At 67.2% G+C, this 57,671-nt stretch carries 47 protein-coding genes and 1 pseudogene (2 of these 48 cut by a window edge); 28 read left to right on the plus strand and 20 right to left on the minus strand.

Going from position 1 to position 57,671, the window contains the following annotated elements; translation table 11 throughout:
• Both OVA13_RS16925 and OVA13_RS16930 read right to left on the minus strand, forming a co-directional pair.
• Window positions 1-712 carry the 5' portion of an electron transfer flavoprotein subunit beta/FixA family protein gene (locus OVA13_RS16925; RefSeq protein ID WP_267791619.1) on the minus strand. 35 nt of this gene lie to the left of the window's left edge, so 712 of the gene's 747 nt are visible here — the first part of the coding sequence; the start codon lies at window positions 710-712; its stop codon lies off the left edge, out of view.
• Window positions 713-788: 76 nt separating this feature from the next.
• Window positions 789-1,721 (minus strand): D-cycloserine synthetase, encoded by a 933-nt coding sequence (locus OVA13_RS16930; RefSeq protein ID WP_267791620.1) that lies wholly within the window; start codon window positions 1,719-1,721, stop codon window positions 789-791.
• Window positions 1,722-1,837: 116 nt separating this feature from the next.
• Between OVA13_RS16930 and OVA13_RS16935 the strand changes: the two genes are divergently transcribed.
• The 3 genes from OVA13_RS16935 to OVA13_RS16945 all read left to right on the plus strand — a co-directional run bounded on the left by OVA13_RS16935 (window position 1,838) and on the right by OVA13_RS16945 (window position 5,780).
• Entirely contained in the window at window positions 1,838-2,587 is a 750-nt protein-coding gene (locus tag OVA13_RS16935; protein ID WP_267791621.1) for a CoA transferase subunit A, read from the plus strand.
• The gene (locus tag OVA13_RS16940; protein WP_267791622.1) at window positions 2,587-3,222 is read left to right on the plus strand and encodes a CoA transferase subunit B; all 636 of its coding nucleotides are present in this window, start codon (window positions 2,587-2,589) and stop codon (window positions 3,220-3,222) included. The genes OVA13_RS16935 and OVA13_RS16940 overlap by 1 nt, the downstream gene beginning before the upstream one ends.
• A 164-nt stretch (window positions 3,223-3,386) precedes the next feature.
• Window positions 3,387-5,780 (plus strand): reprolysin-like metallopeptidase, encoded by a 2,394-nt coding sequence (locus OVA13_RS16945; protein ID WP_267791623.1) that lies wholly within the window; start codon window positions 3,387-3,389, stop codon window positions 5,778-5,780.
• Window positions 5,781-5,866: 86 nt separating this feature from the next.
• On the opposite strand, the gene OVA13_RS16950 is transcribed toward OVA13_RS16945, so the two are convergent.
• Window positions 5,867-8,668, minus strand: a complete 2,802-nt coding sequence (locus tag OVA13_RS16950; RefSeq protein ID WP_267791624.1) for a rhamnan synthesis F family protein — start codon at window positions 8,666-8,668, stop codon at window positions 5,867-5,869.
• 49 nt (window positions 8,669-8,717) lie between these two features.
• Entirely contained in the window at window positions 8,718-10,331 is a 1,614-nt protein-coding gene (locus tag OVA13_RS16955) for an electron transfer flavoprotein-ubiquinone oxidoreductase (protein WP_267791625.1), read from the minus strand.
• 83 nt (window positions 10,332-10,414) lie between these two features.
• Here OVA13_RS16955 and OVA13_RS16960 point away from each other — a divergent pair, with 83 nt between their 5' ends.
• Window positions 10,415-11,035: an alpha-ketoglutarate-dependent dioxygenase AlkB family protein gene (locus OVA13_RS16960; protein WP_267791626.1), complete on the plus strand. Its 621-nt coding sequence runs from the start codon at window positions 10,415-10,417 to the stop codon at window positions 11,033-11,035.
• 13 nt (window positions 11,036-11,048) lie between these two features.
• Here OVA13_RS16960 and OVA13_RS16965 read toward each other — a convergent pair whose 3' ends face one another.
• From OVA13_RS16965 to OVA13_RS16985, 5 genes are read right to left on the minus strand one after another with little or no spacing between them, the layout of a single operon-like run.
• Window positions 11,049-11,681, minus strand: a complete 633-nt coding sequence (locus OVA13_RS16965) for an ABC-type transport auxiliary lipoprotein family protein (protein WP_267791627.1) — start codon at window positions 11,679-11,681, stop codon at window positions 11,049-11,051.
• Entirely contained in the window at window positions 11,678-12,604 is a 927-nt protein-coding gene (locus OVA13_RS16970; protein ID WP_267791628.1) for an MlaD family protein, read from the minus strand. Before OVA13_RS16970 ends, OVA13_RS16965 begins: the two co-directional genes overlap by 4 nt.
• 3 nt (window positions 12,605-12,607) lie before the next feature.
• Window positions 12,608-13,417, minus strand: coding sequence for an ABC transporter ATP-binding protein (locus tag OVA13_RS16975; RefSeq protein WP_267791629.1), 810 nt, complete (start codon window positions 13,415-13,417; stop codon window positions 12,608-12,610).
• A complete protein-coding gene (locus OVA13_RS16980; RefSeq protein ID WP_267791630.1) occupies window positions 13,417-14,532 on the minus strand; it encodes an ABC transporter permease in 1,116 nt (371 codons plus the stop codon). The genes OVA13_RS16975 and OVA13_RS16980 overlap by 1 nt, the downstream gene beginning before the upstream one ends.
• A complete protein-coding gene (locus OVA13_RS16985; protein ID WP_267791631.1) occupies window positions 14,529-15,419 on the minus strand; it encodes a DMT family transporter in 891 nt (296 codons plus the stop codon). Before OVA13_RS16985 ends, OVA13_RS16980 begins: the two co-directional genes overlap by 4 nt.
• Before the next feature lie 91 nt (window positions 15,420-15,510).
• Here OVA13_RS16985 and OVA13_RS16990 point away from each other — a divergent pair, with 91 nt between their 5' ends.
• Complete coding sequence (locus tag OVA13_RS16990) at window positions 15,511-16,758, plus strand: threonine/serine exporter family protein (protein WP_267791632.1); 1,248 nt, start codon at window positions 15,511-15,513, stop codon at window positions 16,756-16,758.
• 87 nt (window positions 16,759-16,845) lie between these two features.
• Here OVA13_RS16990 and OVA13_RS16995 read toward each other — a convergent pair.
• From OVA13_RS16995 to OVA13_RS17010, 4 genes and pseudogenes are all read right to left on the minus strand, one after another.
• A pseudogene (locus OVA13_RS16995) lies at window positions 16,846-17,211 on the minus strand (H-NS histone family protein); the annotation flags it as partial.
• 142 nt (window positions 17,212-17,353) lie between these two features.
• Entirely contained in the window at window positions 17,354-19,048 is a 1,695-nt protein-coding gene (locus tag OVA13_RS17000) for a proline--tRNA ligase (RefSeq protein ID WP_267791633.1), read from the minus strand.
• An 88-nt stretch (window positions 19,049-19,136) separates the two neighbouring features.
• Window positions 19,137-19,415 carry a DUF4124 domain-containing protein gene (locus OVA13_RS17005; protein WP_267791634.1) on the minus strand — a complete coding sequence of 93 codons (279 nt, stop codon included), beginning with the start codon at window positions 19,413-19,415 and terminating at the stop codon, window positions 19,137-19,139.
• Between the two features lie 9 nt (window positions 19,416-19,424).
• Window positions 19,425-19,814 carry a DUF4124 domain-containing protein gene (locus tag OVA13_RS17010; RefSeq protein ID WP_267791635.1) on the minus strand — a complete coding sequence of 130 codons (390 nt, stop codon included), beginning with the start codon at window positions 19,812-19,814 and terminating at the stop codon, window positions 19,425-19,427.
• A 94-nt stretch (window positions 19,815-19,908) separates the two neighbouring features.
• On the opposite strand from OVA13_RS17010, the gene pssA reads away from it, so the two are divergent.
• From pssA to rimI, 3 genes are read left to right on the plus strand one after another with little or no spacing between them, the layout of a single operon-like run.
• Window positions 19,909-20,688: a CDP-diacylglycerol--serine O-phosphatidyltransferase gene (gene pssA / locus OVA13_RS17015; RefSeq protein WP_267791636.1), complete on the plus strand. Its 780-nt coding sequence runs from the start codon at window positions 19,909-19,911 to the stop codon at window positions 20,686-20,688.
• A complete protein-coding gene (locus OVA13_RS17020; RefSeq protein ID WP_267791637.1) occupies window positions 20,685-21,128 on the plus strand; it encodes an alanine acetyltransferase in 444 nt (147 codons plus the stop codon). Before pssA ends, OVA13_RS17020 begins: the two co-directional genes overlap by 4 nt.
• Window positions 21,125-21,634: a ribosomal protein S18-alanine N-acetyltransferase gene (rimI, locus tag OVA13_RS17025; protein WP_267791638.1), complete on the plus strand. Its 510-nt coding sequence runs from the start codon at window positions 21,125-21,127 to the stop codon at window positions 21,632-21,634. Before OVA13_RS17020 ends, rimI begins: the two co-directional genes overlap by 4 nt.
• Window positions 21,635-21,658: 24 nt before the next feature.
• Here rimI and OVA13_RS17030 read toward each other — a convergent pair whose 3' ends face one another.
• From OVA13_RS17030 to OVA13_RS17040, 3 genes are all read right to left on the minus strand, one after another.
• Window positions 21,659-24,430: a valine--tRNA ligase gene (locus tag OVA13_RS17030; protein WP_267791639.1), complete on the minus strand. Its 2,772-nt coding sequence runs from the start codon at window positions 24,428-24,430 to the stop codon at window positions 21,659-21,661.
• 76 nt (window positions 24,431-24,506) lie between these two features.
• Window positions 24,507-24,932, minus strand: a complete 426-nt coding sequence (locus OVA13_RS17035; RefSeq protein WP_267791640.1) for a DNA polymerase III subunit chi — start codon at window positions 24,930-24,932, stop codon at window positions 24,507-24,509.
• A 21-nt stretch (window positions 24,933-24,953) separates the two neighbouring features.
• Entirely contained in the window at window positions 24,954-26,426 is a 1,473-nt protein-coding gene (locus OVA13_RS17040; RefSeq protein WP_267791641.1) for a leucyl aminopeptidase, read from the minus strand.
• A 129-nt stretch (window positions 26,427-26,555) separates the two neighbouring features.
• Here OVA13_RS17040 and lptF point away from each other — a divergent pair, with 129 nt between their 5' ends.
• Both lptF and lptG read left to right on the plus strand, forming a co-directional pair.
• A complete protein-coding gene (gene lptF / locus OVA13_RS17045) occupies window positions 26,556-27,635 on the plus strand; it encodes an LPS export ABC transporter permease LptF (protein WP_267791642.1) in 1,080 nt (359 codons plus the stop codon).
• Entirely contained in the window at window positions 27,584-28,732 is a 1,149-nt protein-coding gene (gene lptG / locus OVA13_RS17050; protein ID WP_267793563.1) for an LPS export ABC transporter permease LptG, read from the plus strand. Before lptF ends, lptG begins: the two co-directional genes overlap by 52 nt.
• A 33-nt stretch (window positions 28,733-28,765) precedes the next feature.
• Here lptG and OVA13_RS17055 read toward each other — a convergent pair whose 3' ends face one another.
• Window positions 28,766-29,266: an RDD family protein gene (locus OVA13_RS17055; protein WP_267791643.1), complete on the minus strand. Its 501-nt coding sequence runs from the start codon at window positions 29,264-29,266 to the stop codon at window positions 28,766-28,768.
• A gap of 35 nt (window positions 29,267-29,301) precedes the next feature.
• Here OVA13_RS17055 and xerD point away from each other — a divergent pair, with 35 nt between their 5' ends.
• The 5 genes from xerD to OVA13_RS17080 all read left to right on the plus strand — a co-directional run bounded on the left by xerD (window position 29,302) and on the right by OVA13_RS17080 (window position 37,461).
• Window positions 29,302-30,255 carry a site-specific tyrosine recombinase XerD gene (gene xerD, locus OVA13_RS17060; protein WP_267791644.1) on the plus strand — a complete coding sequence of 318 codons (954 nt, stop codon included), beginning with the start codon at window positions 29,302-29,304 and terminating at the stop codon, window positions 30,253-30,255.
• A 110-nt stretch (window positions 30,256-30,365) separates the two neighbouring features.
• Complete coding sequence (locus tag OVA13_RS17065; protein WP_267791645.1) at window positions 30,366-31,187, plus strand: DsbC family protein; 822 nt, start codon at window positions 30,366-30,368, stop codon at window positions 31,185-31,187.
• Between the two features lie 78 nt (window positions 31,188-31,265).
• The gene (gene purL, locus OVA13_RS17070) at window positions 31,266-35,186 is read left to right on the plus strand and encodes a phosphoribosylformylglycinamidine synthase (RefSeq protein WP_267791646.1); all 3,921 of its coding nucleotides are present in this window, start codon (window positions 31,266-31,268) and stop codon (window positions 35,184-35,186) included.
• Between the two features lie 81 nt (window positions 35,187-35,267).
• Window positions 35,268-36,986 (plus strand): type II secretion system ATPase GspE, encoded by a 1,719-nt coding sequence (gspE, locus tag OVA13_RS17075; RefSeq protein WP_267791647.1) that lies wholly within the window; start codon window positions 35,268-35,270, stop codon window positions 36,984-36,986.
• A 4-nt stretch (window positions 36,987-36,990) separates the two neighbouring features.
• Window positions 36,991-37,461, plus strand: coding sequence for a hypothetical protein (locus tag OVA13_RS17080; RefSeq protein WP_267791648.1), 471 nt, complete (start codon window positions 36,991-36,993; stop codon window positions 37,459-37,461).
• 77 nt (window positions 37,462-37,538) lie between these two features.
• Here OVA13_RS17080 and OVA13_RS17085 read toward each other — a convergent pair whose 3' ends face one another.
• Window positions 37,539-43,328 (minus strand): ESPR-type extended signal peptide-containing protein, encoded by a 5,790-nt coding sequence (locus OVA13_RS17085; protein WP_267791649.1) that lies wholly within the window; start codon window positions 43,326-43,328, stop codon window positions 37,539-37,541.
• Between the two features lie 667 nt (window positions 43,329-43,995).
• On the opposite strand from OVA13_RS17085, the gene OVA13_RS17090 reads away from it, so the two are divergent.
• The 13 genes from OVA13_RS17090 (at window position 43,996) to OVA13_RS17150 (ending at window position 56,578) form a co-directional block, all read left to right on the plus strand.
• Window positions 43,996-45,717: a S8 family peptidase gene (locus tag OVA13_RS17090; protein ID WP_267791650.1), complete on the plus strand. Its 1,722-nt coding sequence runs from the start codon at window positions 43,996-43,998 to the stop codon at window positions 45,715-45,717.
• A gap of 141 nt (window positions 45,718-45,858) precedes the next feature.
• The gene (locus OVA13_RS17095; RefSeq protein ID WP_267791651.1) at window positions 45,859-47,073 is read left to right on the plus strand and encodes a type II secretion system protein XpsF; all 1,215 of its coding nucleotides are present in this window, start codon (window positions 45,859-45,861) and stop codon (window positions 47,071-47,073) included.
• Between the two features lie 67 nt (window positions 47,074-47,140).
• Window positions 47,141-47,575: a type II secretion system major pseudopilin GspG gene (gene gspG, locus OVA13_RS17100; RefSeq protein ID WP_267791652.1), complete on the plus strand. Its 435-nt coding sequence runs from the start codon at window positions 47,141-47,143 to the stop codon at window positions 47,573-47,575.
• A gap of 98 nt (window positions 47,576-47,673) precedes the next feature.
• Window positions 47,674-48,135, plus strand: coding sequence for a type II secretion system protein XpsH (locus OVA13_RS17105; RefSeq protein ID WP_267793564.1), 462 nt, complete (start codon window positions 47,674-47,676; stop codon window positions 48,133-48,135).
• Window positions 48,132-48,560: a type II secretion system protein XpsI gene (locus OVA13_RS17110; protein WP_267791653.1), complete on the plus strand. Its 429-nt coding sequence runs from the start codon at window positions 48,132-48,134 to the stop codon at window positions 48,558-48,560. The genes OVA13_RS17105 and OVA13_RS17110 overlap by 4 nt, the downstream gene beginning before the upstream one ends.
• Entirely contained in the window at window positions 48,557-49,216 is a 660-nt protein-coding gene (locus OVA13_RS17115; protein WP_267791654.1) for a prepilin-type N-terminal cleavage/methylation domain-containing protein, read from the plus strand. Before OVA13_RS17110 ends, OVA13_RS17115 begins: the two co-directional genes overlap by 4 nt.
• Entirely contained in the window at window positions 49,213-50,064 is an 852-nt protein-coding gene (locus tag OVA13_RS17120; protein WP_267791655.1) for a type II secretion system minor pseudopilin, read from the plus strand. The genes OVA13_RS17115 and OVA13_RS17120 overlap by 4 nt, the downstream gene beginning before the upstream one ends.
• Window positions 50,061-51,212 carry a PilN domain-containing protein gene (locus tag OVA13_RS17125; protein WP_267791656.1) on the plus strand — a complete coding sequence of 384 codons (1,152 nt, stop codon included), beginning with the start codon at window positions 50,061-50,063 and terminating at the stop codon, window positions 51,210-51,212. Before OVA13_RS17120 ends, OVA13_RS17125 begins: the two co-directional genes overlap by 4 nt.
• Entirely contained in the window at window positions 51,205-51,825 is a 621-nt protein-coding gene (gspM, locus tag OVA13_RS17130; protein ID WP_267791657.1) for a type II secretion system protein GspM, read from the plus strand. Before OVA13_RS17125 ends, gspM begins: the two co-directional genes overlap by 8 nt.
• Window positions 51,815-52,669, plus strand: a complete 855-nt coding sequence (locus tag OVA13_RS17135) for a type II secretion system protein, XpsN-like (RefSeq protein WP_267791658.1) — start codon at window positions 51,815-51,817, stop codon at window positions 52,667-52,669. The genes gspM and OVA13_RS17135 overlap by 11 nt, the downstream gene beginning before the upstream one ends.
• A gap of 9 nt (window positions 52,670-52,678) precedes the next feature.
• On the plus strand, window positions 52,679-54,892 hold the full coding sequence (gspD, locus tag OVA13_RS17140; RefSeq protein WP_267791659.1) for a type II secretion system secretin GspD: 2,214 nt from the start codon (window positions 52,679-52,681) through the stop codon (window positions 54,890-54,892).
• Window positions 54,889-55,737, plus strand: a complete 849-nt coding sequence (locus OVA13_RS17145; RefSeq protein ID WP_267791660.1) for a glycosyltransferase family 2 protein — start codon at window positions 54,889-54,891, stop codon at window positions 55,735-55,737. Before gspD ends, OVA13_RS17145 begins: the two co-directional genes overlap by 4 nt.
• On the plus strand, window positions 55,721-56,578 hold the full coding sequence (locus OVA13_RS17150; protein WP_267791661.1) for a glycosyltransferase family 2 protein: 858 nt from the start codon (window positions 55,721-55,723) through the stop codon (window positions 56,576-56,578). Before OVA13_RS17145 ends, OVA13_RS17150 begins: the two co-directional genes overlap by 17 nt.
• Window positions 56,579-56,585: 7 nt before the next feature.
• On the opposite strand, the gene OVA13_RS17155 is transcribed toward OVA13_RS17150, so the two are convergent.
• Window positions 56,586-56,990 carry an ACT domain-containing protein gene (locus OVA13_RS17155; RefSeq protein ID WP_267791662.1) on the minus strand — a complete coding sequence of 135 codons (405 nt, stop codon included), beginning with the start codon at window positions 56,988-56,990 and terminating at the stop codon, window positions 56,586-56,588.
• Window positions 56,987-57,671, minus strand: the final stretch of a protein-coding gene (locus OVA13_RS17160) for an SLC13 family permease (protein WP_267791663.1). The gene runs 1,184 nt beyond the window's last position; 685 of the gene's 1,869 nt are visible here — the last part of the coding sequence; the start codon falls outside the window, past its right edge; its stop codon occupies window positions 56,987-56,989. Before OVA13_RS17160 ends, OVA13_RS17155 begins: the two co-directional genes overlap by 4 nt.

Raw genomic sequence — 57,671 nt, forward strand, 5'->3', positions numbered from 1 at the left:
GTTCGGCCGCGTCCTTCACCATGACGCCCTTGCTGCGCTTGGCGGGCGGGGCATAGTGGGTGGTCTTGTGCGTATCGGCGGCATCGACGCCCAGGTCGGCCAGCTGCAGTGTTTCCAGCGGCTTGCTCTTGGCCTTCATGATGTCGGGCAGCTTGATGAAGCGCGGCTCATTGAGGCGCAGGTCGGTGGTGACGACGGCGGGCAGGTCGACCTCCAGCGTTTGCAGGCCGGCGTCGACCTCGCGCACCACCGTGGCCTTGCCGTCGGCGATGTCGAGCTTGCCGGCGAAGGTCGCCTGCGGACGGCCCCACAGCGTGGCCAGCATCTGGCCGGTCTGGTTGGCGTCGTCATCGATGGCCTGCTTGCCGAGGATCACCAGGTCCGGCGATTCTTTCTCGACCAGCTTGAGCAGGGTGCGGGCGGCGGTCAGCGGCTGGATGGCCTGGTCGGTGACCACATGGATGGCGCGGTTGGCGCCCATGGCCAAGCCGTTGCGCAGGTGGGCCTGGGCATCGGCGGGGGCGATGGTGGCGACCACGACTTCGGTGGCGATGCCCTTGTCGCGCAGGCGCAGGGCCTCTTCCAGCGCGATCTCGTCGAAGGGGTTGGGGGACAGCTTGACGCCGTCAGTGACCACGCCGGAGCCGTCCGGCTTGACCTGGATGCGGACGTTGTAGTCCACCACGCGCTTGTAGGCGACGAGAATCTTCATCCTGCGGGAATTCCTGTGTGCGACGTTGAGGCCCGGTCGCGGCGGCAGACCGAGGGCAGAAGCCGGATTTTAGCTGTCAGACGGTGCCCGTGCGAGCCCGTACGGTGTCGCGCGTCAGCAGTTCAGCCAGAATATGCGCGAAATGTGCCGCGCTGCCGGGCGCCTGGTCGAAGAACAGGGAGGGCTCGGTCAATTCCAGTTCCAGCAGGCAGGGCTGGCCGTCGGGCCCCGCCAGCAGGTCGATGCGCGCATACGGGAGTGGCGCTTCCAACTGCCGCAGGCGCGTCGTAGCGAGCAGGATCTTCTCCGCCAGGGCCTGCTGCGCGGCGCTGGCCCGGCGGGCCGTGATGTCGTCGGCGGCAGCGGGTGTCTGGCGGGTGCCCTCCGGCGTGATCAGTTGGGCGCCTTTCCGTATCGCGTGGCTGAACTGGCCATCGAAATAGAGCAGGGCGGTTTCGCCCTCGCCATCCACCGAGGGCAGATAGGGCTGCAGCATCACGCTGCGCTCCTGGTCCAGCAGGCGGGCGATGTGGTTGCCCGCGGCGAAGTCCTGATCGCGGGAATACCGCTGCGTATCACGCGCGCCCGCACTGACGACGGGTTTGACCACGAATTCGGTCGCGTCCCAGGCGCGCAGGAAACCGGCCAGCGCATCCATGGGCTCGGCATCAGGTTCGACGAAGACCGTCGGCACAGTGGGAATGCCCACGGCTGCCAGGTCGGCGAGATAGTGCTTGTCGGTATTCCAGCGCACCACATTCAGCGGGTTGAGCAGCCGCGTGGTCTGATCCACGTGCTCGCACCAGGCCAGGAAGGCCGGCAGTCGCTCGGTGTAGTCCCATGGCGAGCGCAGGAGGACTGCGTCGAACCGGTTCCAGCTGACGGTGGGATCGTCCCAGGCCACGGCGCGGGCGTGCAGGCCGGCGTCCGCGCAGGCATCGAGCAAGGGGGGCAGGTCGTCGTCGTGACCGGCCGCGGCAATGGCGGTGACTAGGGCCAGGGATTTCATCCGCACAGTGTAAGCGCACGCTGCCTGCACGAATCCTATTGCCCGAAAGTACCTGTGTGCGTCACGGAGCGGTGGGTAGAATGGCCGCCTTCCCAATGCATGAAACGGAACCCGTCATGGCCGAACCCGTCGCTTCCGCTCCGCCTTCCTCTGCCGGGGGCAGGAACAAGCTCTATGCCAGCGCCGCTGCCGCATTGGAGGGCTTGGTCGCCGACGGTCAGACGCTTGCCGTGGGGGGCTTCGGCCTGTGCGGGATTCCGGAAGCGCTGATTACCGCCCTGCGCGACAGCGGCGTGAAGGGGCTGACAGCCATTTCCAACAATGCCGGCGTCGACGGCTTCGGCCTGGGGCTCCTGCTGGAGACCCGGCAGATCAGCAAGATGATCTCGTCCTACGTGGGCGAGAACAAGGAATTCGAGCGCCAGTTCCTGTCCGGTGAGCTGCAGCTGGAGTTCAACCCACAGGGCACCCTGGCCGAGCGCCTGCGTGCCGGCGGCGCGGGCATTCCTGCGTTCTTCACCCGGACCGGCTACGGCACGGTCGTTGCGGAGGGCAAGGAAACGCGCCAGTTCGGCGAGCACTGGTATGTCATGGAAACCGCGCTGAAGGCCGACGTGTCGCTGGTCAAGGCCTGGAAGGCCGACAAGGCGGGCAATCTGGTTTTCCGCAAGACCGCACGCAATTTCAACCCGGCGTGCGCGGTGGCCGGCAAGGTTTGTGTGGCCGAAGTAGAGCAGGTGGTGGAGGTGGGCGACATCGACCCGGACCACGTGCACCTGCCCGGCATCTACGTGGACCGCATCGTCCACAACCCCCATCCCGAAAAGCGCATCGAGCAGCGCACCGTTCGCCAAGGAGACAAGTGATGGCCTGGACCCGCGACGAAATGGCGCAGCGCGCCGCCCGTGAGCTGACCGATGGCGCCTACGTGAACCTGGGGATCGGCCTGCCGACCCTGGTCGCCAACCACATCCCCGCGGGCATGGATGTATGGCTGCAATCGGAGAATGGCCTGCTGGGCATTGGCCCGTTCCCCGGCGAAGACGAGGTGGACGCCGACCTCATCAACGCCGGCAAGCAGACCGTCACCGCACGCCCGGGTGCCAGCTACTTCGGCAGCCATGATTCCTTCGGCATGATCCGCGGAGGCCATATCGACCTCGCCGTGCTGGGTGCGATGCAGGTCACCGACAAGGGCGACCTGGCCAACTGGATGGTCCCCGGCAAGATGGTCAAGGGCATGGGCGGTGCGATGGACCTGGTGGCCGGGGTCAAGCGCATCGTGGTGCTGATGGAGCACGTGGCGAAGGACGGCAGCCACAAGATCCTGCCCCAGTGCGACCTGCCCCTCACCGGCGTGGGAGTGGTGAACAGGATCATCAGCGACCTGGCTGTCTTCGACGTGACCGCGAACGGCTTGGTGCTGGTGGAAATGGCGGACGGCGTCACCGAGGATGAGCTGCAAAACAAGACGGGCGTCCCGTTTCATCGCGTCAGTTAAAGAGATGCGTCCGGAAAGCCGATAGAAAGTTCGAAACCCCTATTAACTGCCAGCTGTCTGGCGCCGCCGGGTCCTCCGATACGGGAGCGGCCTCACTATTATGGGTTGGCGGGCTGGGCTATATTGTCCAATCAGGGGTTCCATCCGTTACACAGAGGCTTCCAATGAAATACCGGGTCGGCGCGTGCGCCTTGATGTTTGTTCTGGCTGGGTGTTCTGGAGAAGGCCCCGATTCCAGCCTTGCCTCGATGCGTGGATCCGCGGCAACTGGTACCGATGCCAAGCTGGCTGTGTCTCTGCCGGCCTCGCGGGCGTCGGGCAAATCGATTGCCAGTGCCCCGGATCGTGGCGCCTTGGTGAGCTACGCCAATAAAGGCGCGGCCGCCAAGCGCGAAGGCGCTTATACTTATTTCCCCGTCGCGATCAGTGAAGAACACGCGATCAAGGCGATCCTCACCGGCGAGATGACCGTGCCGTCCCCCGATGGCAGCCAGGTCAAGCTGCGCTATGAGCGCCACAAGGAAGAAGTCGACGGCAACTGGACCTGGGTTGGCCGTGTCATCAACGGCGACAAGATGCAGGAAGCCATCATCACGTTCGGCGAGAAGGCCGTTTATGGCTCCATTCCGCAAGCAAACGGCAAGCCGCCGCTGAGCCTTCAGACCCGCCAAGGCGCGCTCTGGGCAGTCGAGGTGGATCCCTCCAAGGCCGCCTCCGGCAACACCGGCCATACCGACATGATGGTGCGCCCGGCTGCTGCGTTGCGTACCTCGCTGGGTGCAGCAACGATGCAGTCGGCTACCCCGAAGCAGGCGGCGACTGCTGTAACTCAGGCGGCTCCGCCTACCGCATCAAATACGGTGGATGTCGCGATCGGTTATACCCCCGAGTTCGCTACGGCCAATGGCGGCACTTCCGCCGCAACGACGCGCCTCGTTTACCTAATCCAGATCGGCAACCAGGCGTTCACCAATAGTCAGATCAATGGCTATCTGCGCCTCGTGCAAGTCGTGCAGGTGAGCTATACGAACACCAATACCAATCAGACCGCCTTGACCGAGCTGACTGGCAGCAATGGTTCTTCGCCAGTGACGATTCCTGCCAGCTTGGTTCCACTGCGTACCGCGCGCGACCAATATGGCGCCGATATTGCGGTCCTGGTGCGCAAATTCAACACGCCCGAGAATGAAGGCTGCGGTATCGCATGGCTCAATGGTGCAGGCCAGACAGCGATCACCAGTGCAGATGCGGCGTTCGGTTATGCGGTCGTCAGTGATGGCACCGATCAGGGCACGGACGGTAAAACCTACTACTGTGCCGAAGAAACCCTGGTACATGAAGCCGCGCACATCATGGGGTCGGCCCACGACCGTGACAATTCGAAGACGTCGACGGGTGCCTTGCAATACGGTCGCTTTGCCTACTCATTCGGGATGAAGACGAGTTCCGCCAACGGTAACTTTTACACTGTGATGGCGTATGGCGATACCGGGCAGACCCCCTATCGCGTGTTCTCCAACCCGAACATCACCACTTGTGGTGGTCGTGCTTGCGGTCTGGCGGATCAGACCGACAACGCGCGTAGTTTGAGTCAGACTATTCCGGTGGTTACAACATTCCGTGCGACGGTTGTGCCGGTGGGGTCTATTCCCAATGACTATGATGGTGATGGACGCTCAGACCTTTATTGGCGCAACTCGTCAACGGGTAACAATGATGTCTGGTTCCTGAATGGAGCGGCGTTGGTGTCATCGGCTACTGTTTTCAGGGATGCCGACCAGAATTGGGTTGTTGCTGGCTCGGGTGACTTCAATGCCGATGGGAGGGCTGATGTGCTGTGGCGCAACAGTTCGACGGGGCAGACCCGCATACAGCACATGAATGGTCCTAATGTTCTGGCGACGTCAGGGAATTCACTCACCGTGAGCGACCAGAACTGGAAGATCGTTGCTATTGCTGATTTTGATGGTGACGGGGCCTCAGACATCTACTGGCGCAATGCCGTTTCCGGCTATAACGACTTGTGGTTGATGGGCGCCTTGGTGCCTCGCGCATCCGCGAGCGTATATCGCGAAACCAGCCAGGCTTGGCAGGTGGTCGGAAGTGGCGATTTCAACGGAGACGGATTCGCGGACATTTTCTGGCGGAATGCCACGACGGGCCAGAACTGCATTCATTTGATGAACGGAACTTCCATCATCGGGGCCGCATTCACGGACACGGTGAACGACACGAATTGGAAAGTGGCGGCGATCCGTGACTTCAATCGTGATGGTCGCGCAGATATCTATTGGCACAACGATGCTTCAGGGATGAACTACCTGTGGACCATGAACGGCACCCAGGTTGCGACGGTGTCATTCGTGCACTACGAAGCGGATCAGAACTGGAAGATCTTGAACAGCGGTGACTACAACGGGGACGGCTACTACGACATCCTGTGGCGCAACGTCGTTACTGGCCAGAATCTGGTTCACATGATGAACGGTCCCAGCGTCATTGCGGCGGGACAGTTGAACCGGGTTTCGGATCTGAACTGGAAAATCACCGGGCGCTAATCCGGGGCCGAGGAAGAAAACCCGCCGTATATGGCGGGTTTTCTTTTTCTGCCGCTTCTGACGGTCGTGCCCGAACGAAAGTGCGATTACGCCGTCGGGTAAATCACCCCACGTCCTGTGTGGTGGTCGTCAACCGAAAGCTGCTTCCCCCAGCCCGCCGCCTTCCACTTGCCGGAGCCAAGGCAGTCCAGTGGTTGCTGTACAAGCATGCGATCGGCATCCATCTGAAGAATGTCGCCGCCCACGATGTGCCCAACATCTTTGATGAACGCGCACGCTCCCGTGTGAAGTTGCTCAATCGCAGCAAGTTGTGCCCGGGTGCGAGATTCTTCGGCATGCACAGGATCGATGTCGCCAGTTGTCGTGTTGCGCTCCAAGCTCAATAACTGCCCCTGAGGCGCGGTAAGCATGGACTCAAGCAAGATGTCATGCCGGAAGAGGGGGCTGAGTGCCTTGGGTCCATGCAGGCGCTCGTCGTGATACCGCGCCGCCAAATTACCGGGTACGGAGCGGGCCCGTTCGGTCAGGCCGAAGTAGGCGCCGTTCATCGTCGTACCGGTCAAGCGAGATAAACATGACTGAATCGTGCCCGAATATCCCACATCCGAGATTAGCGGGCGTGACGTGCCGATGTGCGTATTCCAGTAGTGGAGGTATGTTTCGCGTTCCATCGCGGCGACTTCGAGAACTCTCTTCATGCTTGGGATCAGCGCATTTACGACATGGTCTCTTTGCTCGGGGAGGGTGACATATGACCTGGTGAGATCAATCGGTACTTGCTCAGCGACGCGCCGGCCCATCCGGGCCACCAGCAGATCGTGCAGTGAGCCCTCATATGATCCTTGCAAAAGGGTGGTTACATCGTCCGCAGACTGGAGACTGGCCATGCCGGTGCTGCGTCGTGAGGCCAGAAGATAGATTCCTTCGGCGCGATCAAGGCTGGGCACGAACAGCCTCATTTGCTCGTAGCCGCGCTTGAGCAAATATCCTTCACGGCTGAGGAATACTATTTTTTCAGCTTCTGTAGACAAGGCGTGGCGCGCCAGCCATGCGAGGTAGTCTACAAGAAGGGGTCCCAGCACCAGGTAGCCGGCAAGTTCCGGATCCTGTATTTCCAGCGAGATTCCAAAGCATCGGGGATTCTCGTCAGCCAGGCGCGTGAGGCGTCTGGCGACGAGGCCCACCCATAACTGATCCTGCCAGGATGCGGACGTTGTAAGTTGGAGTGAGCGAAGTGCAGGCACTGCCTGCACCAATGCATTCGGGCGCAGAACATGGATCGGCTGCATCAGCCCGTGAGCGAGCGGCTTGTGCACGTCCGCAAGTTCGTTGTCGCCCACATGAAGCCACTTCGCCCCCGTAACGCCCATTTTCTTGCCAATCAGGTCCCAGGTGGTCCCGTCGTCCTTGCGGGTAGCTGTCTCGCAGGAAGAAAAAACTTCCGTCGTGACCGAGCCTGCCTCGCCGGGCAGCACCGACTTCAACTCGTTCGCACCGAGATACATGTCAGATATTGCAATGACCCGCACGCCCTTGGCGCCGAGTTCTGCAGCAGCAGCGATAACCGCTGGCCTTGGCGCCAGAATTCTTCGCTCGAATTGAAGCTCCAGCTCCCTGACGCTGGAGAGTAATGTTTCATCGATGCCAGAAAGCTTTTCGAGCTCGGCGTATATGACATGGATGGAAACATCACTTCCCTGCTTCGCGCGCGCCACCGACTCGGCGCGTGAGCGCAATTCGGTGAAGCCATCGATGGAAAAAAGCTCGTGGATAAGATGGCCAAAGTACGCCCGTGCACCAGAGGGTGTAAGAAAGGCGCGAGTCACCAGAGTGTCGTAGATATCGAACGAGGCCAGACGAAGGTTCTGGGATCTTCCCTGTATCTTGTCGCGTACCGATGAGGAAAAGTACGCAGCCCAGTTCTTGCTTCCATTGGCGTGGATAATCTGTTTTCCATCTTGAGGCATGACGCCGATGCGCTGGCCGCCATGCTTTATCAGTTCCGCAAAGAGACGCTCGATCGCATGGTGGAGCGTGCCGTCGGTCTGCCCGGACTCGATTGGAAAATCTGACGTGCGAAGATCGAGATCAAACAGCGGCCTCAGTCCTGAGACGCGCGACCAGAACATGGATCCGGCAGGGAAATCAATGTAATCTTCTGGATTGATTTCGATTCTGAGCATCCTCCCCAGGAGGCGTGCATGCGCGGCATTGGATAGCCACGTGTGAGCAGACAGGGGGATCGATGTGAAGGTTTCTGGGTAAACCATGCCCAGATCAGCGTTGGAGTCGAACAGTCCGGTGATCCAGGAGATCCTTTCGGGGCTCCCCAGAAGTGAATCGAGCAAATAGCGACGCCAGTCATGTTGTTCCATGCCGGTGTAGAGCGATTTCTTCGTGTGGATATGACAAATCAGATCAAGCTTCGATACTTCGCTATGGAACTCGACAAGCAGTGGGGCAATGTCCCTCCCTCTGTTCTCGACGACACGAATCGTGACGCGAGATACATTTGGCAAGCCACCGAAAACTTCATGCAGTCGACCGGTGATGCTCTCATCGGTGGTTGATATCAATAACTCGAAAGGAAGCGGAATTCTGGATAGATAATCCACGAACTCGTCAGCCAAATCCTCGTAGAAGATGTGTGCTACGACACCGACTTTCAGCGATATATCAGCAAGCGGCGTTGGAGGAGCCAGCAATGAATTCTGGCAGTGCGCGGTGCTGTCGGATGATCGATGCGTCGCGCCGCGAACCCAGCGCACGAATCCGTTGAAGCCGAGCGCATGCGTAACTTCATAGGCACGAAGGAGCAGAGAAATCAGCCCTCTTGCACCGCCACCTCTCAATTTGTACGAGCGCAGCAGAGCCTCAAGAGTTTTCATGAGTTAGCGGAAGCGAAGGGGGCGATCGTCTGTTGATGATGCACTGTGGTCACAGGTTCTGGTAATTCGGCCCCGAGCCACCTTCCGGGGTGACCCAGGTGATGATCTCGTAGGGGTCCTTGATGTCGCAGGTCTTGCAGTGCACGCAGTTGGCGGCGTTGATCTGCAGGCGCCGGCCTTCGGTGGCGTCCTCGACGATCTCGTAGACGCCGGCGGGGCAGAAGCGGGTGCAGGGGTTGTCGTATTCGGTGGTGCAGCGAGTGATGCAGATGGACGTATCGGCCACCTTCAGGTGCACGGGCTGGTCTTCGTCGTGCTCGGTGGCGGCGAAGTAGACGCCCTGCAGGCGATCGCGCGGCGCGAGGCTGCGATCGACGTAGTCGCGCTTGGGCTGTTCGTGTTCGCCCACCTTGTCGAGTGATGACCAGTCGGGCGTGATCTTCAGGGTCCACGGCGAGCGGCCACCCACCGCCGTTTCCCAGGCGGCATTCAACAGCCCGAACCACAGGCCCTTTTTGAAACCGGGCTTGATGTTGCGGACCTGCTTCAGCTCCGCCATGGCGTCCGAGCCGCGGAGTTTCGCGTCGAAACCGGCGGGCCTGAGGTCATTCGCCATCAGGTGCTCGGCGGCAAGCATGCCGCTGCGGATCGCCTGGTGGGTGCCCTTGATCTTGGGGACATTGAGCAGGCCGGCAGTGTCGCCGATCAGCAGCGCACCCGGCATTTCCACTTTCGGCAGCGACTGCCAGCCGCCGGTGACGATGGCGCGCGCACCGGCCGACAATATCGTTCCGCCATCCAACAGGGACTTGATCAGGGGATGGTTCTTCCACTGCTGGAAGGCTTCCCACGGTTTGTATTCGGGATCCTTGTAGTCGAGTCCGCTGACGTAACCCAGCGCGACCCGGTCGCCATCCAGGTGGTACAGGAAGCTGCCGCCATAGGTGTCGTTGTCGGCCGGCCAGCCGATGGTGTGCACGATCTTGCCGGGCGTGACGCGGCCGGCCGGCACCTGCCAGAGTTCCTTGATGCCGATGGAATAGGCCTGCGGGTCGCTGTCCTTGTCCAGCTGGAACTGCTTGACGAGGCGCTTCGTCAGGTGCCCGCGGGCACCTTCGGCCAACACCGTGACCTTGGCGCGGATGTCGATGCCCTGCGTGAATCCCGGCTTGTGCGAACCGTCCTTCGCCACACCCATGTCGCCGATGCGCACGCCGGTCACCGCGCCGCTCTCATCGTGCAGCGTCTCCGAGGCCGCGAAGCCCGGGTAGATCTCGACCCCCAGCGCTTCGGCCTGCGGCGCCAGCCATGCGCACATCGCGCCCAGGCTGACGATGAAGTTGCCATGGTTGCGCATGCCGGGCGGCACGATCGGAAACTTGTGGCCGCCCTCCTTGTTCAGCAGCCAGAACTCGTCTTCGCCCGCGGGTACGCATACCGGTGGCGGGTTGTCGCGCCATCCGGGCAGCAGGGCATCCAGCGGGCCGGGTTCGATCACCGCCCCGGACAGGATATGCGCACCGATGGTGCTGGCTTTCTCGATGACGCAGACGGAGAAGTCGGGATTAAGCTGTTTCAAGCGGATCGCAAACGCCAGCCCCGCGGGGCCCGCGCCGACGGTCACGACGTCGTACTCCATTACATCGCGTTCGACATCGGACATGGCAGTGCGCTCCAGCGTGGCGTTAGGCTGCCGGTATTTTCGGGGTTTGCGCGGGGCGGGGCAAATCCGCCAGCATGGTGGCGATGACCATACCCAGGCCCGAGTCGGCGAATGGAGCAGCAGGCGCGCTTCCCGGCGCGTCGTTGACCTTCGTGCCTGACTGGCTTACGCGTGAACGGGCTGACAGGCTGTTCGATGAGGTGATGCGGGAAACGCCGTGGGAAGTCCACCGCATCCGGATGTTCGGGCGCATGGTGGATTCGCCGCGCCTGAGCTGCTGGATGGGCGACCCGCAGGCGATGTACCGCTACTCCGGCGCGGATTTCGTGCCGCATGCGTGGGTCCCCGCATTGGCCGACCTTCGTGCGCGCGTGCAGCGAGAGACCGGAAGTCCGTTCAACAGCGTTCTCGCCAACCTGTACCGGAGCGGCCGCGACGCCATGGGCTGGCACAGCGATGATGAGCTGGAACTGGGGGCGCAACCGGTGATCGCATCGGTCAGCCTGGGGGCAACACGACGTTTCCTGCTGAAGCATCGGCAGCAGCCGGATACGAAACTCGCGCTCGAACTGCCGCATGGCAGCCTGCTGGTCATGGCGGGCGACACCCAGCGCCTGTATCGGCATGCGCTGCCGCGTACGGCGCGACCGGTGGGGCCACGCATCAATCTGACGTTCCGCTGGATTGATCCCGCCCTGCGGTGAAGACTTGGCGGTGTCAGCGCTTGGTCGGCGTGTCGCCGTAGCCGGTCTGCAGGACCCACCCGGCGATGTCGCGCGTGGAGGCGGCCAATGCCTGTTCGAACGCGGCGGCCACCTGCGGGATCTCGGCGCCGTTGGCCGGTTGCCGGCTCAGGAACGTACGCGAGGCCACCACGCGCTGGTCGCGGTTGTAGACCAGTTTCGCACTGACTTCGACCACCGCCGAAGGCGTGGCTTCACCGGCGTAGTCGGCCTCGAACCGTCGCAGGTCCATCACCAGCTTGTAGTCGCCCAGGATGCCGGCATCCGCACTGGCGACGGCACCGATGCGGCCGGAGTCCTCCAGCGTGCGCTGGATGGCGTCCTGCAGCAGGTCGGTGGCCGGTTGCGCCCACGTCGCGCCGCGGTAGACCTGCAGTTCGCCGGGGACCGGACGGACGCTGATGCGTGGGCTGTCGACGACGCGCGCGGCGGTGGGTTTGGCAATCACCAGCGTCCACGGTACGGAAGGCCAGCTGGCCTCCGGCGCGACGCGGATATCCGGCGAATAGATCGTCACCGGGTCGCGCTGTTCACTGCCCAGGATGGAGCAGCCCGGAACCACCAGCAGCATCAACGACAGGCAAAACGGAATACGCAGCGGCTTCATTTCGGGTCGAACTCCTTGGGTGCATCGCGGCCCAGCAGGTAGCGCGCGGGGTTGCCTTCCAGCCGGTCGCTGACGCGGCGCAGATCGCGTACGAGGCCACGCAGTTCGGTCAGCGTGGGGCCAAGCTGGCCAAGGCCGTCGCTGGCGAAGCTGTTGATGGCGGCGCGGTTCTCACCGAGGATCGCGTCCGCATTGTTGGCGGCGGAATCCAGCTTGGCCAGCGTGCTTTCCAGCTGGTTGAGGATGCCGGGGAGTTCGCGCACCAGGTTCTGGTCCAGCCGCTGGATGGTGCCATTGGTGGTGGTCAGCGTGGCGTCAAGATTGTTGGCGGCATCGCGCGCGCTGGCGATCAGCGACTGCAGGCCTTCCTCGCGGCTGGCCAGCGAGCCGCTCAGCGTTTCCAGGTTCTGCAACGTGGTCGTCAGGCTCGCCACGTTCTTGTCGCTCAAGGCCTGGTCCAGCCGCTCGACGATGCGATTGGCGGTATCGGTGATGTTCTGCAGCGCGGAAGGCGCGGTCTGGATGACCGGCGCCTCGCGCGTATCCACGCTGGTCAGGGCCGGCGCCTGCGGGGTACCACCACTCAACTGGATGATGGTCGGGCCGGTCAGGCTGGTGATGGCCAGCTTGGCGCGGGTGTCGGTCTTGATGGGCGTGAAGGATTCCACGCGGATCCGCGCGATGACCTGGCGCGGATCGTTGGGTGCCAGCGACAGCTTGGTGATGGAGCCCACCGCGATGCCGTTGTACTGCACGGGACTGCCGACCGACAGGCCGGTGACCGCCTCGCGGAACACCACCTGGTACTCCTGCCAGGTGCGCTCGGACGAGTATTTCGCCGCCCACAGGCCGAACAGCAGCAAGGCGCTGGCAATGATGATGGTGAACGCACCGATCAGGACGTAGTTGGCCCGGGTTTCCATGATTCAGACTGCCGTTTGCGTAGTGTGCGACCCGAAGGCCCGTTGCCCGTCGCGCGCAGCACGCGCACGCGGACCATGGAAGTACTCCTGTACCCAGGGGTGGTCGAACTGCTCCACCTCGTTCAAGGGCGCCACCGTGACCACCTGGCGGTCCGCAAGCACGGCGACGCGGTCGCAGATAGCGTACAGCGTGTCCAGGTCGTGGGTGATCAGGAAGACCGTCAGCCCCAGCGCTTCCTGCAGGGTCTTGATCAGGTGGTCGAATGCCGCCGCACCGATCGGGTCGAGCCCGGCCGTGGGCTCGTCCAGGAAGAGCAGGGGCGGATCCAGTGCCAGCGCACGCGCCAGGCCGGCGCGCTTACGCATGCCACCGGAAAGTTGCGAAGGCAGCTTGTTCAGCGCATCCGCAGGCAGGCCGGCGAGCTTGATCTTCAGCAGGGCGAGTTCGTAGCGCCAGCTGTCCGGGAGTTCCGGGTGGTGTTCCTTCAGCGGCACCTGCACGTTCTCGCCCACCGTCAGCGACGAGAACAGCGCGCCATCCTGGAACAGCACGCCGGTGTTGCGTTCGATGTGCTGGCGAGAAGCGACATCGTCGGATCGCGCGTCCACGCCCAGCACCTCGATCTCGCCGGCATCCGGCGTGCGCAGGGCCAGGATGGAACGCATGAGCACCGACTTGCCGGTGCCCGAGCCGCCGACCACGCCGAGGATCTCGCCGCGACGCACGTCCAGATCGAGGTCTTCGTGCACGACCTGTTCGCCAAAGCGATTGACCAGGCGACGGATGCGGATGATGGGGGAGTCGTCTGCCATCACCAATCCATGTTCATGAACCACAACGCCGCCAGGGCGTCGATGATGATCACCAGCGAGATCGTCTGCACCACGCTGGACGTGGTGCGTTCGCCGACCGATTGCGCGGTGCCTTCCACCTGCAGGCCTTCCAGGCAGCCGATCAGGCCGATGATCAGCGCGAAGATGGGCGCCTTCGACATGCCGACCAGGAAGTGCCGGACTTCCATCGTCTCGTGCATGCGCGCCAGGTACATCTGCGGTGGGATGCCCAGGTCGAACGCGCCCACGGTGACGCCGCCGGCCAGGCCGGCCATCATCGCGATGAAGGTCAGCAGTGGCAGCATGACCAGCAGCGCGATCAGGCGCGGGATCACCAGCAGGTCGATCGGGTCCAGGCCCAGCGTGCGGATCGCATCGATCTCCTCGCGGCTCTTCATCGCGCCGATCTGCGCGGTGAAGGCGCTGGCCGTGCGACCAGCCAGCACGATGGCGGTCAACAGCACGGCGAACTCGCGCAGGAAGGCGATGCTGACCAGTTCCACCACGTAAATCTCGGCGCCGAAATCGCGCAGGATGGTGGAGCCGAGGAAGGCGATCACCGCGCCGACCAGGTAGGACAGCAGGATCACCAGCGGCACGGCATCCAGGCCGACGGTTTCCATGTGCGAAACCGTGGCGGTGGCGCGGAAGCGGCGTGGCTCCTTCGCCATGCGCACCAGCTTGACCAGGTTCTCGCCGGTGAAGCTGAGCAGCGAGACGATCTCCCTGCCGTTTTCCTGCACCTGGTAGCCCAGGCGCGACAGCGCGGCCAGGAAGCCATAGTCCCGCTTGCGCGGTGGGCGGTCGTCGGCGACGTCTTCAATCGTGCTGACCAGCGCGCGGTGGTCTTCGCGGAAATCGATGCTGTCCAGTTCCAGCCCGCGCCGCTTGGCGAAGCGCAGCAATTGCAACACTCCGGTGGAATCGATGCGGCCGATGGCGGTCGCATCGATGCGCGTGACCGCTTCAGGCAGGCCGCGCAATTCCTCCGCCACGACCAGCGCGCTGGCCAGCGTCCAGTCGCCCGCCAGCCGTACCCGCGTGGGGTCAGCCTGATCGGTTTCGTACTGCGGGCGGGCAGGGGTGGGGGTCATGGCATCGCTCGGCCAAGGAGCATACAGGCTATGCCACTGAACGTGAGCAGCACGCCAGCAAACGCCCGTCGTCCCAGCGGTTCGCGCAGCCACACCGCCGCCAGCACCACCAGGAACACGGACGCGCTCTCATTGAGGATGGCGGCCACCGACGCGGACGTGTACTTGTAGCCGCCCAGCCAGAACACCATCGACAACCCCTGCCCGATCAGTGCCGCCATCACCAGCCGGTGCCATGGCACCGCGCGGGGATCGAACCGCATACGCGCCCGCATGGCAGGCCATGCGGCCAGCGCCAGCAGGCCGCTGACGGCGCCCGCCAGCCGGACCATCGTTACCCACAGCAGTGGCTGGGCTTCCAGGATGCGCTTCACCATGACCACCGCGACCGCCATCAGGGCGATGGCCAGCATGCCGATGACGATGCCGCGCACGGTGTGTTGCGGGTGTGTCTTCCATTCCCCGGGTGGCCGGCTGACCAGCAGCACGCCCAGCCCGACGAGGCCGAAACCGACCCATTGCGCGGGACCCAGGCGTTCGTCCAGGAAAACAAAGCCGAGCAGCAGCACCAGCGGGCTGTAGAGGTTGCCGATGATGCCCATCCGGCCGGCCCCCAGTTCGTTGAGGGCGCGGAAGTACAGCGTGTCGGCCAATGCAATGCCGATCACGCCGCTGGCGAGCACGATGGCCAGATCCTGCGTGGGCAGCACCGGCCAGTCGCCCCAGTGCAGCAGCAGGGTCACCGGGGCCAGCACGCCCAGCACCAGCGTGTTCTTCAGCAGGTTGAGCGCCAGCGGCGGCAGGTACGCACCCAACTGACGCGCCAGGATCACGCCCACGGCCCACGTGGCTGCGCTGCCCAGCGCGAGTGCCTCACCGATACCCATGTGCCCCCTTGGCGCCCAGCATGACCGGTAGTGTAAGCAGCAACATGATCACGACGGCGTGTTTTCGCATGGGCTTGGGCATACTGTGCGGATGGCCGACGAACCGTCTTACACCGCGACCTACGCCCAGCGCATCGCCTTCATCTGCGAGATGGCCGGACGCCTGCACAGCTACGGCACCACCGCGCAGCGACTGGAGGGCACGGTGGTGTCGCTCTCGCAGCGGCTGGGCCTGGATTGCGAGCCGTGGTCCAACCCGACCGGCCTGATCCTGAGCTTCAGCGATCCCACGCGCCCGCTGGGCGCCAGCGACAGCACGCGCGTGATCCGGCTGGCGCCGGGTGAAACCGACCTGCACAAGCTGAGCGAGGCGGACCGCATCGCCGATGCCGTGTCGTCCGGTGAAATGAGCATCGCGCAGGGCCATACGGCGCTGCGGGCGCTCGACCGCGCGCCCAGCCTGCGCTGGCGCGCGATGCAGGTTTTCGCGTCCGGGTTGGCGGCCGCGGCGGTGGCCGGGCTGTGGCGCCTGCCATGGTTGGACCTGGCGACGGCGGGACTGATCGGGTTGCTGATCGGACTGCTGGGCGAGCTGATCGCGCGGCGTCCCCAGATGAAGGAAGCGAGTGATGCCATCTCGGCCCTGGTCGCCGGCTTCGTCGCCATCCTGATCGCGAATTTCGTGGCGCCGCTCAACCTCAACACGGTGATCATCGCATCTCTGATCGTGCTGCTGCCGGGCATGGCGCTGACCAACGCGGTCAACGAGCTGACCAGCCAGCACCTGGTGTCAGGCGTCGCACGCTTTGCAGGGGCCATGGCGACCATCCTCAAGCTGACGGTAGGCAGCCTGATCGCGATCACGCTGGCGCAGCTGGTGGGCCTGTATCCGGAAGTACGGGCGTCGCGGCCGCAACCCGAATGGGTGGAGTGGGGCTCGATGGTGCTGGCGGCGTATGCGTTCGCGGTGCTATTCAAGGCGCACCGCCGCGACTATTTCTGGGTGATGAGTGCGGCGATCGCCGGCTACAGCATCTCGCGCTTTGCCGGCGAAGCCTGGGGCAGTCCGGTAGGGATCTTCCTGTCGGCACTGACGCTGACCGCCGCGGGCAATGCCTTCGCGCGCTGGGCCAACCGCCCCGGCGCGCTGATCCGCGTGCCGGGCATCCTGATGCTGGTGCCCGGCAGCTCCAGCCTGCGCGGACTGATGTCGCTGGTGCAGCAGCAGGACGTGGGCGTGGGGCAGTCCGCCCTGCTCAGCGTGACCAACGTGTTGATGGCGCTGATCGCGGGCCTGCTGTTCGGCAACCTGTTGATCTCCTCGCGCAAGAACCTCTGAGGCGGCGGGCTTCGCCCAAAGAAAACGGGAGGCGATGCCACGCATCGCCTCCCGCATTGAATCCGTGCCGATCGGTTCGGCTTACTTCTTTTTGATCAGGAAGTCGTCCGGCTTCTTGCCCTTGGCCACCAGCGCTGCCATCCAGCGCGGCTGCTTGCCGCGGCCAGTCCACGTTTCCTTGGTGTTGGCCGGGTTGCGGTACTTCGGTGCCACCTTGCCCAGCTTGCGACCGGCCTTGGGCCCCGGCTTGCCGGCATTGGCGCCATTGCGCGCCGCGGACGGCGTACCGAACAGTTCTTCCAGCGTGTAGCCCTCGGCCTTGGCAAACTTGGTGATCTTGCCCCGCACGGTGGCAATGGGCGTGCGCTTGGCCAGCTTGGTCTGCTGTTCTTTCGCCTTGGTGATCAGCGCACTGAGTTCCTTGACGGACAGGCTACGCAGGTCGATCGACATCAATTTCTCCAAAAAGGAAGGGTCAGCCCATCCGTGGCGGAGCAGCGATGATAATCGACGACTTAATCACGGCACAAACCGAAAACCCGTGAAATCCGCGGGGAAAACGTGAGTTGACTCACGCTTTTCCCGTGAAGACAGATCAGGCACGCAGGCGTGCGAACAAATCCTCGTGTCCGATGTTCTCCGCTTCGGTTGCCCGGCGTGCGCGGTATTCGAACGTGCCGGCGGCCAGGCCACGCTCGGAAACCACCACGCGGTGCGGGATGCCGATGAGCTCGATGTCGGCGAACATGGCGCCCGGTCGCAGGCCGCGGTCATCCAGCACCGCTTCGATGCCCTGCGCGTGCAGTTCCGCCAGCAGCTTCTGCGCGGCGTCGTTCACGGAGGCGTCGTTCTTGGGATTGATCACGCACACCGCGACTTCCCACGGCGCCATCGGCGCAGACCAGATGATGCCGTTTGCATCGTGGTTCTGTTCGATGGCGGCGGCGACGATGCGCGACACGCCGATGCCGTAGCAGCCCATCGCGGGCGCAGCAGCCTTGCCGTTCTCGTCCAGCACGGTGAACTTCATCGCCTCGCTGTACTTGCGGCCCAGCTGGAACACATGGCCGACCTCGATGCCGCGGACGATGCGGATGTCGCCCCCATCGGCTGCCTTGTCGCCTTCCACCACGTTGCGGATATCGGCCACGGTGTCGGGTTCGGGCAGGTCGCGGCCCCAGTTGACGCCGGTGAGGTGGAATCCGCTTTCGTTGGCGCCGACGACGAAGTCCGCCATCGCCGCCACGTCGCGGTCGGCGACCACGCGGAGGGCCTTCTTCGCGCCGACCGGTCCCAGGAAGCCCGGCTGGCTGCCCAGATGCTCGAGGATCTCCGCTTCGCTCGCCAGGCGATAGTCGGCAAGGCCCGCGACCTTGCCAAGCTTGATCTCGTTGACGGCATGGTCGCCGCGCACCAGCGCCAGCACGAATCCGGCTTCGGTCATCACCGCGATGGACTTCACCGTGTGCTGCAGCGGGATGCCCAGCAGCGCGGCGACGTCTTCACAGGTCTTCTGCGTCGGCGTGGCGACCTTGGCCATCGCCACGGTCGCGGCGGGCCGCGGGGCAGGCGCGGCAGCGGTAGCTTTCTCCACGTTGGCGGCGTAATCCGAACCGGTGGAGAACGCGATGGCGTCCTCGCCGGAATCGGCCAGCACGTGGAATTCCTGCGACGCATCCCCGCCGATGGCGCCACTGTCCGCCTGCACCGCACGGAAGTTCAGCCCCAGTCGGGTGAAGATGCGGGTGTAGGCCGCATGCATGTTGTGGTATTCGCGTACCAGGTCCTCATCGGTGATGTGGAACGAGTACGCGTCCTTCATCAGGAATTCGCGCGCGCGCATCACGCCGAAGCGCGGACGGATCTCGTCGCGGAACTTGGTCTGGATCTGGTAGAGGTTCACCGGCAGCTGCTTGTAGCTGTTCAATTCCTGCCGTGCGAAGTCGGTGACCGCTTCCTCCGCCGTGGGGCTGTAGCAGTACTCGGCTTCCTTGCGGTCCTTGATCTTCAGCAGCTGGCCGCCGAATTTCTCCCAGCGCCCGGTTTCCTGCCACAGCTCGCGCGGCTGGATGGTCGGCATCTGCAGTTCCAGCGCGCCGGCGCGGTCCATCTCCTGGCGCACCACGGTTTCCACCTTGCGCAGCACGCGCAGGCCCAGCGGCGACCAGGTGTACAGGCCGGAGGCCAGCTTGCGGATCATGCCGGCCCGCAGCATCAGCTGGTGGCTGACCAGTTCGGCGTCGGCCGGGGTTTCCTTGGTGGTGCGGAGATGGAATTGCGACAGGCGCATCGGCACGGGCTTTCTGGGGGACGAATTCCCTATTTTGCCAGTGTTGGACGGGGAACGGCGGCTGGATGGGTGGTGCGGGGCGACACCGTCACTCGCGGGAGCCACCGTCCACGGTGATGGCGGCCGGCGCATCGCGCTCGATGCGCTCGAACGTGCGGCCTTTCGGCGGCTTTTCGGTGATCTGCAGCACGCCGGCATCGTCGCGCCAGCGGTACAGCGCGGGGCGTGCGTCGCGGGCCTGCGCGTCAGCGGCTTGGCGTGCGCGCTGCTGTTTGCGTTCGGTTTCGTGCGGGGCTTCGCGGCCCAGCCACCACGCCACGCCCACGCCGACTGCGAGGCCTGCCACGATGGCCAGCCAGCCTCGCATGCGGGTGGCTCAGGTCCCTGCGGGGGTGCAGTAGGCCTTCACCGCGGCTTCGGCGAGCCCGCGCTGGTTGGCGCGCGCCGTGTCGTCGAGCGTGGCATCGGGTTTGCCGTCGCCGTCGGTGTCCTGCTGGACCGGGCCCTTGTTGCCCAGGATTTCCAGGTTCTTGCGCGCGGTCGTGCACTGCGCATTTTCCACGGCCTGGCCGGCGGGCTTGGCTTCGGCCACGGTGGCACCCGTCGGGGTGATGCGGCGGTTCTGCGCCTGCTGGTTGGGCGGCGGGCTGTCCGAATAGTGGGTGACGCCCTTGCTGTCCTTCCACTGGTAGATCTGCTGGGCCTGTGCGGTCAGGGCGGCGGCCAGGCACAAGGCCGTCACGGACAGGCAGGGCAGGACACGCATGGCGGGCTCCAACGATCAGGGGAGCGGCGATTGCAGCACCCCCGGGCCGGGCTGGCAAGCCGGGCCCGGGGTGGCTTGGGCTAAACTGCGACCCATGGACGAAAACAAGCCGCCACCGCGCTCACGCGGGATCTACCTGCTGCCCAACCTGTTCACCACCGCGGGCCTGTTCGCGGGGTTCTACGCCATCATCGCCGCGGCCAACGGCCAGTTCGTCAATGCCGCCATCGCGGTGTTCGTGGCCGGGTTGATGGATGGCATCGACGGCCGGGTGGCGCGACTGACCGGCACCAGCAGCGATTTCGGGGTGCAATACGACTCGCTTGCAGACCTGGTGAGCTTCGGCCTGGCGCCGGCGCTGGTGATGTACCACTGGTCGCTGTCGGCGTTGAAGTTCGACGGCGTGGTGTGGGGGCGTGTCGGCTGGGTGGTGGCTTTCCTGTACGCCGCCTGCGCCGCGCTGCGCCTGGCCCGCTTCAACACGCAGGTGGGCACGGTGGACAAGCGCTGGTTCATCGGCTTGGCCAGTCCCGCCGCGGCCGGCCTGATGATGTCCTTCGTCTGGGCGTTCGCCGATGGCGAACTGGGCTGGAGTGGCGAGGAACTGCGCTACGTGGCGCTGGCGGTGTCGCTGGTGGCGGCACTGCTGATGGTCAGCCGCATCCGCTTCTGGAGCTTCAAGGGGACCGGCGAGGGCGGCGCGAAGGCAGACCGCATTCCGTTCGTGGTGTTGGCGCTGGTGCCATTGGCGCTGGCGATCCTGTTCATCGACCTGCCGCGCACGCTGTTCGCCGTGGGCGTTATCTACGCCATCTCCGGCCCGGGCTACTGGCTGTGGCTGCGCACGCGCCGCAGCAGGGAAAACGCGGCGTGAGCCTGTCCGCCGACCGGCTGTGGTCCGCCGACCAGCAAGCCTGGCTGGGCGCGCTGGGGCATACGGTCTACCTGCCGGCCGATTGGCCGACCGAAGCCGGGCAACCCGCTGCCGATGACACCGCGCCCGCAGGTGCCGCCACGACGCCGGCACCTGTCCGCGTCGCCGCGCCTGAGCCGGTGCGGCGGACCCGGGTGCCGCCGCCACGTGACGACGGCCCAGGAGAGCGCCCCGCGCCACCGCCGCGTGCCGCCGGCTCGCGATTGCCCGATCGCCTGCACTTCGCCCTCATCCGGGCATCGGGTTGCAACCCGAATGCGCCGGGCGCGGCGGAGCTCTTCGCGCAATGGCCGCCGTCCTCGCAGTTGCGCGGCAATCCCGCCGCCAAGCGCGCGCTGTGGCCGGCCCTGCGCAAGCTGCGCCGGTCGTCATTGCCATGAGCGCGCTGGGCGTCGAGGCGGCATCGGCTTCCGCGCCCGCCCTGCGGCCCCTGCGCGAGTCCGACTTGGATGCCGTGCTGGCGATCGAACAGCGCGCCTACCCGTTCCCCTGGACGCGCGGGATCTTCCGCGACTGCCTGAAAGCCGGTTATCCCTCCTGGGCGATGACCGAGCACGGCCTGGTGATCGGCTACGGACTGCTGAGCATCGCGGCCGACGAAGCGCACATCCTGAACATCTGCATCGCGCCGGAGCGGCAGGGCCGTGGCCTGGGCCGTCACCTGCTGCGTGCACTGGTGAAGGTCGCGCGCGGGCAGGGGGCGCAACGGGTCTTCCTGGAGGTGCGTCCCTCCAATCCCGGCGCGATCGCGCTGTACCACAGTGAAGGCTTCAACGAGATCGGTCGCCGTCCCCGCTACTACCCCGCACGCGATGGCCGCGAGGACGCACTGGTGATGGCCATCGAACTGGTACCCGACGACATCACCACGATGCCGCCGCTGTAGGGCGGGCTTGGCCCGCCTTCGCGACTACAGCTTCGCGCGCTGTCCGTGCAGGGCAGCCAGCTGGTTGCTCCAGTCCACCAGGCGCTGGCGCTCCTGTTCGACCACCGCCGCCGGCACCTTGTCGGTGAACTTGGCCAGCTTGGCCTCGCTCTTGTCCTTCTCGCCGGCGACGCGTGCGATTTCCTTGTCCAGGCGGGCGCGTTCGGCGTCCAGGTCGACCAGGCCTTCCAGCGGCACCAGCAGCTTCAGGTCGCCCACCAGCGCGGCGGCAGAGGCTGGCGCATCGCTGCCGGTGTCCAGCCACGCGATGTGCTCCAGCTTCAGCAGGAAGCCCAGCGACGATGCAAAGCGGGTGATGCGTGCGCGGTCGTTGTCGCCACCGTCCTGCAACAGCAGGCGGATGGTCTTGGCGGGCGACACATTCAGTTCGCTGCGCACGCGGCGCAGCGTCGACACCATGGTCTTCAGCCATTCCACGTCGGCGTCGGCCTGTGCATAGTCCTGGCCGCTGAAGTCGGCGGCGACCGGGTAGGGACGCAGCGAGACCGTGCCGCCTTCGATGCCCAGCTTCGGCGCGACCTGCTGCCAAAGTTCCTCGGTGACGAACGGCGTCAGCGGGTGCAGCAGGCGCAGCAGCGCTTCCAGCACGTACAGCAGCGTGTGGCGGGTGCTGGCGGCGGCCGTCGCGTCATCGCCGTTCAAAGCGGGCTTGGCCAGTTCGACGAACCAGTCGCAGAACTCGTTCCAGGCGAATTCGTACAGCGCCTGTGACAGCAGGTCGAAGCGGTAGGCGGCGAACTGGGTCTCGACTTCGGCGGTGACCTTGGCCAGACGCGAGAGGATCCACTTCTCCGCGTCGGTCTGCGGCTGCGGTGCGCCGCTGGCGGTGAAGCCGTCGGTGTTCATCAGCACGAAGCGGGTGGCGTTCCACAGCTTGTTGCAGAAGTTCTTGTAGCCCTCGGCGCGGCCCATGTCGAACTTGATGTCGCGGCCGTGCGTTGCCAGCGCGGCGATGGTGAAGCGCAGCGCGTCGGCGCCGTGCGGCACGATGCCGTCGGGGAATTCCCTGCGCGTGGCCTTCTCGATCTTCTCGGCCATCTTCGGCTGCATCAAGCCGCCGGTGCGCTTGGCCACCAGGTCTTCCAGCGAGATGCCGTCGATGATGTCCAGCGGATCGAGCACGTTGCCCTTCGACTTGGACATCTTCTGGCCGTCCTTGTCGCGGATCAGGCCGGTCATGTAGACGTCGCGGAACGGCACCTGGCCGACGAAGCTGTCGGTGGCCATGACCATGCGCGCCACCCAGAAGAAGATGATGTCGAAGCCGGTGACCAGCACCGACGACGGCAGGTAACGGTCGAAGCCGCGCTCGGCCATCGCCTGTTCGTCCGGCCAGCCCATCGTGCTGAACGGCCACAGCTGCGAGGAGAACCAGGTCTCCAGCACGTCGCTGTCCTGCGTGAGGGCGACGTCGGCGGACAGGCCGGCCTTTGCACGCGCTTCGGCTTCGTCGCGACCGACGTAGCAGTTGCCGGCGTCATCGAACCACGCCGGGATGCGGTGGCCCCACCAGAGCTGGCGGCTGATGCACCAGTCCTGGATGTTCTCCATCCAATGGCGGTAGGTGTTGATCCAGTTCGGCGGGACGAACTTGACCTTGCCGGACTCGACGAGTTCCAGGCCGCGCTTGGCCAGGCCGTCCATCTTCACGAACCACTGGTCGGTCAGGTAGGGCTCGATGACCTGGTTGGTGCGGTCGCCGCGCGGCACCTGCAGCTTGTGCGGCTTGGTCTCGACCAGCAGCCCCAGGTCTTCTAGATCCGCGAGCACGACCTTGCGTGCTTCGTAGCGGTCCAGGCCGCGGTACTTCTCGGGCGCGTTGTCGTTGATCGCCGCGGTCGGCGTCAGCAGGTTGATCAGCGGCAGGTCGTGGCGCAGGCCCACCTGGTAGTCGTTGAAGTCGTGCGCCGGCGTGACCTTGACCACGCCGGTGCCGAACTCGCGGTCGACATAGTCGTCGGCGATGACCGGGATCTCGCGGTCGGTCAGCGGCAGCTTCACCGTCTTGCCGATCAGGTGGGCGTAGCGCTCGTCCTCCGGATGCACCATCACCGCGGTGTCGCCGAGCATGGTTTCCGGGCGCGTCGTGGCCACGGTCAGCGAGCCGCTACCGTCGGCCAGTGGGTAGGCGATCGACCACAGGAAGCCGTCTTCCTCGACGTTCTCCACTTCCAGGTCCGAGATCGCGGTCTTCAACACCGGGTCCCAGTTGACCAGGCGCTGGCCCCGGTAGATCAAGCCCTGCTCGTGCCAGCGCACGAAGGCCTCGATGACGGCCTTGGATGCGGCTTCGTCCATCGTGAACGTGCTGCGCGACCAGTCGCCCGACGCGCCCATGCGGCGCATCTGCCGCTCGATGGTGTCGCCGGACTGCGCCTTCCACTCCCATACTTTGGCGATGAAGCCGTCGCGGCCCAGCGAATCGCGCGTGTCGCCCTTGCCTTCCAGCGCCAGGTTGCGGCTGACGACCATTTCCGTGGCGATGCCCGCGTGGTCGGTGCCCATCTGCCACAGCGTGTCGTAGCCGCGCATGCGGTGGTAGCGCACCAGCGCGTCCATCAGCGTGTGCTGGAACGCGTGGCCCATGTGCAGCGTGCCGGTGACGTTGGGCGGCGGCAGCAGCACGGTGTAGGGCTCGCCCTTGCCGCTGGGCTTGAAGTAGCCGGCGGCTTCCCACTGTGCATACAGGCGGGATTCGAAGGATTTCGGGTCGTAGCTGGAGGCGAGGTCGGTCATCGTGTCGGTATCGTGGTGGCGATGTCGCCGCGGTGGCGGATCGCGTTGCCGCGACGGCGGGCTGCCGTCGTACGGGTTACATGTCGTGCTTGTTCACGTCGAAGCCGCGTGCCTTGTACTGCTTCCAGCGCTCGCGCAGCGGTTCGCGCGCGGCGGGGTCCGCCGGCACCACTTCCAGCACGCGCTCGCAGTCGCCGGCGAAGGCGTCGTCGCGCAGGTTGATGACCAGGGCACGCGCGGGCGCGTCGACGTCCGGCGTGGCGATCAGCACGGGCGTCAGCTCGTCCTCGTCGTCGGTGCCGGCGATCTGGTGGGGGATGTAGGCGTCGTCATCGAACGCCCACAGCAGTTCGTCCAGCTCCTCGGCCTGCGCGGCGTCGCGCGCCAGCACCAGCGTCCACTGGTTGCTGTCGTACGCCTTGCGCGCCAGCTCGCAGACCAGCTTGAGGGGTTCCTCGAGGAAGCGCGGCTTGGCGATCAGGTAGAAGTCGGCACGGGCCATGGCGTGGAAGTCGCGCCGCCGTCAGGCGACGCGATCCAGCAGCCACTGGCTCAGCAGGCCGACCGGACGACCGGTGGCCATGCCGCGCTTGCCTTCGTCGTTGGCCACGCCGGCGATGTCCAGGTGCGCCCAGCGCTGGCCTTCGGTGAAGCGGGCCAGGAAGCAGCCGGCGGTGATCGCGCCGGCCCAGCGGCCACCGATGTTGTAGACGTCGGCGAAGCTGGATTCCAGCTGCGTCTGGTATTCGTCCCACAGCGGCAGGCGCCAGGCGCGGTCGAACACGGTTTCGCCTGCGCCCAGCAGTTCGTTGCTGAGGTCGTCGTGCTTGCTCATCAGGCCGCTGGCGTAGCGGCCCAGCGCCACGATGCACGCGCCGGTCAGCGTGGCCACGTCGACCAGGGCTTCAGGCTTGAAGCGTTCGGCGTAGGTCAGCGCGTCGCACAGGATCAAGCGACCTTCGGCGTCGGTGTTGCCCACTTCGATCGTCTTGCCAGACATGCTGGTGATCACGTCGGAAGGGCGGTAAGCATTGCCGTCGATGGCGTTCTCCACCGCCGGCACCACCACCACCAGGTTCACCGGCAGCTTCATCTTCACCGTGGCGACGAAGGTGCCCAGCACGCTGCCTGCACCCAGCATGTCGTACTTCATTTCTTCGATGCCGCCCTGCGTCTTCAGGTTGACGCCGCCGGTGTCGAAGGTGATGCCCTTGCCGACCAGCACGTAGGGTTTGGCATCGGCGGCCGCGCCATTCCACTTGAGCACGATCAGGCGCGGGCGGTTGGCCGAGCCGCGGGCGACGGCCAGCAGCGAACCCATGCCCAGGGCTTCCATCTCGGCTTCTTCCAGCACTTCGCATTCGGCACCGTTGTCGGCGGCGAACTTCTGCGACTGCTCGGCCAGGTAGGCCGGTGTGCAGATGTTCGGCGGCAGGTTGCCCAGCTCGCGGGTGAACTGCACGCCGGCGGCTATCGCCACGCCCTGCGCCAGTGCCTGGACATCGTCGCCACTGACGGCGAACTGGGTCAGGCCGGGATCATCGTTCTTCTTTTTACCCAGCGTGGCGGTGTAGCGGTAGCTGGCGTGGTCGGCGGCGATCACGGCCTGGCGGATCTTCCAGGCGGCATCGCGGTCCTTCACGTCGACTTCGGACAGGGTGAACAGCGCACTGCGCACAGGGCCGGTCTTCACCGCGCGGGCGGCATCGCCGATGGCCTTGAGGTACTGCGCCACGCCGAACTTGGCCACGTCGCCCAGGCCGATCACCAGCACGCGCGGCGCGGTGATGCCGGGCAGGTCGTGCAGCAGCGTGGTCTTGCCGGTCTTGCCGCCAATGTCACCCCGCTGCAGCAGCGCGGAAAGCTTGCCGCCGCTGGCCGCATCCAGCGCCTGGCCGGCCGGGCTCAGGCTCTTGTCGGCGTAGGCGCCTACCACGATGCAGTCGACGCCAGCCTGGGCGGGGGCTTCGTGGTTCAGGGTGAATTCCAGCGTCATTGATCAGATTCCCGGTTCAGTTACGTACAATCGCGGACCGGAGGAAGGTGGCTGACGCCATCCCGGACCGCACAGACTGCCGCCGTCCACGCGGCGCACAAGCCCGAGATTGTAAATCAAGCCCCCCTGATGCCGAAGCTGGACCGCTACTTATTCCGGGAATTCACCCAGAGCTTCCTGGCCACCCTGATCATCCTGCTGATGGTCAGCGTGGGCGGCGTGATGGCCGATCTGCTCGGCGACGTGGCCGACGGCAAGGTGCCGGCGCGCCTGCTGCTGTCCCAGCTGGGGCTGCAGTTCATCAACTACATGCCCTACATCATCCCGCTGGCCTTGATGCTGGGCCTGCTGCTGGCGTTCTCGCGCCTGTACCGCGATTCGGAAATGGCGGTGCTGACCGCCACCGGCATCGGGCCGCGCCGCCTGCTGAAACCCTTGATGCTGCTGGTGGTCCCGGTGGTGGTGGTGGTGGGCCTGTGCTCGCTGTGGCTGGGCCCGTGGGCCCTGCGCACCGCGCAGCACATGCTTGACCACGCCAACCGCAGCCTGGTGGTGTCGGGGCTGGATGCGGGCAAGTTCACCGTGCTGTCCAGCGGGGCGGTGGTCTACGTGAGTGCGATCAGCCCGGACGGCACCGGCCTGAGCCGGGTGTTCATGCACCGCGCCGAGGACAATCGCGTGGATGTGGTGACGGCGCGGCGCGGGCAGATGTTCTTCGAGGGCGAACGCGACCGCTACCTGCGGCTGGAAGAGGGCTTCCGCGTCGAAGGTCCGGCCGGTCCCGGCCTGGATTACCGCCTGATCCGCTACAAGTCCAACGAAGTCGCCCTGCCGGACCGCGCCGATACGCTGAACAAGGACGACCCCGCCCTGCTGCCGACGCCGCAGTTGCTGGGGGACTCGCGGCCGGCCGCCAACGCGCAGCTGCATGCACGGCTGACCCCGCCGCTGCTGGCGCTGGCGTTCGCGCTGCTGACCCTGCCGCTGTCGCGCAGTTCGCCCCGGCAGACCCGCTACGGGCGCGTCATGGTGGGCTTCCTGGCCTATCTGGTCGGCATCAGTCTGATGATCAACGGCACCCAGCTGCTGGCCGACGGCAAGCTGCCGGGGCTGGCGGGCCTGTGGTGGCTGACGGTGCCCCTGCTGGCGGTGGCCGGCTGGCTCTACCTGCGCGATGGCAAGCTGTCGCGGCCGCGGGGGCGCGCATGAGGCTGATGCCGCGCCTGCACGACGTGTATGTCGGCCAGGTGGTCCTGGTCACGGTGCTGCTGACCTGGGCCGTGCTGGTGGGCCTGGACGTGGTGATGGCGCTGTCCGGCGAGATCGGCGACCTGGGGCAGGGCAACTACACCTTCGGCCATGCCGTGGCCTGGGTGCTGTACACCGTGCCGCGCCGGGCCTATGTGATGTTCCCGACCGCCGCCGTGATCGGCGCGCTGATGGGTCTGGGCCAGCTGGCCGCCAGTTCCGAGCTGACCGCCCTGCGCGCACTGGGTCTTTCGCGCCGCCGGCTGAGCATCTCGGTGGCGGCGGCGCTGGCCATCCTGACCGGCCTGATGGTGGTCAGCGGCGAGACGCTGGGGCCGTGGGGTCAGCGGCAGGCCGACATGCTGAAGACGGCGGCGCGCACCGGTGACGTGGTGCTGGACCGGTATGCCGGCATGTGGGCGCGCGAGGGCAATACCTTCCTCTATGCGCAGAGCGGCGAGGAGCGCGAGCAGGACGGCAAGCCGTCACTGCAGCTGCGCGACGTGCGCCTGTACGAACTGGCCGACGATGGCCGCCTGGCCTCCATCGCCCACGCCGCCACGGCCGAGCACCTGGACGGCTACTGGCTGCTGAAAAACGTGCGCCGCACCACCTTCAACGAACGCTCGGCCACGCAGAAGCAGATCCTGGGCGAGCGCTGGGAATCGAAGCTCGATGCCGCGGTGCTGTCGTCCGGCCTGACCCGCGTCCGCAACCTGCCAACCCGCGAGCTCAGCCAGAACATCGAGTACCGCAAGCGCAATGGCCTGGACGCGCGCGAGTACGAAGACCAGTACTGGGGCCGGTGGTTCTATCCGCTCAACGTGCTGGCCCTGTGCCTGGCCGCCATTCCGTTCGCGTTCGGCAGCCTGCGCAGCGGCGGCATGGGCAAGCGGCTGTTCCTCGGCATCGTGTTCGCGGTCGGCTTCTGGGCGCTGCAGACGATGTTCGTGCGCATGGCCGGTGCATTCCGGATGGATTACCGCCTCGCCTATGCCATCCCGCCCATCCTGCTGATGGTCGTCTCGTGGCTGATGTTCAGGCAACGCAGCCGCTAGCCATCACGGCGGCGTTGAACCGGCAAAGCAGCGTCAGGCGCGCTTCGGCAGCCTGATCATCTGCGTCCCGCTCAGGCGGTCGTGCCAAGCCAGGCGGTCGCGATCGACCCATGCCCACCAGAATCCCAGTCCGCCGGCCAGCAGGGACACGGTGGCCACGGCGAAGCGGGTCCACAGCGCACGGCGCGTCGGCGCGCTGCCGTCGCGGGCGATCACCTTGATGCGCCAGGGCCGCATGCCCAGTGTCTGCCCACCGCGCCGCCAGCTGAGCACCGCGTAGAGCCCTGTCACTGCCCAGCACGCCAGCCACAGCAACCATTGCAGCAGGCTGAAGGGCGTGATGTTGTCGCGCGTGCCGTGGTGGCCCAGGAAGGTGTAGCCGACGGTGAACAGCGTGGAGATCAGCATCCACATCGCCAGTACCGGCCAGATGTCGTACAGCAGCGAAAGCAGCCGCCAGCCGATCAGGGCGCGGGGTTTTCCGGGGGCGAAGTCGGTGTCGTTCATTGCATACAGGATAACGGCAGACTTCATGCACCCACAGGGCGGCCATGGCCTAAGCTTGCGGCATGACGTCCCGGACTCCTGCCGAACGCCGCCAACAGGCGAATGCGCTTCCTCCTCTCCCCGATGCTGATGCGGCGGCGATCGCCGCGTTCCTGGATGCGATCTGGGCGGAAAGCGGGCTGGCGAAGCAGTCGCTCGACAGCTACCGGCGTGATCTGGAGGGTTTCGCACGCTGGCGCAACGGGCAGGCGGGCGGTTTGGCGGGGGCGGACCGTGCGGCCCTGTTCGACTACCTGGCGCGGCGGACGCGCGAAGGCTATTCACCGCGCAGCAACGCGCGCCTGCTTTCCGCGCTGCGGGCGTTTTTCGCACACCGGCTGCGGCGGGGCGATCGGAAGGACGACCCCACCGCGCTGCTAGATCCACCGCGGCTGCCACGGTCGTTGCCCAAGGCACTGACCGAGACCGAGATCGACGCGCTGCTGGCGGCGCCCGATGTCGAATCCCCGCTCGGCCTGCGCGACCGCGCCATGCTGGAACTGATGTACGCCGCCGGGCTGCGTGTCAGCGAGCTGGTGAACCTGCCGGCGGTGGCCGTGAACCTGCGCCAGGGCGTGCTGCGCGTGACCGGCAAGGGCAGCAAGGACCGGCTGGTGCCGCTGGGCGAAGAGTCGCAGCACTGGCTGGAAACCTACCTGGCCCGTGCGCGTCCCGCGCTGGCGGGCAAGCGCAGCCTGGCGTGGCTGTTCCTCAACGCCAGCGGCGAGCCCCCCAGCCGGCAACAGTTCTGGGGCCTGGTGAAGCGCCATGCCGCCGCCGCCGGCATCGATCCGGCGAAGATCAGCCCGCACGGCCTGCGCCACAGCTTCGCCACGCACCTGCTCAACCGCGGCGCCGACCTGCGCGCGCTGCAGCTGTTGCTGGGCCACAGCTCCCTGTCGACCACCCAGATCTACACCCTGGTCGCGCGCGAACACCTCAAGCAGCTGCACGGTCGCCATCACCCCCGCGCCTGACGTGGCTCACACTTGCGGCCGCGGTTAAGCCGGCCCGCGCAGGCGCTGTGCGAGAATCAGCCCCCGTTTTGTGGAAACCTGCCGCCGATGCGGCCACCAGGATGCGCACCATGACCCGTCTGATCACCGCCGCCCTGCTGGGCGCCCTCAGCCTGAGCGCCTGCGCGCAGGCCCCGCAGGCCCCGGCCGCCGGCAAGCCTGCCGCCACGCCGGCGGTGGCCGCCGCCCCCGTGAAGGGTGGCAGTGCCGATGAGCGTGCCCGCAACGCCATCGCCCGGCTCAACCCGAATGCGAAGGTGGAGTACGTCGGTGCCGCACCCCTGCCGGGTTTCCGCGAAGTGATCGCCGGGGGGCAGTTGCTGTATGTCAGCGACGACGGCCGCTACCTGATGCAGGGCGCCGTGCTCGATATCCAGGAAGAACGCGACCTGATGCAGACCAGCCCGGCGCTGGCCAGGCATCGCCGCGACCTGCTGGCCAGCGTGCCGGCGTCGGAACGCATCGTGTTCGCCCCGCCCAACGCCAAGTACACCGTCAGCGTGTTCACCGACATCGAATGCGGTTACTGCCGCAAGCTGCACAGCGAGATCGCGGACCTCAACCGGCTGGGCATCGCGGTGGAGTACCTGGCCTTCCCGCGGATGGGCCTGGGCAGCAAGGACCACAAGGACATGATCTCCGTCTGGTGCGCACCCGACCGCAAGCGCGCGCTCACCGAGGCCAAGTCCGGCCAGCCCATCCAGAGCCGCGACTGCAAGAACCCGGTCACGCTGGAATACGACCTGGGCCAGCGCATCGGCGTGAACGGCACCCCGGCCATCTACTCCGCCGAAGGCGTCCAGCTGGGCGGATACCTGCCCCCGGAGGCGCTGCGGGCCAAGCTGGACGAACTGGCGGCACAGCCGAAACCGGCCGCCGCCGGGATGAATTGAGACAAGACGAAGCCGGCCATGCGCCGGCTTCGCTACAATAGCCGGCCCGTCTGACGGCTCCCACCCACGGTTCCGGACATGATCGTCCTTGAAGGCCAGCCGGCCTTGTCGCAATTCCGCCGCGCGCGGCTCGAAAGCAAACTCCAGTCCCTTGCCCCGAACGACCCGGCTTCACGGGTGCGTGTCCGCGGTGCCTGGCACGTCTATTTCGTCGAACCAGAGGCCGGCGCCACGCCGGACCTGGCCACGTTGCGCCGCATCCTGCAGGCGAGTGACGAGGCGACGGCGCTGGCCGACGGCGCGGTCTCGCGCTTCGTCACCCCGCGCCTGGGCACGCTGTCGCCGTGGGCCAGCAAGGCCACCGAACTGCTGCGCGGCGCCGGCCAGCCGGTCAAGCGCGTCGAGCGCGGCCTGCGCATCGATCTTGAAGGCTGGGACGACGGCCAGCCGGCGCTGGCCAAGGCGCTGCACGACCCGATGACGCAGTCCCTGCTGACCACGCGCGACCAGGCGCAGGCCTTGTTCACCGCGCCCGCGCGCGGCGAACTGGAGCGCATCCCGCTGGCGCAGCTGGAGGCGGCCAACATCCGCCTGGGCTTGGCGCTGGCGGACGACGAGATCGACTACCTGCGCACGCGCTATACGGAACTCGGCCGCGATCCTTCCGACATCGAACTGATGATGTTCGCGCAGGCCAACTCCGAGCACTGCCGCCACAAGATCTTCAATGCCAGCTGGACCATCGACGGCAAGGAGCAGGACCGCTCGCTGTTCCGGATGATCAAGCACACCCATGCGCAGACGCCGGAGCACACGCTCAGTGCGTACAGCGACAACGCCGGAGCACACGCGGTGGTCGAAGGCTATCCGGCGGCGCGCTTCCGTCCGGACGGCAGCGGCCAGTACCGGCTCGAGGCGACGCTGGATTCGGCCTTCTGCATCAAGGTGGAAACCCACAACCATCCCACCGCGATCGCGCCGTTCCCCGGCGCCAGCACCGGGGCAGGCGGCGAGATCCGCGACGAAGGCGCCACCGGCCGCGGCGGCAAGCCCAAGGCCGGCCTGACCGGCTTCTCGGTATCGCACCTGCGCATCCCCACGCTGCCGCAGCCCTGGGAGGCGCCGCGCGCGCTGAACCCGCGCATGGCGCCGGCGCTGGAGATCATGCTGGACGGCCCGCTGGGCGGTGCCGCGTTCAACAACGAGTTCGGCCGCCCCAACCTGCTGGGCTACTTCCGCAGCTTCGAACTGCCCGAAGGCGCAGGCCTGACGCGCGCCTACGACAAGCCGATCATGCTGGCCGGTGGCCTGGGCGCCATCGACCGCATCCAGGTGGAGAAGAAGACGCTGTCGCCCGGCGATGCGGTCATCGTGCTGGGTGGTCCGGCCATGCTGATCGGCCTGGGCGGCGGTGCGGCAAGTTCTGTGGCCTCCGGCGAGAGCGCGGAAGAACTCGACTTCGCCAGCGTGCAGCGCGACAACCCCGAGATGGAGCGCCGCTGCCAGGAGGTCATCGACCGCTGCGTGGCGATGGGCGAGGACAACCCGATCCTGTGGTTCCACGACGTCGGTGCGGGCGGCCTGTCCAATGCGATTCCCGAACTGCTGCACGACTCCGGCGTGGGCGGCGTGATCGACCTGGGCAAGGTGCCCAGCGACGATCCCTCGCTGTCGCCGATGCAGCTGTGGTGCAACGAATCGCAGGAACGTTACGTGCTCGGCGTGCCGCAGGCGCGACTGGCCGAGTTCGCGGCGCTGTGCGAACGCGAACGCTGCCCGTTCTCCGCCGTCGGCGTGGCAACGAAGGAAGAACATCTGGTCGTCGCCTACGGTGCCACCCCGGGCAACACCCCCGCAGATGCACCGATCGACCTGCCGATGGACGTGCTGTTCGGCAAGCCGCCGAAGATGCATCGCGACACCGCGCACCCCGCACTGCCGAAGTGGCCCGCGCTGCAGACCGAGGCGCTGGACCTCCACGAGGCAGGCCTGCGCGTGCTCGCACACCCGACGGTGGCGGCCAAGCAGTTCCTGATCACCATCGGCGACCGCAGCGTCGGCGGCCTGACCGCACGCGACCAGCTGGTCGGCCCGTGGCAGATGCCGGTGGCTGACTGCGCGATCACGCTGAGCGGATACGAAGGTTACGTGGGCGAAGCCATGGCTATCGGCGAGCGCACGCCGCTGGCGCTGCTCGACGCCGCTGCGGCCGCCCGCATGGCGGTGGGCGAGGCGATCACCAACCTGTGCGCCGCGCCAGTGGAATCGCTGCATCGCGTGAAGCTGTCGGCCAACTGGATGGCCGCCGCGGGCCACCCCGGCGAGGACGCGCTGCTGTTCGACGCGGTGAAGGCCGTGGGCATGGAACTGTGCCCGGACTTGGATATCAGTATCCCGGTGGGCAAGGACTCGCTGTCGATGCAGGCGCAGTGGCACAGCGATGGCCAGGCGCAGAAATCCGTCTCGCCGGTGTCGCTGATCATCAGCGCCTTCGCGCCCGTCACCGACGTGCGCCAGCAACTGACGCCGCTGCTGTCGCGCGAAGACGACAGCGAGCTGTGGCTGATCGGACTGGGCGCCGGCAAGAAGCGCCTCGGAGGTTCCGTGCTGGCGCAGGTGTATCCGCAGTCCGGTGGCGAGGGTGCATGGCCGGCGTTCGCCGGCGACGGCCGTGACGAAAGCGTGCCCGATCTCGACGACCCGCAGCGCCTTCGCGATTTCTTCCACCTGATCGCCGACGCACGCGAAGCCGGCCTGCTGCTGGCCTACCACGATCGCAGCGACGGTGGTGCGTTCGCCGCGCTGTGCGAGATGGCGTTCGCCTCGCATCGTGGCCTGGACATCAACCTGGACGGCTGGGGCGACGACGCGTTCCGCACGCTGTTCGCCGAGGAACTGGGCGCGGTGGTGCAGGTGGCCGATGAGGATCGCGCGGCGTTCGCCGACCTGATCGAGCGCCATGCCCTGATCGAATGCGCACAGCGCATCGCGCGCCCGACGACGGCGGCCGTGGTGCGTGTGCAGCAGGATGGCGACGTGCTGGCCGAGTGGCGCTGGGAAGAGCTGTTCGACGCTTGGTGGTCAGTGACGCACGCCATGCAGAAACTGCGCGACAACCCGGAGACGGCCGACGAGGAGCGCGAGAACGCGCGCCAGTTCGGCCGCACCGGACTGAAGCCGAGGCTGTCCTTCGATGCCGCCGCCGACGTCGCGGCACCGTTCATCGCCACGGGCAAGCGCCCGAAGGTGGCGATCCTGCGCGAGCAGGGCGTCAATGGCCAGATCGAAATGGCATCGGCCTTCAGCCGCGCCGGTTTCGATGCCTTCGACGTGCACATGAGCGACCTGATCACTGGACGCGTGGTGCTGTCGGACTTCAACGGCTTCGCGGCCTGTGGCGGTTTCAGCTACGGCGACGTGCTGGGCGCGGGCCGTGGCTGGGCGACCTCGATCCTGGAACGCAATGACCTGCGTGACGCGTTCGCGGCATTCTTTGCCCGCGACAACACGTTCTCGCTGGGCGTATGCAACGGCTGCCAGATGATGAGCCAGCTGAAGGAAATCATTCCCGGCGCGACGCACTGGCCACGTTTCCTGCGCAACCGTGGCGAGCAGTTCGAGGCGCGGGTGTCGTTGCTGGAAGTGCTGGAGTCGCCGTCGGTGTTCTTCCAGGGCATGGCCGGCTCGCGCATCCCGGTCGCCGTCGCCCATGGTGAGGGTCGCGCGGAGTTCGACAGCGTGGCGGACCAGGGCGCGGCCCGCGTCGCGCTGCGCTTCATCGATGGCGATGGCCAGGTGGCGACGTCTTACCCGCAGAATCCGAACGGTTCGCCCGATGGCATCACCGGCCTGACCAGCGACGACGGTCGCGCCACCATCCTGATGCCGCACCCGGAACGTACCCCGCGCAGCGCCAATCACAGCTGGCATCCGGCCGACTGGCCGGAAGACTCGCCGTGGCTGCGGATGTTCCGCAATGCGCGGGTGTGGGTGGGATGACCCGACGCCGGCCCGCCGCAAGGCGGGCTACGCCCGGCCAACATCGCACCTGCTAAAGTCGGCGCTCCCAAGGAGGCCTTCGTGAACGCAGCCGCGCTGGATACCGGAACCGCCACCAGTCCCGACGACCAGATCGTCGCCGCGCTGCTGGCGAGAGGGCGGTTGAAGGACACCGATCTTGCGCGCGCGCGCCGCCTGCAGGAAGAGACCGGCGGCAGCCTGTTGTCGCTGCTTTCCCGGCTGGGCCTGGTGTCCGAGCGCGACCATGCGGAAACCGCCGCCGACGTGCTCGGCTTGCCGCTGGTCAATGCGAAGGAGGCCCCGGATGTGCCTCCCGAATCGGTCGCACTGTCCCTGCGCTTCCTCAAGCAGTTCCATGTCTGCCCGGTGGGCGAGGACGACCTGCACGTCGACCTGCTGATGGCCGACCCGCAGGACCGTTACGCCTTCGATGCGGTGCAGCTGGCGACCGGCCGGCAGGTGCGGGCGCGCGTGGCCCTGCGTTCCGAGATCGACGACCTGATCGAGCGCTATTACGGCCAGGGCCGCAGCGCGATGGGCGCCATCGTCGAGAACGCCGACGGTGAAGCGACCGGCGACCTGGACGATGTCGAACACCTGCGTGACCTGGCCTCCGAAGCGCCGGTCATCCGGCTGGTCAACCTGGTCATCCAGCGGGCGGTGGAACTGCGCGCGTCCGATGTGCACGTGGAGCCGTTCGAGAACCGGTTGAAGGTGCGCTACCGCGTGGACGGCGTGCTGGAGGAGGGTGAAAGCCCGCCCGCCAACCTGACCGCCGCGGTGATCAGTCGTATCAAGATCATGGCCAAGCTCAACATCGCCGAGCGCCGCCTGCCGCAGGACGGCCGCATCATGCTGCGCGTGCAGGGCAAGGAACTGGACCTGCGCGTGAGCACGGTGCCCACCGCACACGGCGAAAGCGTGGTGATGCGTCTGCTGGACCGCGAGACGGTGGTGTTCGATTTCAAGAAGCTCGGCTTCACCGATGCCTTCCTGCCGCAGTTCCAGAAAGTGCTGGAGCAGCCGCACGGCATCCTGCTGGTCACCGGCCCCACCGGTTCCGGCAAGACCACCACGCTGTACACCGCGCTGAGCAAGCTCAACACCAGCGACGTGAAGATCATCACCGTCGAGGACCCGGTCGAATACCAGATCGAGGGCATCAACCAGATCCAGGCCAAGCCGCAGATCGGGCTGGATTTCGCCAATGCGCTGCGCAGCATCGTGCGCCAGGATCCGGACATCATCATGATCGGTGAAATGCGCGACCTGGAAACGGCGCGCATCGCCATCCAGTCCGCGCTCACCGGACACCTGGTGCTGTCCACGCTGCACACCAACAATGCGGCCGGCGGCATCACCCGCATGCTGGACATGGGGGTGGAGGACTACCTGATGACCTCCACCGTCAACGGCATCCTGGCCCAGCGCCTGGTGCGGCGGCTGGAGCCCACGCACGCGGAGAAGTACCCGGCCTCGCCGGAAGAGATCGAGCGATTCAACCTGCGCCGATTCCAGCCGCAGGGGGAGATCTTCCTGTACCGCCCACGTGGTTCGGCCATCGCCCCGACGGGCTACCTGGGCCGCACCACCATCGTCGAGTTCCTGGTGATGAACGACGAGATCCGTCGGGCCATCATGCGCCATGCGGGCATGGGCGAGATCGAACAGCTCGCCCGCGATGCCGGCATGCGGACCATGTACGAGGACGGCATCATCAAGGCGCTGACCGGCGAGACGACCATCGAGGAAGTCCTGAGGGTGACCGAAGATGCCTGATCCAATGAAATCCTTGCGTATCGCCCGGCGTTGGCCGGCAGTGGCAATGCTGGCGCTGTTGGTGCTTTCGCCGCTTGCCTCTGCCGCGGGCAAGAAGGCGCCACCGAAGGCCTTCGCACGCGCAGAGCTGCCCACGGGTTTCGTCGTGGGCAGCGGTACGCCCGCGCTCGCGCTGGAGGTGGCCGTCGCCGAAGGCCAGGTGGTGTCCTGGTCTCCCGCGGCTCAGGGCCCCGGCAACCTGCGCGCGACGCGCAGCGGTGACGAGACGCAGACCATGCTGACGGTGAGCAGCGATCTGCCGGTGGCAGTGAAGTTCGATCTGTACCTGTCGCTGGATGGCGAGCACTTCACCTACACCAGCACGTGCGGACTGACGCCGGGCATCTCGTCGTTCGAGATGTGGCAGCAGCCGGTGCTCGCCTTCGCGATGGGCAATCCACGCACGGTGCCGTCGGGACGGGTGGCGTGCGACTGACGATGCGTGTGTCTTCATCGAAGTAAAACAAGAAGGGCCCGGTGCAGACCGGGCCCTTCGTCCATCACGCCGGCGGATTACAGGTCGATACCGAAGCCCACGCCCGCCGACTTCTCGTCACCGCTGAACGCACCGCCGATGCTGAAGGAAGCGCGCTCGCCGATCGGCTTGGAGTAACCCAGGGACAGGGCGTTCTCTCCGTTCTGCCAGCCCGCGCCGACGGCGATGCGGCCGCGCGGCGTGCGACTGCCGGCGGCGTTGATCGCCATGTTCAACATGGCCGAACTCATCGCGCCCATCCTGTCGAGGCGACGATCCTGCTCCGAGAACCGGCGGTCCACGTCGCCGCGGAAGGCGTTGAAGTCGTCTTCCAGTGCCTTGACCTGGAAGTCGGCATACGCATTCGCGCTGGCCAGCGTTTCCGTCGCCGTGGCGTCGGCATAGGCACGTGCGTTGTCCAGCGTGGCGGCGTCACCCGCGTCCGCATAGGCCGCTGCGCTGGCCGAGGTGTCGGCGTTTTCCGCCACGGCCGGCACGGCGGGTTGGCCGCTGCTGACGGCGCCCCCGCCATTGCCTGTCGTCGTGGCGGCCGTGGTCTGCGGAGCGGCGGTGAGGCCTGCCGTCGCCGTTGCCGCATTCGCACCGTCGCCGGACGCACGTGCCTGGCTGCTCTGGGTGGGCGGTGCGCCGCTGCCGGTGGAGGCGGTGGCCGTGGTGCTGCCGGTCAGGCCCGAGTACATGCCATACAGCTCATTGAGCTTGGCATCCACCGCGGTGAAGGCGGCCCCCACGTTGTTGTACGACGTGCCCTGGATGGTGTAACTCGGCGCGATGAAGACGCCGCCGGAGAAGCCGGCGCCTCCGCCCAGCGCATTCGACACGAAGCTCAACTGCGACAGGTTCACCGCATCGGTAGCCGCCGTGCCCGCGGCGACATTGGTGACCTGGCGTTCGCTGCCGGCGCTGCCGACGGAGACGCTGTCCTCGCGGTCGGCGACGGAATCACCGCCGATGGCCACGCTGTTGTCCGATTCCGCGCTGGCCAGGTTGCCCAGCGCCACCGAGTTCACCCCGGGCGAGTACGCACCGCCACCGACCGCCACCGAGAAGTCACCGGAGGCCTCCGTAGGCACGAACCCGAAGAACGCACCGCCCACCGCCACGCTGTTGTCGCCGCTGGCGATGGAATTGGAGCCCAGCGCGGTGGAATCCCAGTTGCTCGCCACCGCACCGAAACCCAGCGCCGTGGCGCTGTTGCCGCTGGCTTCGGCACCGTAGCCGAACGCAGCCGCACCGAAGTTCGAGGCACTGCTGTAGCCGCCGACGGCGGTGGCGGCATCATCGGATGCCTCGCTGCGGAAACCGACCGCGGTGGCCTGGATACCCGAGGCGCTGCTCTCCGTACCGAGGGCGGTCGAATAGGCCCCCGACGCACTGGCCCCCGCACCGGTGGCCGTCGCGCCGACCTCGCTCGCGACCGCGCCGGCACCGAGTGCGGTGGCGTCGTCCGCGTTGGCTTCGGTGCTGGCGTAGACGGGGTTGCCGTCTTCATCCAGCAGCGGATTGCCGTCCTCGTCGAACAACTGCCGCTGGCCGCCCACTGCGACCGCGCCGGCACCGTTGGCCTGTGCACCGGCGCCGTTGGCGACGCTGTTGGCGCCGGTGGCGGTGGCGTTGAAGCCGGTCGCGGTGGCGCCATCGGCCAGGGCGAATGCACCGGAACCGGTGGCGGTCGCACCGACGCCTTCGGCCAGGGCGGCCGAACCGGATGCGGTCGCGTAGTCGCCGGATGCCAGCGCATCATCGGTACCGTCATTGGCACCGTTGGCCTTGAAGTAGCGCGTGGCGTTCTCCGATGCATCGGCCACCGCGTTCAACTGATCCAGGTTCACCGCATCGGTGCCCTCGGTGCCGGCCGCGACGTTGGTGATCTGGCGTTCGTCTCCCACGTCGCCCACCGAGACGGTGTTGTCGCGGTCGTTCCATGCATTGGCACCGATCGCCACACTGTTGGTCGCGCCGGCGACGGAGTTCACGCCCAGGGCCACGCTGTCATCGCCATCGGCGTAGCTGTTGTGGCCGATGGCGGTGCTGTATTCGCCCGTCGCCCAGGCACCGTTGCCGAAGGCCGACCCGCCGGTGCCGCTGGCGCGCGTGTTGATCAGGCCGAAGAACGTGGTGCCGCCCACGGCGGTGCTTTCTTCCCCATTGGCGGCCGCGCCTTCGCCCACCGCCGTCGCGCCACTGCCACCTGCTGCCGCGCCGTAACCGAACGCCGAGGCGAAATCGCCGCCCGCGCTGCTGTAGCCACCGACGGTGGTCGAGGCGAGCCCGTCCGCGCTGCTGCGGAACCCGACGGCTGTCGCCTGCGTGTTCGATGCAGTGGCTTCCGTACCGAGGGCGGTCGAATAGGCCCCCGACGCACTGGCCCCCGCACCGGTAGCCGTCGCGCCGATTTCGCTGGCGACCGCGCCGGCACCGAGTGCCGTGGCGTCGTCCGCGTTGGCTTCGGTGCTGGCGTAGACGGGATTGCCATCTTCATCCAGCAGCGGATTGCCGTCCTCGTCGAACAACTGCCGCTGGCCGCCCACTGCGACCGCGCCGGCACCGTTGGCCTGTGCTCCCGCACCGTTCGCGACGCTGTTGGCGCCGGTGGCGGTGGCGTTGAAGCCGGTCGCGGTGGCGCCGTCGGCCAGTGCGAACGCACCGGAGCCGGTGGCAGTCGCACCGACGCCTTCGGCCAGGGCGGCCGAACCGGACGCGGTCGCATAGTCACCGGATGCCACCGCATCATCGGTGCCGTCATTGGCGCCGTTGGCCTTGAAGTAGCGCGTGGCGTTCTCCGAGGCATCGGCGACCGCGTTCAACTGATCCAGGTTCACCGCATCGGTGCCTTCGGTGCCGGCCGCGACGTTGGTGATCTGGCGTTCGCTGCCCACATCGCCGACCGACACCGTGTTGTCGCGGTCGGCGGTGGAGTTGGCGCCCAGCGCCACGCTGTTGTCGCCCAGCGCCGTGCTGTAGAAGCCGACGGCCGTGCTGTTGTCGCCGCTGGCCCAGGATTCCGCACCCAGCGCGGTGGCGTAGTCGCCAGGCGCGTAGGAGAAGAAGCCCGCGGCGGTGCTTTCCAGCCCGGAGGCTTCCGCCAGGCTGCCTGCCGCCAGGCTGTAGTCGCCAGCCGCGATCGCACCCGAACCGAAGGCGGCGGAGCTGAAGCCGCTGGCCTGCGTGTAGACGAGGAAACCCAGACCGGGGATCAGGTCCGCCGGTCCGCCGACGGCCACGCTGTAGTCGCCGGTCGCACCGCTGGCATGGCCGAAGCTGGAGGCATACGAGCCCGTCGCCGTGCTGCCGTAACCGAACGCCGAACTGGCCTCACCGCTGGCTTCGCTGAGTACGCCGAATGATGAACTGCCCAGGGCCGAGGCCAGGCTGCCCGAGCCCACCGCCGTCGCCCCCAACCCGGACGCCACGGTGTTGACGGTGATCGGATTGCCGTCCGCGTCGAACGCATTGACCTGTCCGCCGATCGCGATGCTCGAATCGCCGCTGGCTTCCGCGCTGCTGCCGTTGGCGAGGCTGCTCTCGCCGGTTGCCAGCGCGTTGTAGCCCGTCGCGGTGCTGAACTCCCCCAGCGCGAACGCACCGGAGCCGGTCGCCGTCGCGCCCGTGCCCTCGGCCAGGCTGGCCGATCCCGATGCGGTGGCGAATTCGCCTGACGCCACCGCGTCGTCGGTGCCGTCATTGGCGCCGTTCGCCTTGAAGTAGCGGGTGGCCTCTTCCGAGGCGTCCGCCACCGCGTCGAGTTGATCAAGGTTCACCGCGTCGGTGCCCTCGGTGCCCGCGGCGACATTGGTGACCTGGCGTTCGCTGCCGACGCTGCCGACGGAAACGCTGTCCTCGCGGTCGGCGACGGAATCACCGCCGATGGCCACGCTGTTGTCCGCTTCCGCGCTGGCCAGGTTGCCCAGCGCCACCGAGTTCACCCCGGGCGAGTACGCACCGCCACCGACCGCCACCGAGAAGTCACCGGAGGCTTCGGTGGGGACAAACCCGAAGAACGCGCCACCCACCGCCACGCTGTTGTCGCCGCTGGCGATGGAGTTGGAGCCCAGCGCGGTGGAATCCCAGTTGCTCGCCACCGCACCGAAACCCAGCGCCGTGGCGCTGTTGCCGCTGGCTTCGGCACCGTAGCCGAACGCAGCCGCACCGAAGTTCGAGGCAGTGCTGTAGCCGCCGACGGCGGTGGCGGCATCATCGGATGCCTCGCTGCGGAAGCCGACCGCCGTGGCCTGGATGCCCGAGGCGCTGGCCCCGGTGCCAATGGCAGACGCGTAGGCGCCACTGGCATTCGCGCCCGCACCGGTGGCTGTCGAACCCACCTCGCTGGCGACCGCACCGGCACCCAGTGCCGTGGCGTCGTCCGCGCTGGCTTCGGTGCTGGCGTAGACGGGGTTGCCATCTTCATCCAGCAGCGGATTGCCGTCCTCGTCGAACAGCTGCCGCTGGCCGCCTACTGCGACCGCGCCGGCACCGTTGGCCTGCGCACCGGCGCCGTTGGCGACGCTGTTGGCGCCGGTGGCGGTGGCGTTGAAGCCGGTCGCGGTGGCGCCATCGGCCAGGGCGAACGCACCGGAACCGGTGGCGGTCGCACCCACGCCTTCGGCCAGGGCGGCCGAACCGGACGCGGTCGCGTAGTCGCCGGATGCCACCGCATCATCGGTGCCGTCATTGGCGCCGTTGGCCTTGAAGTAGCGCGTGGCGTTCTCCGAGGCATCGGCCACCGCGTTCAACTGGTCCAGGTTCACCGCATCGGTGCCCTCGGTGCCGGCCGCGACGTTGGTGATCTGGCGTTCGCTGCCGGCGCTGCCGACGGAAACGCTGTCCTCGCGATCGGCAACCGAATCGCCGCCAAGCGCCACACTGTTGTCGGCAGTCGCCGAGGCCAGGTTGCCGAAGGCGCTGGCATTGGTGCCGGGTGCCCATGCGCCTCCGCCGACAGCCGTGGAGAAGTCCCCCGACGCTTCGGTCGGCAGGAAGCCAAGCAACGAGCCACCCACTGCCACGCTGTTGTAACCGGTGGCGATGGAGCCAGAACCCAGTGCGGTGCTGTCGCCGCCGCTGGCATCGGCGCCGTAGCCCAGCGCGGTGTCGAACGCGCCGGAGGCATTCGCGAAGCCGCCGATGGCGACCGTGGCGGCGCCGCTCGCGTTGCTGGTGTGGCCCGCGGCCAAGGACTGCGCGCCGGAGGCGGTGGAGGCACTGCCGATCGCCGCGCCGTACGCACCGCTCGCGCTGCTGCCCGTGCCCACGGCACTTGCGCCGGTGCCGCTGGCGCGCGCCTGCGTGCCGACCGCGCTGGCGTTCTGGCCGGTCGCCGCGCTCTGGTGGCCCAATGCGGTCGCGCCCTGTGCGGTCGCGCTGCTGTCGTAGCCCACGGCGGTGGCGTTCACGCCGGTGGCTTCGGCGTAGCCGCCCACCGCGGTCGCGCCCGCCTTGTTGGCGATGCTTTTGTAACCCACGGCGACCGCATGGCGCCCGGAGGCATCCACGCCATCGCCGCACGACACGGCATTCTCGCCGGGGCGCCCATCCTTGATGGGGTTGCCGCGCGCGTCCACACAGTAGGCGGGCCCGGTTCCTATCTGCGGCTTGTCGTTCTGCGGTTGTCCCTTCTGCTTGTCATGGGCCAACGCGGCACCGAACGGTGCACCGGCGAGCAGCGCGGAGACGAGCAGCGACACGCCGAGCCGCGCACGCATGCGCGTACCCGACGACATCACGCCATGCGCGCGTCGCGCGAACTCCGACGCCACCACCAGCACGCCGAGGGAGGGGTTCCACACCTTGCTGTAAATCCTGTTCATGCATCACGTCCTTCATTCTGTGTTTTCGGGGGAATACGACAGCACCCGGGCCTGCACGGCACGGGGATTCGAGGCGGACTACGTCAGGGATAGCGAAAGCGCGGCGCGCGACAGGGGAGGCGCATCGCCGGTGTGCACGAAGCATCGGATGGGAAAGCGCGGGGGGCGCTCAAGTCGAACAGCGGGATGACGCGGCCGTCCACCACCTGGAAGAAGCGCAGGTCGCGGCGAGCACGCACCGAAGAAAAACACGCCGGAAACACGAAGCGAGCGAACGCATCAGCAACCGCTTTCCGCACTCCCCTTCTCCTTTCCCGGTGATGCAAGACAACTCCGTGCAACCGAACACTACATCCGCGTTGTGCAATTTGCGAGAGATTTGCTACGTTCGGTGCAACGCGACGAAACCGCTGAAAACAAGGCGTTAACGCCATGTGCAGAGGATGTGTTCGCCGCGTGAAGAGTGTCGTGGCAGGTAAACAGGGGTACCTGGACGATCCGCTTGAAATGAGAGCCGCAAGTCGTTGAGTAAGCACGTCGTAAACGGGTTACCCAGTTCGTTCTTCCTTGCAGACATGGAGCAGGTCAAGTGAATCAGAATTCCTTTTTCAGCAGTGCGCGTCGTCGTCCCCTCGCTGCCTCACTCGCCGCAATCGTCGCGGTTGGCATGTTCTCCTCGCCGGCGTGGGCGGGTGAAGTCAGTACCGCCGGTCTGCGCGACGGCGAAACCTACGACCGCTTCATCGTGAAGTACCGCGACGGCAGCACCGCGCGCACCAGTGCCGCCGCACTGCAGCGTTCACTGGGCAGCGCCGTGTCGGGCGCGGGCCTGGCCACGGCGGGCGCCCGCAGCCCGGTCAGCGCGCAGAAGCTGCGCCGGCTGGCCGTGGGGGCCGAGCTGGTGCGCACCTCGCGCAAGCTCGATCGCGTCGAAGCCGAGGGCCTGCTGCGACAGCTGGCGGCGGATCCGAGCGTGGACTACGTGGAAGTGGATGCGCGCCGTTATGCGCGGCTGGTCCCCAACGACAACTTCTACAACCAGTATCAGTGGCACTTCAAGGATCCGGTCGGCGGCATCAACCTGCCTGCCGCCTGGGACAACGCGACCGGTGCCGGCGTGGTGGTCGCGGTGCTGGATACGGGCATCACGCCGCACAGCGATCTGGATGCCAACATCCTGCCGGGTTACGACTTCATCAGCGACACGTTCGTCTCGCGCGACGGCGACCTGCGCGACGCCAACCCGCTGGACGAAGGCGACTGGAATCCGGTCGCGGGTGAGTGCTACGCCGGTTCGCCGGTGCAGGACAGCAGCTGGCACGGCACCCACGTGGCCGGCACGGTGGCGGAAGTGACCAACAACGCCAAGGGCATGGCGGGTGGCGCGTTCGATGCGAAGGTGGTGCCGGCACGCGTGCTAGGCCGTTGCGGCGGCTATACCTCCGACATTTCAGATGCCGTGATCTGGGCTTCCGGCGGCACCGTTGCGGGCGTACCCGCCAACGCGAATCCTGCCGAAGTCATCAACCTCAGCCTGGGTGGCACCGGTGCGTGCAGCGCGACCGAGCAGAACGCTTTCAACATCGCCATCGCCAATGGCTCCACGGTGGTCGTGGCGGCCGGCAACGACGCCAGCAACGCGTCGGGTTTTTCACCCGGCAACTGCAACGGCGTCATCACCGTGGCGGCGACGCGCATCACCGGCGGCATCGCTTCGTATTCCAACTACGGCACCAGCGTGGAAATCGCGGCGCCGGGCGGCGGCGGCAGCGTGGATGGGAACCCGGGTGGCTATGTCTGGTCGGCGGGCAACGCCGGCACCACCGTGCCTACCACCGAGACGTACTTCGGCATGGGCGGTACCTCGATGGCGGCGCCACACGTCGCGGCGGTGGTGGCGCTGATCCAGAGCGTGGCCGATACGCCGCTGACGCCCGCGCAGGTGCTGGCCACGCTGCAATCGACGGCGCGTCCGTTCCCGGTGGCGCCGCCGGCGAACCGGCCGATCGGGGCGGGCATCGTCAATGCCGCCGCCGCCGTGCAGGCGGTGATCGGGGGCGAACCGCCCACCGCCACGCCGCTGACCAACAACGTGGCCGTGGGCGGCAATACCGGCGCGAAGGACGCGACCATCAAGTACGCGCTCGTGGTGCCCGCGGGCGCGACCAACCTGTCGTTCATCACCTATGGCGGCAGCGGCAACGCCGACCTGTACGTGAAGTTCGGCAGTGAAGCGTCGGCGTCCAGCTATGACGTGCGGTCCGCGCGCCCGGGCAACAACGAGGTGATCAACATCGCCTCCGCGCAGGCCGGCACGTATTACGTCACGCTGGTCGGCAAGACCAAGTTCAGCGGTGTCAGTGTGCGGGGCAGCTTCACCGCGCCCTGACCATTGCCGTACGGCTGACGGGCAAGCGTGCTCCCGGGCTTTCCCCGGGGGCACTTTCCCGGCTGTGCAGTCCGGATGCAGGCATGACGCTGGGTGGGGTTCTGCGGTAACTTGGCGCATTGTTTCCCGCGATGCGACGGCATGCCCCTGTACCGCTACAAAGCGCTCAACGCCCATGGCGAAATGCTGGATGGCCAGATGGAAGCCGCCAGCGATGCCGACGTGGTCGCGAGGCTGCAGGAGCAGGGCCATCTGCCGGTGGAAGCGCGGTTGGCGTCAGAGGGCGGCAACGCCACGTTGTTCCAGCTGTGGCGCCGGCACGCCTTCGCGGGCGAACGGCTGGTGCAGTTCACCCAGCAGCTGGCCACGCTGCTCGGTGCGGGCCAGCCGCTGGACCGTGCGCTGACCATCCTGCTGGATCTGCCCGAAGACGAAAAAGCACGCCGCACCATCACCGACATCCGCGATGCGGTGCGCGGCGGCGCGCCGTTGTCGGCCGCGCTGGAGCGCCAGCACGGCATCTTCTCCAGGCTGTACGTCAACATGATCCGCGCCGGCGAAGCGGGCGGCAGTCTGCATGACACGCTGCAGCGGCTGGCCGATTACCTGGAGCGCAGCCGCGCCCTGAAGGGTCGCGTGGTCAACGCGCTGATCTACCCGGTCATCCTCATCGTCGTGGTGGGCCTGGCGCTGCTGTTCCTGCTGGGCTACGTGGTGCCGCAGTTCGCGCAGATGTACGAGAGCCTGGACGTCGCGCTGCCATGGTTCACCCGCGGCGTGCTGTGGCTGGGCCTGTTCGTGCGCGACTGGTGGTTCATCCTGGTCGCAGTGCCTGCGCTGGCATTGCTCTGGTTCGACCGCCGCCGTCGCGATCCGGCGTTCCGTGACCGTTTCGACGCCTGGTTGCTGGGCCGCCCCTTTGCTGGGCTGCTCATCGCGCGGCTGGAAACCGCGCGCCTGGCCCGTACGCTGGGCACGCTGCTGAAGAACGGCGTGCCGCTGCTGAATGCGCTGGGCATCGCCCGCAACGTGCTGGGCAACCGCGCCCTGGCGGCCGATGTCGAAGCAGCCGCGGAGGACGTCAAGAACGGCCACGGCCTGTCTTCGTCGCTGGGCAAGGGCAAGCGGTTCCCACGGCTGGCCCTGCAGATGATCCAGGTGGGCGAGGAGTCCGGCGCGCTGGACACCATGCTGCTGAAGACGGCGGATACGTTCGAGGGCGAAACGGCGCAGATCCTGGACCGCATGCTGGCCGCGCTTACCCCCATCATCACGCTGGTACTGGCGGCGGTGGTGGGGCTGGTGATCATCGCCGTGCTCGTGCCGCTTTACGACCTGACCAGCGCCATGGGCTGACGCGCATCGCACGACCGGTTCAGACACACTTCTCCACACTACCGCCATCCCAAGAAGGATCCCGACGATGCGCCTGTCCCGCCACCTGACCCGTTCCCCTTCGCCCTCTTCGCAGAGTGGCATGAGCCTGCTGGAAATCATCATCGTCATCGTGCTGATTGGTGCCGTGCTGACCCTGGTGGGCAGCCGGGTACTGGGCGGTGCGGATCGCGGCAAGGCCAACCTGGCCAAGTCGCAGATCCAGACGCTGGCCGGCAAGGTGGAGAACTACCAGCTGGATACGGGCAGCCTGCCGGGTCGTCTCGAAGACCTGGTGACCCAGCCCGGCAATGCCGCCGGCTGGCTGGGCCCGTACGCGAAGTCGGCCGAGCTGAAGGATCCGTGGGGCCACGACATCCAGTACCGGGCGCCAGGCGAAGCCGGCCCCTTCGATCTGTCCAGCCTGGGCAAGGATGGCAAGGCGGGTGGCGAAAGCTACGACGCGGACATCGTCTACGAGTGATGGCGATGCACGCCGTCCTTCCGTCGCGCCGGTAAGGAAAGCCAGCCGTGCGTGCGGTCATTCCGGCCAAGGGATGTTTCCGTCCTGATCCGCCGCGCTTGCCACGGAGGCAGCGCGGTGTCTCGTTGCTGGAAATGCTGCTGGTCGTAGCGCTGATCGCGGTGGCGGCGACGTTGTCGGCGATGGTGCTGACCGGTGGGCTGGATGGCATGCGCCTGCGTTCCGAAACGAAGGAGATCGCCGCGCAATTGCGCTACACGCGTGCGCAGGCCATCGCCACTGGGCAACCGCAGCGGTTCGTCATCGATCCCCGCGCGCATCGCTGGCAGGCCCCGAACGGCCGCGACGGCCGCATTCCCGAAACCCTGTCGGTGAAGTTCACCGGCGCACGCCAGGCGCAGGCCCGCGCAGGCGAGGGCGCCATCCTGTTTTTCCACGACGGCGGGTCTACGGGCGGGCGCATCACGCTGGGTGCCAAGCAGGCCGAGTGGATGGTCGACGTGACCTGGCTGACCGGCGAAGTGCGCGTCTTCCGTGGCCCGCAGGGCGCTGCGCAATGAGCGCACGGGCATCGCGCGGTCAACGCGGCTTCACGCTGATCGAAGTGATCGTTGCGTTCGCATTGCTGGCGCTGGCGTTGACCTTGCTGCTGGGTTCTCTGTCGGGCGCGACCCGCCAGGTGCGGCAGGCCCAGGACAGCACGCGCGCCACGCTGCACGCGCAGTCACTGCTGGCGCAACTGGGCACGGGCGAAGCCCTGCAGCCGGGACGGACGGAAGGCCGCTTCGACGGTGGCCGTTACGAGTGGGTACTGCAGGTGGCGCCGTACGCCGATCCTCTGGCCGCGCGCGCGCTGCGGGATGCAACGGCCCCCCAGCTGATGGACGTGCAGTTGGACGTGCGCTGGGGCGAACGTGCCGCGCAATCCCTGCGCTGGCGCACGCTGCGCCTTGCTCCCCGCGACATCAACCAGGCCGCGCCATGAAGTCGCGCGCATCGGGCTTCACGCTGATCGAGGTGCTGCTGGCGACGGTGCTGCTGGCGGCGGGCTTGGCGCTGGCGTTCGCCACGCTGCGCTCCTCCACCGCGCTGGTGGGACGTGGCGAGTCCATGGCCCAGCGCAACGAACACATGCGCGCGGTGCAGGGTTACCTGCGCGCGCGGCTGTCGATGGCGCAACCGATCGTCTTCGCCACCGACCGCGCCACGCTGCAGCAGGCCCGTTTCATCGGGTCGCCGCAGCGCATGCGCTTCGTCGCGGACCTGCCGGATTACCTGGGATATGGCGGACCTTACCTGCATGACGTCAGCGCCGACGAGCGCGGGCGGCTGCAGGTGGCTTTCACCGTGGCCCGCCCGGACCAGTCGCTGGACGACCTGGAGAACGCGACACGCGAACTGCGCCCCGAACGCCTGGCCGATGGCTTGCGCGCGGTGCGTTTCCGCTACCGCGGGCTCGACGAGGAGAATCGCCTGGGTGAGTGGCAGGACCGCTGGGAAACCGCCGAACTGCTGCCGCTGCAGGTCAAGGTGGAAGTGCAGGGTGCCGACGGTACGCGCTGGCCTGACCTGGTGGTGACCCTGGCCCGCAGCGAGGGCGGGGCGGGTGGCGGACTGCTGCCGCCGGGGGGTGCGTTGTGAACCGTCATCGCGGTGCGGCGCTGTTGCTGGTGCTGTGGCTGATCGCGCTGCTGACGGCGTTGATCGGTGCCTTCGCGCTGACCTCCCGCATGGAAGCATTGCAGGGGCGCGTGGCCAGCCGCGGCGCCATCGCACAGGAAGTGGCGCGTGCCGGCATGGAATACGCGCTGGTCCGCGTGAGCGACCAGAATCCCGAGACGCGCTGGTTGCCCAACGGCCGCCTCTACCGGTGGACATTCGATGGCAGCGAGGTGCAGGTGCGCATCATCGACGAAACCGGCAAGGTCGATCTGAACCAGGCGGACATGCCCCTGCTCGCGCGCCTGCTGCAGGCGGTCGGCGCGCCACCGGAGTCCAGCGAGCAGCTGGCGGCCGCCATCGTCGACTGGCGGGATGGCGATGCGCTCAGTCAACCCGTCGGGGGCGCGGAGGATGACGACTACGCGGCGGCGGGCCGCGATTACGGTGCCAAGGATGCGCCGTTCGAAACCCTGGCCGAAATCGAGCAGGTGCTGGGAATGACACCGGAACTGTACGCGGCGGTATCTCCGCACCTCACGCTCTATTCGGGTCGCGCGCAACCCGATGCCACCTATGCGACGGCCCCCGTGCTGGTCGCGATGGGCATGGATGCCGAGGCATGGATCGGCCAGCGCAATGCGGCCGGGGTGGCCGGCGCCTCGCAACTCGTCGGTGCCGGCAGCGGCACGTATAGTATCGAGAGCCGTGCACGCCTGGCCGATGGCCGCCAGGCGGCCATCAGCACCGTGGTGCGCGCAGGCGCCAGCCCGGTACCGGGTTCGGCCTATACCTTGTTGCGCTGGGAGGAGGGAGCGTCACCACAATGAGCAGCATGCGCGACAGCCTGCAGCATTTCCGTGCGCGCCTGGGACCCGGGCCACGCAGCTTCCTGGCGTGGTGGTCGCAGGCGCTGGCCAGCTGGCTGCCCGCCCGTTGGCGCGTGCTGCTGGGGCTGACGCGTGATCGCCTGCTGTTCCAGCGCGAGGGCGACGAACTGCGGATGTCCTGGCAGGAAGGCGTGCAGCGCCATCCGCTGGCCATGCTGCCCGACAGCATCACCGGCACCGACCTGCGTGCCCTGCTCAGTCCGCGCCTGGCCGACCTGCCGCGCTGGTGGCTGGTGCCGGCCGGTGCGGTGCTGCGCCGTCGCCTGCTGTTGCCGGCCGCTGCAGCGGAACGGCTGCGCGACGTGGTGCGTTTCGAAATCGACCGGCAGACACCGTTCCGCGCCGAGGATGTCTGCTTCGATGCGCGCGTGATCCGTCGCCGCGAAGACGGACAGCTGGATGCCGAACTGGTGGCGGTGCCCCGTGCCGGCTTCGACGCGGGCCTGGCGCAACTGGGTGCACTGGTTCCCGAACTAGCCGGTGCGGACGTCGCCGATGCCGATGGCCTGCCGCTGGGCGTGAACCTGTTGCCGGTCGAGGCGCGCGCGTCGCGGCAGGCGTCGCGCCGTGGCCTGCACCTGGCGCTGGCGGCGGTGGCACTGGTCTCGCTGGTGCTGGGCGCCTGGCTGATCCTGGACAACCGCCGCGCGGCGGCCGACGTGTTCGCCGCGCAGGTCGCCAGCCAGGCCGAGCAGGCGCGCCGTGTGTCGACGCAGCGGCAACAACTGGTGGATCTGGTGGCCGGCGCCACGGCCCTGAACAAGGCGCGGGCCGACCGGCCCACCACGGTGGAAGTGATCGATGAAGTGACCCGCCGCCTGCCGGACAGCACCTATCTTGAAAAACTCTCCATCGAAGGCGACCGGCTGATGCTGATCGGCTTCAGCCCCGAAGCGTCCGGGCTGGTGGCCAAGCTGGAAGGGTCGCCGCTGTGGCGCAGTCCCGCGCTGAGTGGCGCGGTGCAGCCCGATCCGCGTACCCGTCTTGACCGCTTCACGCTGACCGCCGAACTGGTGGGCAGCCAGAAAGCGCCCGCTCCCGCGCCCGCCGCCAACCCGGGAGACGCCAATGGCGCCGGCCGTGACTGACCGCGACCGCTGGCTAGCGCTGGGCCTGCTGCTGCTGGCCTTGCTGCTGGGCTATGGCGTGCTGGTCCATCCGTGGTGGACCGCGCCGTTGCTGGACGTGAACGCGCGTATCGGCGAACTGCGCGAGCGCGAGCTGCGCATCCGCATGCAGTTGCAGCAGGCCCCGCAGGTGAAGCGCGAGCTCGATGCCGCACTCGCCCAGCAGGCGCAACGCCCCGGCTTCCTGCCCGAGGCGACGGTCGAACTGGCCACCGCCGGCCTGGTGCAGCGCCTTGAAGCCGTGGTGAAGCAGGCGAGCCCCGGCAACCGCAGTTGCGCCATCGCCAACCAGTCGCCGCTGGCGATGCCGGGACGCGAGCAGTTCCCCCGCATCGTGGTGCAGGTGCGCCTGCGTTGCGGCGTGCCGGAACTGGCCGCGGTGCTGCACCAGATCGAATCGGGCAGCCCGCGCCTGTTCGTCGACAATCTCAACGTGCTGCCCCAGCGCTACGCCTTCCAGGCCAGCGAAAGCGGCAGCGGTGGGCTGGACGTCAACTTCGACCTGTATGGCTACCTGAAGCCGCTCCCCGCCGTCGTGGCGCCCCGGGCACCGGGAGACGACGATGCGCGCTGACGCCTGGACGCCCCGCACCTGGGTACTGCTCGCCGTGGCCGGCTGGGCGGTGCTGGTGGCATTGCTGGCGGTGTTCGGCCTGGGTGGACGCATCACGCCGCTGCCGGCCGACCCCGCGCTCGTGCAGGCGCTGCCGAGGTTGCCGGCCATGCCCGCCGAGCGTCTCGGGCCGCTGCCGCAGTACGCCGAGATCGGTGGTCGCACGCTGTTCTCCGAGAATCGCCAACCGCAGCCGTTCTTCATCTCCGGCGAAGGCGAGGCCGCGGCGCCCGGGTTCGACATGGTGCTCAGCAGCGTGATGATCACGCCGCGCCTGCAGCTGGCGATCGTGCAGCCGGTGGCCGGTGGCGAAGGGCTGCGGGTGAAGATGGGCGAGGAACCGAACGGATTCCCCGGCTGGCGCCTGGTGGAACTGGAGGCGCGGCGTGCGGTGTTCGAGGGGCCAGAAGGCCGCCGCGAACTGTCGCTGCGGGTGTTCGACGGCACCGGCGGGGCACCGCCGACGCCGATGACGGCCGGTACCCCGGGTGGCGTTCCCAGCCCGGTCCCGCTGCAGGTGCCGCCCGCCGCCGGTGTCGCGCCTGCCCGCAGCACGGGCGGCAACAGTCCGGCCGGGGTCATGCCCACCACCGCGTCGCCGCCGATGCCGGCGCCCGCGCCTGCAAGCCCGGCCCGACCCGCCAGCCAGCCGATGCCGGCGGCCACCACCGACGCGCCGGTCCAGACCACCGAACAGCAGATGGACGCCATCCGCCAACGCATCGAGGCGCGGCGCGCGCAGATGCGGCAGCAGGACAAGGCCACCCCCACACCGCCGCCGGCACCGTCCGGCAAGACACAGTAGAGTGCCGGCATGACGTTACGCGTGATCCTGATTTCCCTCTGCCTGGGCCTGCTGGCCGGTTGCGCCAGCACGCCGCCGACGCCGGAAATGCGCCGGGGCGAAGCCGCCGCGCCCGGCACCGCCGCCCCCGGCAGCGCGCAGACCACGCCGCTGCAGTCGCCTGAGCTGCCCGAATCCGGTCCCCAGGCCGTGATCCGCCGCGGTACTGGCCAGATGATCAACCGGGGCGCCGCCTCCGCGCCGCCCCCGTCGCTGGCGGGCGCGAGCAGTGGCGCCGCCACCTTCAACTTCGAAGGCGAATCGGTGCACGCCGTGGTCAAGGCGATCCTCGGCGACATGCTGGGGCAGAACTACGTCATCGCGCCCGGTGTGCAGGGCACGGTGACGCTGGGCACGCCCAAGCCGGTCTCGCCGGCCGAGGCGATGAGCCTGCTGGAGATGGTGCTGGGCTGGAACAACGCCCGCCTGATCTATACCGGTGGCCGCTACAACATCGTGCCCGCCGACCAGGCGTTGGCCGGCGCGGTGGCGCCGCGTACCGGCGCACCTGCCAATGCGCGCGGCTACGAGGTGCGCGTGGTGCCGCTGCGCTTCATTTCCGCCGCGGAAATGAAGAAGGTGCTGGAACCGTATGCGCGCCCGAACGCCATCGTCGGCATCGACGGCTCGCGCAACCTCATCACCCTGGCGGGCAGCCGCAGCGAGCTGGAGAACTACCTGCGCACGGTCGAGATCTTCGACGTGGACTGGCTGGCCGGCATGTCGGTGGGCGTGTTCCCGCTGGAAACCAGCCGTGCCAGCAAGGTCGTCGCCGACCTGGAAAAGGTCTTCGGCGAGAACAGCAAGACCCCCAGCGCCGGCATGTTCCGCTTCCTGCCGCTGGAAGGCGCCAATGCGGTGATGGTGATCACGCCGCAGGCGGCCTACCTGGACGACATCCAGGACTGGCTGGAGCGCATGGACAGCGCCGGCGAGGGCGCACGCCTGTTCTCGTACGAACTGAAGTACATCAAGGCCAGGGAACTGGCCGAGCGCTTGGCGGAAGTGTTCGGCGCGGGCAGCAGTGGCGGCGCCGGCGGCGACCGCTCCACCGGCGGGCCCGGCAATGTGTCGCTGATGCCGGGTACCGATCCGGTGCAGATCAACGATGGCGGCCTCAACAACAGCGGCGGCAGCGTGGACTTCGGTGGCACCGGTGGTTCGTCCGGCGGCAGCGGTGGCGGCTTGGGCAGCGGCAGCCTCTCGCTCAACCAGCGCGACGACGGCAACGCCAGCGTCACGCTGGAAGTGGACGGCGACCGGGTCGGCGTGGCGGCGGTGGAGGAAACCAACACCCTGCTGGTGCGTTCGAGCGGCACGGCGTGGAAGTCGATCAAGGACGTCATCGAGAAGCTCGACGTGATGCCCATGCAGGTGCACATCGAAGCCCAGGTGGCGGAGGTCTCGCTGACCGGCGACCTGAGCTATGGCGTCAACTGGTACCTCGAGCGCGCGATGACGGACAACGGACTGGGTCCGTTCGCCGGCCCGGATGCAGGTGGTCCCAGCCGGTGGAGCACGCTGGCGGGCAGCATCGGCGGCGTTAGCGGGGCGGGCGGTGTCTGGACGCTGGTCAAGAACGACGCGGCCGCGGTGATTACGGCGCTGGATGAAGTCAGCGATGTGCGCCTGCTGCAGACGCCTTCCGTGTTCGTCCGCAACAATGCCGAGGCCACGTTGAATGTCGGCAGCCGGATTCCGATCTCGTCCGTGACCGTCAATCCGGGCCTGGGCACCGACAACACCTTCAGCCAGGTGCAGTACCTGGATACCGGTGTGATCCTCAAGGTGCGGCCACGCGTCACGCGTGACGGCATGGTGTTCCTGGACATCGTGCAGGAAGTCAGTTCGCCCGGCAGCGAGCCGGACGCCAATGGCAACGTGCGCATCAACACGCGCCGCCTGAAGACCGAAGCGGCCGTGGAAGCCGGCCAGACCGTGATGCTGGCGGGCCTGATCAGCGACAGCGCGACGGAGGGCTCCGCGGGCATCCCCGGGCTCAGCCGCCTGCCCATCATCGGCGCGCTGTTCGGCAGGAAGACGAACAACACCGAGCGCAGCGAAGTGATCGTGCTGATCACGCCGACCATCGTCCGCAACCCGCAGGAAGCCCGCGACCTGACCGACGAATACGGCCAGCGTTTCCGTGCCCTGGATCCGCTCTACGCACCGCCCAAGCAGTGACCCCGTCCCCGGCATCTCCGCTGCCGATCGTGCTGCTGCCGGTGGGCGCCGATGACGATGCGCTGGACGCCTGCCTGGGCGCGCTGGATGCCGGCACGCCCGACGGCACGCGCGTGTGGCTGGCCGACGATGCGCAGGCCGGTCCGCGCGGCCTGGCGATCATCGAGCGCTGGCTGACGCGCACGCGGCTGCAGGCCGACTACACACGGCGTCCGCGCATGCTGGGCGAAGTCGCCCATGTCGACCAGATGCTGGCCGCCTGCGGCAACAGCGATGTGGTGCTGCTGGCGCCGGATGCACAGCCGCTTCCGGGTTGGCTGCAGCAGCTGTCGGCCTGCCTTGCGCGCGACGCGGCCATCGCCACCGCCACCCCGTGGTGCAACGCCGGCGAATCCGCCGCATGGCCGCGCCTCGGCGAAGTGGCCGCGCCGCCACAGGACGCCGAGCGCACCGCGCAGGCATGCGCGGCGATGCCGCCGCTGCATCCCGAACTTCCCGCCGCGGTTGCCCACGCCGTCGCCATCCGCGGCAGCGCGCGCCAGCGCGTGGGTGGGCTGGATGCCAGCAGCTATGGTTCCTGGTATGCCGCACTGATCGACCTGTCGCTGCGGCTGGCCGGACTGGGCTGGCGCAACGTGCTGTGCGAGACGGCATTCGTCGCGCGCGGCGGTGAGGGCCGCCCCGCGGACGGCGACATGGACACGCTCAACGCGCGCTGGCCTGCCTGGTCGCCACGCCTGGCCACCTTCCTGATGGGGGATCCGCTGCGCGCGCCGCGCGAGCGGCTGGCCGCCCTGTATGCCGCCATCGATTCGCCGGAGCGCCAGCGTGACCTCTTCCCCTGAGCGCGGCGGCATTGCCGTGGTGGTGGTCAGCCACGAAAGCGCCAGCAGCATCGATGACTGCCTGATGCGCCTGCGCGTCGCCAACGATGTGGAAGAGATCCGCGTGGTGGACAACGCCTCGCGCGACGGCACGCTGGAGCTCATCCAGCGCCACGCGTTGCAGGATGCACGGGTCAGGTTCATCGCCAACCCCGACAACCCGGGTTTCGCGGTGGGCTGCAACCAGGGCGCACGCGACAGTGCCGCGCCATGGCTCGCCTTCGTCAATCCCGACCTGATGGTGGAAGCCGACACGCTGTCGCGTCTGCGCGCGCATGCCGCCAGCCTGCGCGGGGATGCGCTGCTGGGCGTGGACCTGGTCGGCGAGGACGGCGTGCGGGATGTGGCGGCGCGGCGGCGCGATCCCGATTTCGCCGCCATGCTGTCTTCCCCCGCGGCGGCCTCACGCCTGGGCGTACCGGTGCAGGAAGATGTCGTGCTGCAACCGGTCGACGTGGTGTCGGGGGCGCTGATGCTGACCTCACGCGGGCTGTTCGAACGGCTGCGTGGATTCGACGAAGGCTATCGCCTGCATGCCGAAGACATGGACCTGTGCCGTCGCGCACGCGAGGCCGGTGCCACCGTCGCCGTGGCCAACGACATCCGCGTGCTGCACCTGCGTGGCGTTTCCAGCCGTGCGCGGCCCGTTTTCGTCGAGTGGCACAAGCATCGCGGCCTGTGGCGCTACTTCCGCAGGTTCGAGTCCGCACGGCGAAGCACGATGACCCGGCTGGGCGTGTTCTGTGCCATCTGGATGCATTTCGGCGCGGTGTGGGCGCGCACGCTGCTGGGGCGTCGCTGAGGCGGGCTCAGCCTTCGCTGATCTGGTGGCCGTGCGCGCGCAACGCCGCCAATGCCGCCGCCAGTGCGTCGTCCTGCACCAGCACGTAATCGGTATTGAAGGTGGACAGGGCGAAGATGCCCACGCCGGCGTCCGCCAGCGGCTGCAGCACCGCCAGCAGGATGCCGGTCAGTTCGAACGCGAACGGGCCCTGAAGCTTCAACGCACGCCACCCGCGCTGGCTGCGTACCTCGACGGGCACGCAGGTTTCCTCGCAGACCAGCGACAGTTCATCGGCCGCCCAGCTGGCATGGCGAAGGCCCTTGGAGGGCCACCATGCCGGCAGCGCCGCATCGGCTTCCAGTTGCACCACGGCGTAGCGGAGCGGCAGCAACCGCATCGACAGGATGGGACGGTGGGAGGGGCGGGTCATCCCGCGCGTCCGTTCCACCAGAACAGCAGGTTGATCGCCACCACTATTACCAGCGTGTAGATGAGCGACAGCGGACCGCCCACCCGCCACAACTGGCGCGAGGTGTAGTTGGCGGGTCCGACGATCATCGAGATCACCGGGTTGGAGGCCGTCATCAGGTTGTTGGATGCGGACAGCGCCACGATCAACGCGAAGGCGGTGGGATTGCCGCCGGCCGCCAGCGCCAAGTTGATCGCCATGGGCACCATCACGATGGTGGCGCCCACGTGGCTGATCACCAGCGAGAACGCCGTGGTCAGCAGCGCGATGGCGATTTCCAGTGCCCAGATGGGAATGCCGTCGGGCAGGCGCTCGACGGTATGTCCAGCGACCCACGCCGCCGCGCCGCTGCTGTCCATCGCCCAGCCCAGCGGGATCAGGCCGGCCATCAGGAAGACGGTCTTCCAGTTGATCGCCCCATAGGCTTCGTCCATGCGCAGCACGCCGGTCAGCAGCATGCCGGCCACGCCGGTCATCAGCGTCAATGCCACCGGCAGCTTGGAGGTGAGGGCGATGAGGATGGTGATGGCGAAGATCGTCATCGCGATCTTGAACTTGTGCGGGCGCTGCTCGCCTTTCGGGTAGTCGGTCACCACCACGAAGTCGCGGCTTTCCGCCGCCTGGCCCAGGTCCTGCCAGATG

The organism is Pseudoxanthomonas sp. SL93 (assembly GCF_026625825.1).
Classification (GTDB): domain Bacteria; phylum Pseudomonadota; class Gammaproteobacteria; order Xanthomonadales; family Xanthomonadaceae; genus Pseudoxanthomonas_A.

Coding starts and splice junctions, on each gene's coding strand:
- gspG (WP_267791652.1), top strand. CDS start 47,141: ATGCGCCTGTCCCGCCACCTGACCCGTTCCCCTTCGCCCTCTTCGCAG.
- OVA13_RS17005 (WP_267791634.1), bottom strand. CDS start 19,415: ATGCGAGGCTGGCTGGCCATCGTGGCAGGCCTCGCAGTCGGCGTGGGC.
- OVA13_RS17000 (WP_267791633.1), bottom strand. CDS start 19,048: ATGCGCCTGTCGCAATTCCATCTCCGCACCACCAAGGAAACCCCGGCC.
- OVA13_RS17135 (WP_267791658.1), top strand. CDS start 51,815: ATGCGCGCTGACGCCTGGACGCCCCGCACCTGGGTACTGCTCGCCGTG.
- OVA13_RS16950 (WP_267791624.1), bottom strand. CDS start 8,668: ATGAAAACTCTTGAGGCTCTGCTGCGCTCGTACAAATTGAGAGGTGGC.
- OVA13_RS17065 (WP_267791645.1), top strand. CDS start 30,366: ATGACCCGTCTGATCACCGCCGCCCTGCTGGGCGCCCTCAGCCTGAGC.
- OVA13_RS17080 (WP_267791648.1), top strand. CDS start 36,991: ATGAAATCCTTGCGTATCGCCCGGCGTTGGCCGGCAGTGGCAATGCTG.
- gspD (WP_267791659.1), top strand. CDS start 52,679: ATGACGTTACGCGTGATCCTGATTTCCCTCTGCCTGGGCCTGCTGGCC.
- OVA13_RS17110 (WP_267791653.1), top strand. CDS start 48,132: ATGAGCGCACGGGCATCGCGCGGTCAACGCGGCTTCACGCTGATCGAA.
- purL (WP_267791646.1), top strand. CDS start 31,266: ATGATCGTCCTTGAAGGCCAGCCGGCCTTGTCGCAATTCCGCCGCGCG.
- OVA13_RS16960 (WP_267791626.1), top strand. CDS start 10,415: ATGACCATACCCAGGCCCGAGTCGGCGAATGGAGCAGCAGGCGCGCTT.
- OVA13_RS17055 (WP_267791643.1), bottom strand. CDS start 29,266: ATGAAGTCTGCCGTTATCCTGTATGCAATGAACGACACCGACTTCGCC.
- lptF (WP_267791642.1), top strand. CDS start 26,556: ATGCCGAAGCTGGACCGCTACTTATTCCGGGAATTCACCCAGAGCTTC.
- OVA13_RS17155 (WP_267791662.1), bottom strand. CDS start 56,990: ATGACCCGCCCCTCCCACCGTCCCATCCTGTCGATGCGGTTGCTGCCG.
- OVA13_RS16945 (WP_267791623.1), top strand. CDS start 3,387: ATGAAATACCGGGTCGGCGCGTGCGCCTTGATGTTTGTTCTGGCTGGG.
- OVA13_RS16985 (WP_267791631.1), bottom strand. CDS start 15,419: ATGGGTATCGGTGAGGCACTCGCGCTGGGCAGCGCAGCCACGTGGGCC.
- OVA13_RS17095 (WP_267791651.1), top strand. CDS start 45,859: ATGCCCCTGTACCGCTACAAAGCGCTCAACGCCCATGGCGAAATGCTG.
- OVA13_RS16935 (WP_267791621.1), top strand. CDS start 1,838: ATGGCCGAACCCGTCGCTTCCGCTCCGCCTTCCTCTGCCGGGGGCAGG.
- OVA13_RS16955 (WP_267791625.1), bottom strand. CDS start 10,331: ATGTCCGATGTCGAACGCGATGTAATGGAGTACGACGTCGTGACCGTC.
- OVA13_RS16980 (WP_267791630.1), bottom strand. CDS start 14,532: ATGACCCCCACCCCTGCCCGCCCGCAGTACGAAACCGATCAGGCTGAC.
- OVA13_RS16975 (WP_267791629.1), bottom strand. CDS start 13,417: ATGGCAGACGACTCCCCCATCATCCGCATCCGTCGCCTGGTCAATCGC.
- OVA13_RS17030 (WP_267791639.1), bottom strand. CDS start 24,430: ATGACCGACCTCGCCTCCAGCTACGACCCGAAATCCTTCGAATCCCGC.
- OVA13_RS16940 (WP_267791622.1), top strand. CDS start 2,587: ATGGCCTGGACCCGCGACGAAATGGCGCAGCGCGCCGCCCGTGAGCTG.
- xerD (WP_267791644.1), top strand. CDS start 29,302: ATGACGTCCCGGACTCCTGCCGAACGCCGCCAACAGGCGAATGCGCTT.
- OVA13_RS17010 (WP_267791635.1), bottom strand. CDS start 19,814: ATGCGTGTCCTGCCCTGCCTGTCCGTGACGGCCTTGTGCCTGGCCGCC.
- OVA13_RS17125 (WP_267791656.1), top strand. CDS start 50,061: ATGAGCAGCATGCGCGACAGCCTGCAGCATTTCCGTGCGCGCCTGGGA.
- rimI (WP_267791638.1), top strand. CDS start 21,125: ATGAGCGCGCTGGGCGTCGAGGCGGCATCGGCTTCCGCGCCCGCCCTG.
- OVA13_RS17040 (WP_267791641.1), bottom strand. CDS start 26,426: ATGACGCTGGAATTCACCCTGAACCACGAAGCCCCCGCCCAGGCTGGC.
- OVA13_RS17115 (WP_267791654.1), top strand. CDS start 48,557: ATGAAGTCGCGCGCATCGGGCTTCACGCTGATCGAGGTGCTGCTGGCG.
- pssA (WP_267791636.1), top strand. CDS start 19,909: ATGGACGAAAACAAGCCGCCACCGCGCTCACGCGGGATCTACCTGCTG.
- OVA13_RS16990 (WP_267791632.1), top strand. CDS start 15,511: ATGGCCGACGAACCGTCTTACACCGCGACCTACGCCCAGCGCATCGCC.
- OVA13_RS16970 (WP_267791628.1), bottom strand. CDS start 12,604: ATGGAAACCCGGGCCAACTACGTCCTGATCGGTGCGTTCACCATCATC.
- OVA13_RS16965 (WP_267791627.1), bottom strand. CDS start 11,681: ATGAAGCCGCTGCGTATTCCGTTTTGCCTGTCGTTGATGCTGCTGGTG.
- OVA13_RS17085 (WP_267791649.1), bottom strand. CDS start 43,328: ATGAACAGGATTTACAGCAAGGTGTGGAACCCCTCCCTCGGCGTGCTG.
- OVA13_RS16930 (WP_267791620.1), bottom strand. CDS start 1,721: ATGAAATCCCTGGCCCTAGTCACCGCCATTGCCGCGGCCGGTCACGAC.
- OVA13_RS17035 (WP_267791640.1), bottom strand. CDS start 24,932: ATGGCCCGTGCCGACTTCTACCTGATCGCCAAGCCGCGCTTCCTCGAG.
- OVA13_RS17090 (WP_267791650.1), top strand. CDS start 43,996: ATGTTCTCCTCGCCGGCGTGGGCGGGTGAAGTCAGTACCGCCGGTCTG.